At 61.9% G+C, this 57,671-nt stretch carries 54 protein-coding genes and 1 tRNA gene (1 of these 55 running past the window's edge); 33 read left to right on the plus strand and 22 right to left on the minus strand.

Annotated features, from left to right (window positions below; all coding sequences use genetic code 11):
* Positions 1–335: 335 nt before the first annotated feature.
* The 7 genes from ACMT3I_RS03345 to ACMT3I_RS03375 all read right to left on the minus strand — a co-directional run bounded on the left by ACMT3I_RS03345 (position 336) and on the right by ACMT3I_RS03375 (position 7,973).
* Positions 336–1,334, minus strand: a complete 999-nt coding sequence (locus ACMT3I_RS03345; protein WP_414803014.1) for an FKBP-type peptidyl-prolyl cis-trans isomerase — start codon at positions 1,332–1,334, stop codon at positions 336–338.
* Positions 1,335–1,441: 107 nt separating this feature from the next.
* Entirely contained in the window at positions 1,442–1,810 is a 369-nt protein-coding gene (locus ACMT3I_RS03350) for an META domain-containing protein (RefSeq protein ID WP_414803015.1), read from the minus strand.
* Between the two features lie 50 nt (positions 1,811–1,860).
* Positions 1,861–2,454, minus strand: a complete 594-nt coding sequence (locus tag ACMT3I_RS03355; RefSeq protein ID WP_414803016.1) for a CbiQ family ECF transporter T component — start codon at positions 2,452–2,454, stop codon at positions 1,861–1,863.
* A 13-nt stretch (positions 2,455–2,467) separates the two neighbouring features.
* Positions 2,468–3,148, minus strand: coding sequence for an energy-coupling factor ABC transporter ATP-binding protein (locus ACMT3I_RS03360; RefSeq protein ID WP_414803017.1), 681 nt, complete (start codon positions 3,146–3,148; stop codon positions 2,468–2,470).
* Complete coding sequence (locus ACMT3I_RS03365; RefSeq protein ID WP_414803018.1) at positions 3,145–3,759, minus strand: biotin transporter BioY; 615 nt, start codon at positions 3,757–3,759, stop codon at positions 3,145–3,147. Before ACMT3I_RS03365 ends, ACMT3I_RS03360 begins: the two co-directional genes overlap by 4 nt.
* Positions 3,760–3,825: 66 nt before the next feature.
* Complete coding sequence (locus tag ACMT3I_RS03370) at positions 3,826–5,631, minus strand: glycoside hydrolase family 15 protein (RefSeq protein ID WP_414803019.1); 1,806 nt, start codon at positions 5,629–5,631, stop codon at positions 3,826–3,828.
* A gap of 56 nt (positions 5,632–5,687) precedes the next feature.
* Positions 5,688–7,973 carry a glycosyltransferase family 2 protein gene (locus ACMT3I_RS03375; RefSeq protein ID WP_414803020.1) on the minus strand — a complete coding sequence of 762 codons (2,286 nt, stop codon included), beginning with the start codon at positions 7,971–7,973 and terminating at the stop codon, positions 5,688–5,690.
* Positions 7,974–8,196: 223 nt separating this feature from the next.
* Here ACMT3I_RS03375 and ACMT3I_RS03380 point away from each other — a divergent pair, with 223 nt between their 5' ends.
* On the plus strand, positions 8,197–9,714 hold the full coding sequence (locus tag ACMT3I_RS03380) for a chitinase (RefSeq protein WP_414803021.1): 1,518 nt from the start codon (positions 8,197–8,199) through the stop codon (positions 9,712–9,714).
* A gap of 32 nt (positions 9,715–9,746) precedes the next feature.
* On the opposite strand, the gene ACMT3I_RS03385 is transcribed toward ACMT3I_RS03380, so the two are convergent.
* The gene (locus tag ACMT3I_RS03385; protein WP_414803022.1) at positions 9,747–10,163 is read right to left on the minus strand and encodes a hypothetical protein; all 417 of its coding nucleotides are present in this window, start codon (positions 10,161–10,163) and stop codon (positions 9,747–9,749) included.
* 115 nt (positions 10,164–10,278) lie between these two features.
* A complete protein-coding gene (locus ACMT3I_RS03390; RefSeq protein ID WP_414803023.1) occupies positions 10,279–10,467 on the minus strand; it encodes a hypothetical protein in 189 nt (62 codons plus the stop codon).
* A gap of 193 nt (positions 10,468–10,660) precedes the next feature.
* On the opposite strand from ACMT3I_RS03390, the gene ACMT3I_RS03395 reads away from it, so the two are divergent.
* The 6 genes from ACMT3I_RS03395 (at position 10,661) to ACMT3I_RS03420 (ending at position 18,787) form a co-directional block, all read left to right on the plus strand.
* Positions 10,661–12,856 (plus strand): bifunctional alpha,alpha-trehalose-phosphate synthase (UDP-forming)/trehalose-phosphatase, encoded by a 2,196-nt coding sequence (locus ACMT3I_RS03395; protein ID WP_414803024.1) that lies wholly within the window; start codon positions 10,661–10,663, stop codon positions 12,854–12,856.
* Positions 12,857–12,887: 31 nt separating this feature from the next.
* Positions 12,888–14,582, plus strand: coding sequence for a dihydroxy-acid dehydratase (gene ilvD, locus ACMT3I_RS03400; protein WP_414803025.1), 1,695 nt, complete (start codon positions 12,888–12,890; stop codon positions 14,580–14,582).
* 44 nt (positions 14,583–14,626) lie between these two features.
* Complete coding sequence (locus ACMT3I_RS03405; RefSeq protein ID WP_414803026.1) at positions 14,627–16,432, plus strand: acetolactate synthase large subunit; 1,806 nt, start codon at positions 14,627–14,629, stop codon at positions 16,430–16,432.
* Between the two features lie 2 nt (positions 16,433–16,434).
* On the plus strand, positions 16,435–16,944 hold the full coding sequence (gene ilvN / locus ACMT3I_RS03410; protein ID WP_414803027.1) for an acetolactate synthase small subunit: 510 nt from the start codon (positions 16,435–16,437) through the stop codon (positions 16,942–16,944).
* Positions 16,945–17,009: 65 nt separating this feature from the next.
* On the plus strand, positions 17,010–18,038 hold the full coding sequence (gene ilvC, locus ACMT3I_RS03415; protein ID WP_414803028.1) for a ketol-acid reductoisomerase: 1,029 nt from the start codon (positions 17,010–17,012) through the stop codon (positions 18,036–18,038).
* 68 nt (positions 18,039–18,106) lie between these two features.
* Positions 18,107–18,787 (plus strand): DUF998 domain-containing protein, encoded by a 681-nt coding sequence (locus tag ACMT3I_RS03420; protein WP_414803029.1) that lies wholly within the window; start codon positions 18,107–18,109, stop codon positions 18,785–18,787.
* Here ACMT3I_RS03420 and ACMT3I_RS03425 read toward each other — a convergent pair.
* Genes ACMT3I_RS03425 through ACMT3I_RS03435 form a run of 3 tightly spaced genes read right to left on the minus strand, consistent with a single transcriptional unit; the run spans position 18,714 to position 20,316 of the window.
* On the minus strand, positions 18,714–18,968 hold the full coding sequence (locus ACMT3I_RS03425; protein WP_414803030.1) for a DUF6510 family protein: 255 nt from the start codon (positions 18,966–18,968) through the stop codon (positions 18,714–18,716). The genes ACMT3I_RS03420 and ACMT3I_RS03425 overlap by 74 nt on opposite strands.
* Complete coding sequence (locus ACMT3I_RS03430) at positions 18,968–19,729, minus strand: ferredoxin reductase (protein ID WP_414803031.1); 762 nt, start codon at positions 19,727–19,729, stop codon at positions 18,968–18,970. Before ACMT3I_RS03430 ends, ACMT3I_RS03425 begins: the two co-directional genes overlap by 1 nt.
* A complete protein-coding gene (locus ACMT3I_RS03435; protein ID WP_414803032.1) occupies positions 19,723–20,316 on the minus strand; it encodes a sulfite oxidase-like oxidoreductase in 594 nt (197 codons plus the stop codon). Before ACMT3I_RS03435 ends, ACMT3I_RS03430 begins: the two co-directional genes overlap by 7 nt.
* Positions 20,317–20,478: 162 nt before the next feature.
* Between ACMT3I_RS03435 and ACMT3I_RS03440 the strand changes: the two genes are divergently transcribed.
* Positions 20,479–21,741 carry an alpha-L-fucosidase gene (locus ACMT3I_RS03440; RefSeq protein ID WP_414803033.1) on the plus strand — a complete coding sequence of 421 codons (1,263 nt, stop codon included), beginning with the start codon at positions 20,479–20,481 and terminating at the stop codon, positions 21,739–21,741.
* 15 nt (positions 21,742–21,756) lie between these two features.
* On the opposite strand, the gene ACMT3I_RS03445 is transcribed toward ACMT3I_RS03440, so the two are convergent.
* Positions 21,757–22,929 carry an ROK family protein gene (locus ACMT3I_RS03445; RefSeq protein WP_414803034.1) on the minus strand — a complete coding sequence of 391 codons (1,173 nt, stop codon included), beginning with the start codon at positions 22,927–22,929 and terminating at the stop codon, positions 21,757–21,759.
* A gap of 316 nt (positions 22,930–23,245) precedes the next feature.
* Between ACMT3I_RS03445 and ACMT3I_RS03450 the strand changes: the two genes are divergently transcribed.
* From ACMT3I_RS03450 to ACMT3I_RS03490, 9 genes are all read left to right on the plus strand, one after another.
* A complete protein-coding gene (locus ACMT3I_RS03450) occupies positions 23,246–24,496 on the plus strand; it encodes an ABC transporter substrate-binding protein (RefSeq protein WP_414803035.1) in 1,251 nt (416 codons plus the stop codon).
* Between the two features lie 124 nt (positions 24,497–24,620).
* Entirely contained in the window at positions 24,621–25,445 is an 825-nt protein-coding gene (locus tag ACMT3I_RS03455) for a carbohydrate ABC transporter permease (protein WP_414803036.1), read from the plus strand.
* Positions 25,435–26,346 carry a carbohydrate ABC transporter permease gene (locus ACMT3I_RS03460; protein ID WP_414803037.1) on the plus strand — a complete coding sequence of 304 codons (912 nt, stop codon included), beginning with the start codon at positions 25,435–25,437 and terminating at the stop codon, positions 26,344–26,346. The genes ACMT3I_RS03455 and ACMT3I_RS03460 overlap by 11 nt, the downstream gene beginning before the upstream one ends.
* Positions 26,347–26,410: 64 nt before the next feature.
* Positions 26,411–27,337: an ROK family protein gene (locus tag ACMT3I_RS03465; RefSeq protein ID WP_414803038.1), complete on the plus strand. Its 927-nt coding sequence runs from the start codon at positions 26,411–26,413 to the stop codon at positions 27,335–27,337.
* A 139-nt stretch (positions 27,338–27,476) separates the two neighbouring features.
* Positions 27,477–28,991, plus strand: a complete 1,515-nt coding sequence (locus tag ACMT3I_RS03470; protein WP_414803525.1) for a M81 family metallopeptidase — start codon at positions 27,477–27,479, stop codon at positions 28,989–28,991.
* Between the two features lie 10 nt (positions 28,992–29,001).
* Positions 29,002–30,360 carry an alpha-L-fucosidase gene (locus tag ACMT3I_RS03475; RefSeq protein ID WP_414803039.1) on the plus strand — a complete coding sequence of 453 codons (1,359 nt, stop codon included), beginning with the start codon at positions 29,002–29,004 and terminating at the stop codon, positions 30,358–30,360.
* Between the two features lie 52 nt (positions 30,361–30,412).
* Positions 30,413–31,162 (plus strand): copper homeostasis protein CutC, encoded by a 750-nt coding sequence (locus tag ACMT3I_RS03480; RefSeq protein ID WP_414803040.1) that lies wholly within the window; start codon positions 30,413–30,415, stop codon positions 31,160–31,162.
* Positions 31,159–31,671, plus strand: coding sequence for a DNA polymerase III subunit gamma/tau (locus ACMT3I_RS03485; protein ID WP_414803041.1), 513 nt, complete (start codon positions 31,159–31,161; stop codon positions 31,669–31,671). The genes ACMT3I_RS03480 and ACMT3I_RS03485 overlap by 4 nt, the downstream gene beginning before the upstream one ends.
* Positions 31,668–32,039: a bacitracin resistance protein gene (locus tag ACMT3I_RS03490; protein ID WP_414803042.1), complete on the plus strand. Its 372-nt coding sequence runs from the start codon at positions 31,668–31,670 to the stop codon at positions 32,037–32,039. The genes ACMT3I_RS03485 and ACMT3I_RS03490 overlap by 4 nt, the downstream gene beginning before the upstream one ends.
* A 68-nt stretch (positions 32,040–32,107) precedes the next feature.
* On the opposite strand, the gene ACMT3I_RS03495 is transcribed toward ACMT3I_RS03490, so the two are convergent.
* Positions 32,108–32,752, minus strand: a complete 645-nt coding sequence (locus ACMT3I_RS03495; protein ID WP_414803043.1) for a hypothetical protein — start codon at positions 32,750–32,752, stop codon at positions 32,108–32,110.
* A 170-nt stretch (positions 32,753–32,922) separates the two neighbouring features.
* Between ACMT3I_RS03495 and serA the strand changes: the two genes are divergently transcribed.
* The 8 genes from serA (at position 32,923) to ACMT3I_RS03535 (ending at position 41,939) form a co-directional block, all read left to right on the plus strand.
* Positions 32,923–34,515 (plus strand): phosphoglycerate dehydrogenase, encoded by a 1,593-nt coding sequence (gene serA / locus ACMT3I_RS03500; protein WP_414803044.1) that lies wholly within the window; start codon positions 32,923–32,925, stop codon positions 34,513–34,515.
* A gap of 103 nt (positions 34,516–34,618) precedes the next feature.
* Complete coding sequence (locus tag ACMT3I_RS03505) at positions 34,619–35,695, plus strand: 3-isopropylmalate dehydrogenase (RefSeq protein WP_414803045.1); 1,077 nt, start codon at positions 34,619–34,621, stop codon at positions 35,693–35,695.
* Positions 35,696–35,732: 37 nt separating this feature from the next.
* Entirely contained in the window at positions 35,733–36,848 is a 1,116-nt protein-coding gene (locus ACMT3I_RS03510) for a branched-chain amino acid aminotransferase (protein ID WP_414803046.1), read from the plus strand.
* Positions 36,849–36,930: 82 nt separating this feature from the next.
* On the plus strand, positions 36,931–37,698 hold the full coding sequence (locus ACMT3I_RS03515) for a fumarylacetoacetate hydrolase family protein (RefSeq protein WP_414803047.1): 768 nt from the start codon (positions 36,931–36,933) through the stop codon (positions 37,696–37,698).
* A gap of 220 nt (positions 37,699–37,918) precedes the next feature.
* A complete protein-coding gene (gene gltX, locus ACMT3I_RS03520; protein WP_414803048.1) occupies positions 37,919–39,439 on the plus strand; it encodes a glutamate--tRNA ligase in 1,521 nt (506 codons plus the stop codon).
* A complete protein-coding gene (locus ACMT3I_RS03525) occupies positions 39,436–40,386 on the plus strand; it encodes an NAD(P)/FAD-dependent oxidoreductase (RefSeq protein ID WP_414803049.1) in 951 nt (316 codons plus the stop codon). The genes gltX and ACMT3I_RS03525 overlap by 4 nt, the downstream gene beginning before the upstream one ends.
* Before the next feature lie 203 nt (positions 40,387–40,589).
* A tRNA-Gln gene (locus ACMT3I_RS03530) sits at positions 40,590–40,661 on the plus strand.
* A 363-nt stretch (positions 40,662–41,024) separates the two neighbouring features.
* Positions 41,025–41,939, plus strand: coding sequence for an NAD(P)H-binding protein (locus tag ACMT3I_RS03535; protein ID WP_414803050.1), 915 nt, complete (start codon positions 41,025–41,027; stop codon positions 41,937–41,939).
* Positions 41,940–41,990: 51 nt separating this feature from the next.
* Here ACMT3I_RS03535 and ACMT3I_RS03540 read toward each other — a convergent pair whose 3' ends face one another.
* Genes ACMT3I_RS03540 through ACMT3I_RS03555 form a run of 4 tightly spaced genes read right to left on the minus strand, consistent with a single transcriptional unit; the run spans position 41,991 to position 45,545 of the window.
* Positions 41,991–43,205 carry an ABC transporter permease gene (locus tag ACMT3I_RS03540; RefSeq protein WP_414803051.1) on the minus strand — a complete coding sequence of 405 codons (1,215 nt, stop codon included), beginning with the start codon at positions 43,203–43,205 and terminating at the stop codon, positions 41,991–41,993.
* Entirely contained in the window at positions 43,202–43,912 is a 711-nt protein-coding gene (locus ACMT3I_RS03545; RefSeq protein WP_414803052.1) for an ABC transporter ATP-binding protein, read from the minus strand. The genes ACMT3I_RS03540 and ACMT3I_RS03545 overlap by 4 nt, the downstream gene beginning before the upstream one ends.
* Entirely contained in the window at positions 43,909–45,045 is a 1,137-nt protein-coding gene (locus ACMT3I_RS03550; protein ID WP_414803053.1) for a peptidoglycan-binding protein, read from the minus strand. The genes ACMT3I_RS03545 and ACMT3I_RS03550 overlap by 4 nt, the downstream gene beginning before the upstream one ends.
* Complete coding sequence (locus ACMT3I_RS03555) at positions 45,042–45,545, minus strand: hypothetical protein (RefSeq protein ID WP_414803054.1); 504 nt, start codon at positions 45,543–45,545, stop codon at positions 45,042–45,044. Before ACMT3I_RS03555 ends, ACMT3I_RS03550 begins: the two co-directional genes overlap by 4 nt.
* A gap of 177 nt (positions 45,546–45,722) precedes the next feature.
* Here ACMT3I_RS03555 and ACMT3I_RS03560 point away from each other — a divergent pair, with 177 nt between their 5' ends.
* The 3 genes from ACMT3I_RS03560 (at position 45,723) to ACMT3I_RS03570 (ending at position 48,339) form a co-directional block, all read left to right on the plus strand.
* The gene (locus tag ACMT3I_RS03560) at positions 45,723–46,388 is read left to right on the plus strand and encodes a response regulator transcription factor (RefSeq protein ID WP_414803055.1); all 666 of its coding nucleotides are present in this window, start codon (positions 45,723–45,725) and stop codon (positions 46,386–46,388) included.
* Positions 46,366–47,613, plus strand: coding sequence for a sensor histidine kinase (locus ACMT3I_RS03565; protein WP_414803056.1), 1,248 nt, complete (start codon positions 46,366–46,368; stop codon positions 47,611–47,613). The genes ACMT3I_RS03560 and ACMT3I_RS03565 overlap by 23 nt, the downstream gene beginning before the upstream one ends.
* A gap of 240 nt (positions 47,614–47,853) precedes the next feature.
* Complete coding sequence (locus tag ACMT3I_RS03570; RefSeq protein ID WP_414803057.1) at positions 47,854–48,339, plus strand: aromatic ring-opening dioxygenase LigA; 486 nt, start codon at positions 47,854–47,856, stop codon at positions 48,337–48,339.
* 50 nt (positions 48,340–48,389) lie between these two features.
* On the opposite strand, the gene ACMT3I_RS03575 is transcribed toward ACMT3I_RS03570, so the two are convergent.
* Together ACMT3I_RS03575 and ACMT3I_RS03580 are read right to left on the minus strand one after the other, a co-directional pair.
* A complete protein-coding gene (locus ACMT3I_RS03575) occupies positions 48,390–49,244 on the minus strand; it encodes an aldo/keto reductase (RefSeq protein WP_414803058.1) in 855 nt (284 codons plus the stop codon).
* A gap of 134 nt (positions 49,245–49,378) precedes the next feature.
* On the minus strand, positions 49,379–50,200 hold the full coding sequence (locus tag ACMT3I_RS03580; protein WP_414803059.1) for an alpha/beta fold hydrolase: 822 nt from the start codon (positions 50,198–50,200) through the stop codon (positions 49,379–49,381).
* Positions 50,201–50,401: 201 nt separating this feature from the next.
* On the opposite strand from ACMT3I_RS03580, the gene ACMT3I_RS03585 reads away from it, so the two are divergent.
* The gene (locus tag ACMT3I_RS03585) at positions 50,402–51,289 is read left to right on the plus strand and encodes a helix-turn-helix transcriptional regulator (protein WP_414803060.1); all 888 of its coding nucleotides are present in this window, start codon (positions 50,402–50,404) and stop codon (positions 51,287–51,289) included.
* 28 nt (positions 51,290–51,317) lie between these two features.
* Here ACMT3I_RS03585 and ACMT3I_RS03590 read toward each other — a convergent pair whose 3' ends face one another.
* Positions 51,318–52,430 (minus strand): LacI family DNA-binding transcriptional regulator, encoded by a 1,113-nt coding sequence (locus ACMT3I_RS03590; RefSeq protein ID WP_414803061.1) that lies wholly within the window; start codon positions 52,428–52,430, stop codon positions 51,318–51,320.
* Positions 52,431–52,621: 191 nt separating this feature from the next.
* Here ACMT3I_RS03590 and ACMT3I_RS03595 point away from each other — a divergent pair, with 191 nt between their 5' ends.
* The 4 genes from ACMT3I_RS03595 (at position 52,622) to ACMT3I_RS03610 (ending at position 56,859) form a co-directional block, all read left to right on the plus strand.
* Complete coding sequence (locus tag ACMT3I_RS03595) at positions 52,622–53,998, plus strand: ABC transporter substrate-binding protein (protein WP_414803062.1); 1,377 nt, start codon at positions 52,622–52,624, stop codon at positions 53,996–53,998.
* A gap of 136 nt (positions 53,999–54,134) precedes the next feature.
* On the plus strand, positions 54,135–54,974 hold the full coding sequence (locus ACMT3I_RS03600; protein ID WP_414803063.1) for a carbohydrate ABC transporter permease: 840 nt from the start codon (positions 54,135–54,137) through the stop codon (positions 54,972–54,974).
* Positions 54,971–55,828: a carbohydrate ABC transporter permease gene (locus ACMT3I_RS03605; protein ID WP_414803064.1), complete on the plus strand. Its 858-nt coding sequence runs from the start codon at positions 54,971–54,973 to the stop codon at positions 55,826–55,828. The genes ACMT3I_RS03600 and ACMT3I_RS03605 overlap by 4 nt, the downstream gene beginning before the upstream one ends.
* Before the next feature lie 23 nt (positions 55,829–55,851).
* Positions 55,852–56,859: a DUF2804 domain-containing protein gene (locus tag ACMT3I_RS03610; RefSeq protein ID WP_414803065.1), complete on the plus strand. Its 1,008-nt coding sequence runs from the start codon at positions 55,852–55,854 to the stop codon at positions 56,857–56,859.
* Positions 56,860–56,887: 28 nt separating this feature from the next.
* Here the strand turns inward: ACMT3I_RS03610 and ACMT3I_RS03615 are convergent, their stop codons facing one another.
* On the minus strand, positions 56,888–57,671 hold the 3' portion of the coding sequence (locus ACMT3I_RS03615) for an ABC transporter substrate-binding protein (RefSeq protein ID WP_414803066.1). The gene runs 155 nt beyond the window's last position; the window shows 784 of its 939 coding nt (coding positions 156–939); the start codon falls outside the window, past its right edge; its stop codon occupies positions 56,888–56,890.

The raw sequence follows: 57,671 nt of genomic DNA on the forward strand, positions 1-57,671 counted from the left end.
CGGGTGGGTGGCGAGAAGCCACATCCCCGAGACGGTCCGACCTCGCTGGTCAACCGGATCAACAAGAAGCGCGGGCAGATCGCCGTGCCTGTCTGGTACGAGCATGATCCGCGGGGGGTACTTATTCAGGTGCGGTCCACGAAGCGCTGCAGCAATAGTTCCGGATTTCATGGGGGACACCTTTCGCTCTGCGGTTACAGGCCACTATCGGCAGACGGGTCACCTGCGTAAGGGGGCAAAGGGGCACGGGTGCCGATTAAACGCGTGTGCACCGGATGCCAGGCATCCGGTGCACACGTGCGAGTCAGTCGAGCAGACGACTCCAGCGAAGCTGCTTACTGGGCTGCTGCCGCAGCTGCGGGGGTTGTGGCCAGAATGTCGATGACAAAGACCAGGGTGTCTGTGCCGCTGATGCCGGCGCTGGAGTTACCGGATTCTCCGTAGCCTTCTGCCGGCGGGATGGTGACCAAGACCTGCGAGCCAACGGTCTGGCCGACAAGGGCTGCCTTGAAGCCGGAGACGACAGCGTTGGTGCCCAGCGTTGTCGGGCCTGTGGTCGGCCAGGAGCTGTCGAAGGTCTCGCCGGTTGCCCACACCACGCCGGTGTATTCCAGCGCGACTGAATCGCCATCGGCGACGACGGTACCGTCACCCTTCTTGAGCACAGAAACCTTCAGGTCGCTTGGCGCTTCGGTATCGGGGATCGTGATGGTCGGCGAACCGTCCTTCGCGAGCTTGACCGTGGGAAGGCCATCCTCTGCCGGCTGATCGACGCCTGTCGCCTTGGACGGCACGACCTCGTTCACGTCAATGACGAAGATCATCGAGTCATCCGCCGTAACGCCGAAGTCGGTTGAGCCCGTTTCTCCGAATGCTTCGTCAGGAGGCATGATCGCCACGACGCGGTCACCTGCTACGGAGCAGTTGAGGGCCTTGACCAAGCCGGTGATGTACTGGGAGTCGTCAACGGTGAGCGTGGCGGTGGCCGCCTCAGCCCCGTAACCAGTGCTGTCGATGGTCTCGCCAGACGTCGCGTTGTACGCAGTGTACGAGATCTGCAGCATTGAACCGTCGCCGGCAGTTTCGCCGCCATTACCCTCGATCGCGACGGTGCGCTCTGTGGTGTCGACGTTGAGCGGGGAATCGAATTTGACAGTCGGCTCTGTGCCGAAGTCGCCGCTCACCGCGATGGCATCAGAGCTTTCGCCCGACGTGGTGCATTTGTCGGTCACCGAAGCAGCGTCTGTGCTTTTAGCGTCGTCTGCGCCGGTGCTGCAGGCGGTCAGCGCGAGAGTGACGCCAACGATCGTGAGAATTGCGGGGAGTTTGGGCACTAGAAATCTTCCTATATCAGGGGTGATCGAAAATTCGACTTGCCTAGAATGCCCGGTTTACCTTCGAAGAACCTAAGTGTGACCTGAGTTAGTCGGGAGTATCGGAATTAATCCTGCTTGGTCAGGGTGCCGATGGAGTCGCCTGATGCGCCCAGGACAGTCATGATTTTGCCGTCGAGAGTCGCAGATGCTGCTTCGGACAGCCATGTGTCGACGTCCTCGCAGGCCATGCGCGTCGAACCCAATTCGGTGAACGTGATCGTCGTCTCGTTCTCTGCGATCCAGCCGCCGACGAGTCGGTTGCAACCGTCAGAACCGGCAAGGGATCCGTCGTCGGTGAGCTCCAGATAGGCATCGCCTGAGTCTGGGGCTGCTCCCCACACGCCTGCCGGGGTCGCGGCAGAGTCAGCTGCGGCACATCCGCTCAGGAGGACGACTGATGTGGCGAGCGCGAGGACGATGAATTTAGCCTTCATGGTCAACACCATAGTGGGCTTCGTCGGCGTAGCGGGAGGGAGTCCGCTGGTCAGTCGTCACAACCTCTGGCCGTCAAAGCCTCGCCGATCGCATCAGCGGCATACAGCGAGCGCACGACGACGGGGACCGCCAGCGCGAGCAACGAACCCTGAGCGCCACGGGCTTTTCTGGCCTCGAGCACCTCGGTGACGATTTCGGCGATGAGTGGAATGCAGCGGATGGTGAGCGCGACAAGAAGTCCGACCCGATCCGTGTCGATCCAACGCCGGAAAGGCCGAAGCAGTATCTGGAAGGCTTCGAGCACCGCAGTGACTGTCGTAGTCAGAGTGAAGAGCGCGGCGAGGGCAACGGCAACAAGCAGTCGGCCGGCCATCAGCCCGGCAACCAGCCAGCCGGCGAAGATGACCTGTAGCGGCACAGCAATAATCAGAAGCCACAGGACCGGGGCGACCTGCCTCCAGAGCACGCGAAGCGGCACCCCGGACAGCAGTGTGAGGACGACGACCGCGAGCAGCGCGCCTGCGAGATACCGGGGATCTGGAATGATGCTGACGCCGATTACTCCCAGTGAAAGCAGTGCGAGCTTCAGCAGAGTCGGCGCGCGGTGCACGAATGAGGTGCCGGGGTGATAGAGGCCGATCACCGAAGAAAACCGATCATGCCAGCAGCTCTCGGTAAGCGCTGAGCGCAACCTGCGGGGTGTCATCTGCAACGACACGGCCATCTTCGAAGACAAGTACCCGATCGAATCGGTCGAGCAATGCCAGCTGGTGGGTGACAATGATGACCTGCTGACTCATCGTTTCGAACTGTTCTCCGATCAGTCGAGCATTGCGCGCGTCAAGCAGAGTTGTCGGTTCGTCTGCCACAATCACCTCTGGTTCGGCCACGAGTACGGAGGCCAGCGCCAGAAGTTGCTTCTGCCCCCCTGATAAACGGTGGGCCGGGTGGTCGGCGTGGGCGGTGAGCCCGAAGCGGTCGAGGGAGGCAGCTGTCCGTGCTGCACTCTCGGCTGCAGTGAGCTTGTGTCTACGCAGAGTGAATGCCACGTCTTCCTGCACCGTCGGCATCACGATCTGATTGTCTGGGTTGGTGAAGATGAAGCCGATGCGGCTGCGAATAGCCTTCGCATTCCGTGCAACGTCGAGGCCGTCGACAGACACCGTGCCGGTATCGGGGGTGACGAGGCCGTTGATCAGGCGAGCGAATGTCGACTTGCCCGATCCGTTGGCGCCGACGACACCGATGCGGTGCTCCGAGAGCGTGAGATTCAGGTCGTCAAGGACACGACGATCGCCGAACGAGTGCGAGACGCCGTCCAAACGGATGATGCTCACGGGGTGACCTGGGTGGAAACTGCCGTCTCCCGGCGCGAACGCCAACCGCGCGGAGCGATCAACCCGGGGTATGCCTTGTGCACCTGGCGGGCAACCAGAACCGTCACGACCGCCTTGAGCACGTCGCCGGGCAGGAACTTGAGGCTGTCGATGAGTGCTGCCCACAACGGCATTCCGAGGTTCAGTGCGGTGACCGGAACTCCGATGAGGTACACGGCAACGATCCCGCCGAGGAGCGTGGCGCCAAGGGCCGGCCAGAACGGATAGCGCGGAAGCAGGCGGGCGGTGAAGAATCCGATCACCACGACGCCGAGCAGCCAGCCGTATGGGTAGCCGGCAGACGGAGAGGTGGTAAACCACACCAGGCCGCCGCGTCCACCGGAGAACAGCGGTAGCCCTGCGGCGGTCAGCGCCAGAAAAAGCAAGACCGCAAAGAAGCCCTTGCGGGCTCCGAGGATCGCACCGGTCAACATCACGCCCAGTGTCTGGAAAGTGACGGGTACGGCACCTGCACCGATGCTGAGCGCGCCAGGCAGGCCGAGGGCTGCGATGAGGGCAGCGAAGATTGCGATCTGGGCCAGGTCTCTGGCTGTCAGCGTACGTGAGGTCATGTCTTCAATTTAGGATCCGGCGTTTGGAGAGTATCGACGAGGATCTACAAAGAAATCATTGGTTTTCTATAAGGTTTGATTTTCGACGCGCACGAGGACCGGCGCGGCCACTGCAATGGCATCGGCCGCCCGCACGAGCGCCAGGTGGGACAGCGCCTGAGGGGTGTTGCCCGCCTGATGCCCCGTCGTCACGTCATACTCCTCAGATAAGAGGCCGACGTCATTGACAAGCCCGACAAGCTTGTTCATTAAAGCAACGGCATCCTCACCGCGCCCCGAGGTCGCGTACTGTTCAACCAACCAGAACGAGCAGGCCAGAAACGGATGCTCGCCGGGCGCCAGACCGTCGACGGCGGGATGCGTGCGATAGCGAAGCAGCAGGCCATTGCGCATGAGATCGCTTTCGATCGCAGCAACTGTGCCGAGCATCCGAGGATCGGTAGCTCGGCAGTAGCCGACCTGGGGAAGAGCGAGCAGCGAGGCATCGACGTCGTCTGAACCGAAATACTGCACATAACTGTTGCGCTGGACGTTGAAACCGTGTTCCTCGATGTCGCGGCGCACTTCATCACGAAGGGCGCTCCACCGCTTGAGCGGTCCGACGAGGCCGAACTCGGTGACCGCACGCACAGCGCGATCGAACGCTGCCCAGACCATGACGCGTGAGTGAGTGAACGCTCGAGCGGGGCCGCGTACCTCCCAGATGCCGTGGTCTTCACGACGCCAGTTGTCTTCAAGGAACTTCATCAGAGCCCGTTGGAGTGGCCAGGAGTACTCGATCTCATCGACGCCAGCCTCCCGCGCCGCGTGCAGAGCGATCATCACCTCGCCGATGACGTCGGCCTGGAACTGGGTGACAGCACCGTTTCCGATCCGCACGGGAGATGCGCCCCTGTACCCGGGCAAGCTGGGGACCTCCTGTTCAGGCAGGTAGCGTTCGCCGGCCAGGCCGTACATGATCTGCACGTCGTTTGGGTCGCCTGCGATGGCACGGAGCAACCAGCCGCGCCAGGCTTCCGCTTCGGTTTCGTATCCGTGTGACAGCAGCACTTGCAGCGTGAGTGCTGCATCACGGAGCCAGACATAGCGGTAGTCCCAGTTGCGAGATCCACCGAATTCTTCTGGTAGTGACGTTGTTACTGCGGCGACAATCCCGCCGGTGGCCTCGTGGGATAGCGCGCGCAGTACCAGCATCGACCTGACGACTTCGGCATGGAATCTGCCGTCGTGGCTGCAGGTGCGCGCCCAGTCGTTCCACCAATCGGCAGTTCTCTTCATCACCTTCTGAACGTCGACAGGGCCTGGTGTGCGGTGGTGGGACGGATACCAGGTGAGCTGCAGATCGACTTTCTCGCCGGCATCGACGGTGAAGTGGGACTCGTGGCGGTTATGGTCAGCGCGCATGTGTGGCCCGCGGATGACGATCGCGTCTGGGCCGGCGATGGCGATGATGCCGTGAGTGAGTTCGCCTGTGAGCTGCCGGACCCACGGAACGACAGAGCCGTATCCGAACCTGAGTCTGAGATCCTGCTGCATGTTGACGGTGCCCGAAATTCCGCGTACCCAGCGCACGACATCGGCGCGGTGGTCGCCGTGCGGCATGAGGTCGAACACCTCGACCCTGCCGGTGCTCGTCGTCCATTCAGTGCGCAGGATGAACGTGTCGTCGACGTATGACCGGGTGCAGGTCGCTGTCGGATCGACGGGGGCAAGAAGCCACCTGCCTTGATCTTCGGCACCCAACAGCGCTCCAAACACGGAAGGGGAGTCGAACCGGGGCAAACACATCCAATCGATGCTGCCGTCTGTTCCCACCAGCGCAGCTGAGTAGCTGTCGCTGATGAGCGCATAGTCCTCAATATTGAGTGCCATCTCTTCATCCTGACACGAGTGAAGGAGATGGCACTCAGAAAAAGTTGCTCTGGCTGCTAGCGGCGGCCCACCCGACGACGACGGTCGTTCTTGCCCCGCAGATCGCGGTTGAGGCGTCGGTCACCGTGGTAGAGAATGGACGACCAATCGATCGGCTTGTTCGGATCGACGACGGGCTTCTCTGTTACTGCCGGAGCCTTCTTGTCGACGTACAACCAGCTGACGATGCCAAGCCATGTGTCGACGAACGAGTTGCGGATGCCGATGTAGACGACAGTCGCATAGGCGGCAAGCGTCGCGTTGAATGCGGCGAACAATGCGTTGCCCCAGTTCTGCGCGTAGACGTCACGCACGAGCGTCAGGAGCGAGAAAGCAATGATCAGGTACGGCACGACGACGTAGAGCACAGGGGCCGCAGTGCGGTCCTTGACCTTCGGCGTGCGCACGAACGGAATCTTTTCACCGGTGAGCGCCTGCTGGATCGACTTGAGCACTCCGGCCAGGTTGACAGGCAGGAGCACCAGGTTGAAGCCGTAGATACGCAGGATGTCGCTAAAGCGGTGACCGCAAGCGCGCAGGTCGGCGCCCATCGCCAGGAAGTACGGCAGCGCGGCAAGGAACACGACAGGGGAGAGGAGTCGACTGTCATACGGATAAGCCAGCAGGAACAGCAGCCCGAAGCTCGCCCACGCGATGGATGCCATGTAGTTGATGCGTAGCCACAGCTCGCGCATCAGGATGCGTTCGCGGCGGAACTTGCGTTCTCTGACCTGATCCCACAGCTTGGGCAGGATCAGTAGGCCACCGTTTGCCCAGCGACGACGCTGTACGACGAGCGAACCGAAGTCGGGGGGCGTTGCCGAATAGCTCAGGCGCTCTGGGTAGTTCATCAGGGTCCAGCCGTGAGTGCCGAGGTCGACGCTCGATTCGGTGTCCTCGATGACAGTGCGGTCCTGGATGTATGTGGCGATCTCGAATCCGCCGATGTTCTCGATCTCGACGATGTCTTCGATCGCGCGCTTGCGGATGACGGCGTTTGCACCGACCCAGAAGGTAGCGCCGTAGTAGCTCATGCCCTGGTGGAGGATGTGCTGGAGGTCGGTGGTGGCTCCGGCAATGCGCTCGATTCGGGTCGGAGCGCCGCGGAACGATGAGTACGGAGTCTGGGTGACGGCGACACGCTCGTTACCAGGTTCTTCTAAGTAGTAGACCAGGCGTAGGCAGTAATCGCGCAGCAGCAGTGAGTCGGCATCGAGGGTCAGCAAGTACGGGCTGTCGGCAACAGCGAGGTCGGCGTCGGATGCATCAGCAGTCTCGCGGAGCACGACACCGTTGGCCGTCTCTTCTTCACGCCAGTTGCGTCCCATCAGGCCGATGTACGAATTGAGGTTCATTGCCTTGTTCGCCTCGTGCGAGAGCGAGGCATACTTCTTGCGCTGGAAGCTTGTCAGCTTCGCGGTGAACGTCAGCTCGAGTCTGCGGCGCATCTCGAAAACACGATCGATGTCTGGGTACTCCCGCTGGTCGAGCGAGGCGTTCAGCGCGAGCAGGTTCAGCCGGAGCTCAGACGCGAGCGCCATGAGTACCTGATCGATGAAGAACTCATCGACATGGTCTTCCATCGGCTCGTCCGCTGCCATCTCTTCAAGCCAGACAGCGGCGTACTCGTAGTCGGCAGCCAGCTCTTCGACGTGTCGACGCTCTAGGGATACGCCACCGGCGCGCTCGGCGCCCAGCTCTTCTCGTGCTGCAGCGAAGCGTGCTCGAGGCGCTTCGAGCGCACTCTCGATCTCACCGGGAATGCGCAGCGTTGCCGCGAGACGTTCGCGGTCACTGTCATTCGCCTGATGGGGAGAGTCGTCGACGAGCAGAACGATACTCACGTTCGGGAACTCCTGCAGCGCAGCTGACCACAGGGTTCCGCGCACCACCGCTGGTTCTTCTGCGTATGAGGGCACGAGCACGGTGACGGCACTGTCGTAGTCGCGGAAGTGCCGATCGAGTTCAGCGCGGGGAACGCGGACATGGTCGCGGAAGCGATACAGCGCACCCTGACGGGCAAGGAGGTACATGAATGCTGAGAACGTCAGGAAGGTGACAACGATCAGGTAGCCGATCGCTTCCATGGTGAAGCGGAAGCCACTGGGGTTTTCGATGAATTCACGGACGATCGTCGTGAGCACATAGCTCAGCCAGAAGAGCACCGTCGCAAGCATGGCCAGTCGGCCCCACATGATTTTGCTGGCGCTCGGCCGCGGATGCATGATCGACAGTGGTTCTGAGCGGCGCTCGGAACCCCACTGGCGTTTTCGCGCGCGCGTTTGCTCCACTTGGATAGTCATATTCCCTGTTGTCCCCGTATTTTCGTTCTTCACGTCGGTTTAGAGGATACGGGACAATGAGGGCGCTTCAGATATGCGACTATGGGTCGAGGAGTGATTGTGCCCGAACGCGTTCGCCTCCATATCTTTCCCATCCACTCTGTGAGGTTTTGTGTCTTCGCGTTTTCCGAATCGCCGACTGTCTATAACGCGCGTCACCGTGTTGCTGGGAATCATTGCCGGCGTGGGATTTGCTGGATTCCAGGGCTGGAAGTGGTTCGAAAACGAGACGTCACCCACCACTGACGCCTGGTTCGGCAGCTATGTAGATGTCACGGCGACTCCGCAGTTCAACTTCGGGTCACCCCGAACGGATGCTGACAAGAACGTCGTACTGTCGTTCATCGTCGCCGACAATGACGACGCCTGCACGCCGACCTGGGGTACTGCGTACACGCTGCCGGAAGCCGCAGACCAGCTGGATCTCGATCGCCGTCTTGCGCGACTTGAGCAGCAGGGCGGACAGACAATGGTGTCATTCGGCGGTGCGATAAACGACGAACTGGCGATCACCTGCACCAACCCCACAGAGCTGAAGAAGGCATACAACGCGGTCATCGACCGCTATGACATCTCGTCCATTGACCTGGACATCGAAGGAAGCGCACTCGACAACACCGCTGCAAACGAGCGTAGGGCTACCGCGATCGCGCAGCTGCAGACAGAGCGCGCTGCAGCAGGCAAGCCTCTCGCTGTCTGGTTCACACTTGCCGTCACCCCAGACGGCTTGCCGATCGCAGGCACAGACCTGGTCGCTGGAGCGCTCAAGGCCGGCGTTGAGATCACCGGCGTGAACGCGATGACGATGGACTTCGGCAGCAGCAAGCCGGACAAGCAATCAATGATCGATGCTGTGACCTCGTCGCTGACCGCCACCGAACGTCAATTGGGTGTGCTGTACAGCCGCGCTGGTTTGAACCTGACTGAAACCACGTTGTGGAACAAGGTAGGCGCAACGCCCATGATCGGCCAGAACGACGTTCCCGGTGAAGTCTTCACGCTTGATGACGCTCAGGCGCTGAACACATTCGCGCTCGAGAACAAGGTCGGGCGAGTATCGATGTGGTCGTCCAACCGCGATCAGAGCTGTGGCCCCAACTACGACGATGTCAGCAGGGTCTCTGATTCCTGCAGCGGTATTGAGCAGGGGGAGAGCAGCTTCTCCGCCATTCTCGGCGACGGGTTCACGGGGACTCCTGACTCTGGCGCCGGCATCAAGACAACTGACTCACCGAAATCGGACGAGGACCTCGCCGATGACCCGGCTACGAGCCCGCACCCGATCTGGTCTGCCGATGCGTCGTATCGTGCCGGAACGAAGGTTGTCTGGCACCGCAACGTCTATGAAGCCAAGTGGTGGACCAAGGGAGACCTGCCTGACAACCCCGTGTTGCAGTCGTCAGAGACCCCGTGGCTGCTGATCGGCCCTGTGCTGCCCGGCGAGACACCGATTCCGGTTCCGACGATTGAGCCAGGTACCTTTCCTGAGTGGGATGGCAACACGATCTATCTCAAGGGCCAGCGGGTCCTGTTCGACGGTCTTCCCTATGAGGCGAAGTGGTGGAGCCAGGGTGACAGCCCCCAGGCGGCAGAAGTCAATGCAGACGGATCGCCGTGGATGGCTCTGGATGCCAGGGACGTGCTGAAGGAACTGGGAGCCAGCAGCGCGGAGCCCGCAGTACCAGCAGCAACTACGCCGTAGCGAAAGCCGTTAGTCGTTGGCCGTAGCGAAAGCTACGCGACGAGCCGTTCGTGAAGCTGGGCGTCGACGATGTCGGCGTCCAGCGTTGCAGCACTGTCGTCAGCCGTTGTGACAACTGCCATTGCCGTGGCGCGCTCAATCGGATCGGCCCAGACCGAGATAGGTGCAGGAGTCCACGGAAGCGCTGCGGGCTCGGCGGTGACTTCACCACGAAGGATTGCCTTCTGAGAACGCAACTGTGCTGCGAGGATCTCGGCGATCTGGTTCGTCTTCAAGCCGTGGAAGATAACGTCTGTGTCATCTTCGGTGCGAGGAGTGAGCGTCCACGACCCACCAACGCCGATAAGTTCGGCAAGCGTGGTGTGGATGGTCTCTAAAATCTGCTCATCGCTGAGTTCGGGGGCCGCTGGTTGGACAACGGGGGCGACACGACGCCGACGACCGAACATGATAAGCCCCTCTCACTCTGACTACAGGCACTGATACAAGTGTCTGTCACGAGAGCGAATTGGCACCCCTGACACGCCGCACAGTCATGAGAGGGCAGTAAAACAAAGGGGTGTGTCAGCTGTCTAGGCGTCGCTCCTTGGACTCCTCGACAACTGTGCCGATGGCGATGGCAGCACCGATCGCCCAACTCACCCACATCAGGATGAGTCGCCAGTCTTTTGGTCCGTGCCTCGTGGCCTGGACGGTGCTCCACCCGCCTGTCAGGACGCTGAGCATGGCCGTGCTGAAGATGAATTTTCGCATTGTTGCCTCCGTGTTCAACGCTACCGGCAACCGCGACCGGTCGACCACAGTGCCCCAAAAATCATCCACTGGTAGTCTGGAATGAGCAGCAAGGTGCGAACCCAAGCGCTCGCACCGGAACGGATGTGTCATCGCAATTCCAGCCGAACTCAGAAGGCCACATGCGAACTCAGGGACCTTTTCCCTCGTAGTGGTGTCCAACCGTCTTCCCGTCGATCACTTCGTGAACGACGACGGAACCGACGGGTGGTCTACGTCGCCCGGTGGGCTGGTGACAGCACTTGAGCCCTTGATGCGCGCCTCTGATGGCGCATGGGTGGGCTGGCCCGGCGTCGCTGACAAAGAATTCGAGCCATTCGAGAACGACGGAATCTCAATTGTTCCCGTCACGCTGAGTAGCGCAGAACTCGAAGAGTATTACGAGGGGTTCTCCAACGACACTCTCTGGCCGCTGTACCACGACGTCATTTCCCCTCCTGCGTTCCATCGTGAGTGGTGGGAAGCCTACGTGCGCGTCAATCGACGATTCGCCGAGGCTGCGGCAGCAGTGGCGGCAACAGGGGCAACTGTCTGGGTGCACGACTACCAGCTTCAGCTGGTGCCGCGGATGCTGCGCAGCCTGCGTCCAGACGTCGTGATCGGCTTCTTCAACCACATTCCTTTCCCGCCCTATGGCATCTACTCTCAGCTGCCGTGGCGCAAGCAGATCCTTGATGGACTCCTGGGCGCTGACCTCATCGGATTCCAGCGCATCGCAGACGCCGGAAACTTCACCCGCGCAGTGCGCCGGTTGTTCGGCTATGCCACGCGTGGTGCCGCAATTGACGTCGTAGATCCCGATGGCCGACCGCGCCGGGTGATCGCCAAGCAGTTCCCGATCTCGATCGATGCAGCGAGCTTTGAGAACCTGGCCAGGCGTCCCGACATCCAGGAGCGCGCCAAGCAGATCAGGGAAGACCTCGGAAATCCGAAGACGATCATGCTCGGCGTCGACCGCCTCGACTACACGAAGGGGATCGGCCACCGGATCAAGGCATACGGCGAACTTCTGCGGGAGGGTCGACTGAGCGTCGAAGACGTGACACTGGTGCAGGTCGCCAGCCCGTCGAGAGAGCGTGTCGGGGCATACATGGCCCTTCGTGACGAAATCGAGCTCGCCGTCGGTCGCCTGAACGGTGACTATTCAACGATCAGCAATTCGGCAATCAGCTATTACCACCGCGGCTACCCGCGTGAAGAGATGGCCGCACTGTACCTGGCCGCGGATGTGATGTTGGTGACCGCACTCCGCGACGGGATGAACCTGGTGGCGAAGGAATACGTCGCAGCCAGGTTCGACGCAGACGGCGTGCTGGTGCTCAGCGAGTTCGCCGGAGCTTCTGACGAGCTCAAACAGGCAATACTGATCAACCCGCACGACATCGAGGGTGTTAAGAACGCGATCATGCAGGCAGTAGAGATGCCCAAGCGGGAGCGGTCGAGGCGGATGCGTGCACTGCGCAAACGCGTCTTCGACAACGATGTGGCTACGTGGTCGGCCTCGTTCCTTGAGACGCTCACCGGGGGAGCCGCCGTTCAGGGCGGGGTGCCCGAGAACCTGGTCTCTGCGCTTCGTGAGCTGTCAGCAAACGAAACGCTGCTTGTCGCGCTCGATTTCGATGGCACGCTCGCGCCGCATGTCGACGAGCCAGACGATGCCAGGGCGGTCGAAGGTGCCCAGGATGCAGTGAAGCGACTTCTTGAGCTTCCCGGGGTGCGGGTCGCGCTGGTATCCGGACGGGCATTGGTCAGTCTGCGCCAGGTCGCCGATCCTGCTGACGGCGTTCTTCTCGCCGGCTCCCATGGCATTGAAGTGCAACTCGACGACTCTGGCCTCGAGATTGACCTTGACAGTGCCGAGCTCGAGCAGCTCGAGACGCTGGCCAGGGTACTTGAGCGCATCAGCGGTCCCGTCGCGGGAACCTGGATTGAGAAGAAGCCTGCAGGCCTTGCCCTGCACACTCGACAGGCAACGCCAGAAGACGGAATCGGCGTGCAGCGTGAAGCAAAGGCCCAGGTCGAAGAACTGCTGCCCGGCCTCACGATTCGTGACGGAAAGAACGTGCTCGAGTTCTCGGTGCGCGCAAGCACCAAGGGTGATGCCCTCGCACAGCTGCGCGAGCACACCGGGGCAGATGCGGTGTTCTACGCCGGCGACGATGTGACAGACGAAGACGCATTTGCTGAGCTCGGTCCCGACGATCTGGGCTTGAAAATCGGTCCAGGCGCCAGTGGAGCGCGGTTCAGGGTTCGTGGCCCTGAGGAGGTGGCACAGGTGCTCGCATTGCTTGCAGACTTCCGTGCATCCGCCGATGCGCATGGAGAAGCCAATGGTCCGAGCGCGGAATAGAGACAGCGTGCGGAGGTTCTAGACTCGTTGCATGTCTGAGTACGATCTGAAACCACGAAGCCGTGTTGTGACCGACGGTATTGAAGCGATGACCTCACGAGGCATGCTTCGTGCCGTCGGAATGGGAGATGCCGATTGGGATAAGCCCCAGATCGGTATTGCGAGTTCGTGGAACGAGATTACGCCGTGCAACCTGTCGCTTGACCGGCTTGCACAGGCCTCGAAAGAGGGCGTGCACTCTGGCGGTGGCTACCCGCTGCAGTTCGGCACAATCTCCGTTTCAGACGGAATCTCCATGGGGCATGAGGGCATGCACTTCTCGCTGGTGTCCCGCGAGGTCATCGCCGACTCTGTTGAGACGGTGATGATGGCAGAGCGCCTCGACGGCTCTGTGCTGCTCGCGGGCTGCGACAAGTCGCTGCCCGGCATGCTGATGGCCGCAGCCCGTCTCGACCTGGCCTCGGTCTTTCTCTACGCGGGATCGATCGCTCCCGGCTGGGTGAAGCTCTCCGACGGCACCGAAAAAGACATCACCATCATCGATTCATTTGAGGCGGTCGGCGCGGTCAAGGCCGGTCGGATGAGCGCAGAGGATGCCAAGCGCATCGAATGTGCATTCGCACCGGGCGAGGGTGCCTGCGGTGGCATGTACACCGCAAACACCATGGCGTCCGTCGCTGAGGCGCTCGGCATGAGCCTCCCTGGATCCGCTTCGCCGGCATCCGCTGACCGCCGCCGCGACTACTACGCCCACCGCTCAGGTGAGGCCGTCGTCAACATGCTGCGCCTCGGCATCACTGCCCGCGACATCCTCACCAAAAAGGCGTTCGAAAACGCCATCGCCGTCGCCATGGCCTTCGGCGGCTCCACCAACGTCGTGCTGCACCTGCTCGCCATCGCCAACGAGGCAGAGGTCGAGCTGACCCTCGACGACTTCAACCGCATTGGTGACAAGGTTCCGCACATCGGCGACCTCAAGCCGTTCGGCAAGTACGTCATGAACGATGTCGACCGCCACGGCGGTGTTCCCGTCGTCATGAAGGCACTCCTGGAAGCCGGGCTGCTGCACGGTGACGCGCTCACCGTGACGGGCAAGACAGTTGCTGAGAACCTCGCCGAAATTAGCCCGCCCGCGCTTGACGGCGAGGTCCTCCGGACGCTCGATAACCCGATCCACCCGAGCGGCGGCATCACGATTCTCAAGGGCTCATTCGCCCCTGAAGGCGCTGTGGTCAAGACAGCCGGCTTTGACGCTACTGTCTTCGAGGGCCCTGCCCGCGTGTTCGAGCGCGAACGCGGCGCCATGGACGCCCTGACAGAAGGCCGCATCAACAAGGGCGACGTCGTCGTCATCACCTACGAGGGCCCCAAGGGTGGGCCAGGCATGCGGGAGATGCTCGCCATCACCGCCGCCATCAAGGGCGCAGGCCTCGGCGCCGATGTACTATTGTTGACTGACGGTCGATTCTCAGGCGGCACAACCGGACTGTGCATCGGCCACATAGCACCCGAAGCGGTGGACGCAGGTCCCATCGCCTTCGTGCGCGATGGTGATCTTATACGGGTCGATATCGCAGCTCGCACGCTTGACCTACTGGTCGACCCTTCCGAGCTGGCCGCCCGCCGTGAAGGCTGGGCTCCGCTTCCTCCGCGCTATACCCGTGGCGTCCTCGCAAAGTACTCGAAGCTTGTGCACTCAGCCGCCGAAGGCGCAATCACAGGCTAACTCTGCGCTTACCATCCGCATTCAATGTAGGGATCTGATCACTCATGACCACGGAATCATCCGCCGTGCCAACCCCCTCCGCTCCGCCATCGACTGAACCGCCGTTGCTCACCGGCTCCGGTGCGATCATTCGTACGCTTGAACTGCTCGGTGTCACCGATGTCTTCGGACTTCCCGGTGGCGCTGTCATCCCGCTCTACGACGAGCTCATGACGCAGGACGCCGTCAGGCACATCCTGGTTCGTCACGAACAGGGTGCAGGTCACGCAGCAGAGGGCTACGCCTCGGCATCGAACAGGGTCGGCGTCGCCATCGCGACATCGGGCCCCGGTGCCACCAACCTCGTCACCGCAATCGCTGACGCGTACATGGACTCCGTTCCGTTGCTCGCCATCACCGGGCAGGTGTTCTCGACCCTGATGGGAACGGATGCCTTCCAGGAGGCCGACATCGTCGGCATCACGATGCCGATCACGAAGCACTCGTTCCTGGTGCGCAAGCCAGAGGATATTCCGGCTGCCATCGCATCCGCTTTCCACATTGCATCGACGGGTCGTCCAGGCCCTGTGCTCGTGGACATCACGAAGGATGCCCAGCAGAACACTGCGCCGTTCATCTGGCCGCCGAAGCTCGACCTGCCCGGCTACCGGCCGATAACGAAGGCTCACGGCAAGCAGGTTCAAGCCGCAGCGCAGCTGCTCGTCGACGCCAAGAAGCCGGTTCTCTATGTCGGTGGTGGTGTCATTCGGGCCAAGGCCTCTGCAGAACTGCTTGAGCTGGCAGAACTGACAGGCGCACCCGTCGTAACGACGCTGATGGCGCGTGGCGCGTTCCCCGACTCGCACGAGCAGCACCTGGGCATGCCCGGCATGCACGGCACCGTTCCCGCAGTCCTTTCACTGCAGGAGAGCGACCTCATCATCGCGCTCGGCGCGCGCTTCGACGACCGTGTCACCGGGAAGGCCTCGGAGTTCGCACCGAACGCCACCATCGTGCACGTCGATGTCGACCCGGCTGAGATCTCGAAGATTCGCATCGCCGATGTGCCGATCGTCGGCGACGCCAAGGACGTGATGGCCGACCTGTCAATCGCATTCGCCGAGGCGATGAAGGCATCAGGCACCTCACCTGACACCGCTGATTGGTGGACATACCTCAACGGACTGCGCGACGAGTTCCCGCTCGGCTACTCGGAGCCCACCGATGGTTTGCTTGCACCGCAGTACGTCATCAAGCGCATCGGTGAGCTCACCGGCCCTGAAGCCGTTTACGCTGCAGGTGTCGGTCAGCACCAGATGTGGGCTGCCCAGTTCATCAAGTACGAGCGTCCGAACTCGTGGCTGAACTCGGGTGGAGCCGGCACCATGGGCTACTCAGTTCCGGCAGCCATGGGCGCCAAGGTTGCAGAGCCAGACCGGGTTGTCTGGGCGATCGACGGCGACGGATGCTTCCAGATGACCAACCAGGAGCTCGCAACCTGCACGCTCAACAACATCCCGATCAAGGTTGCGATCATCAACAACTCGTCGCTCGGCATGGTGCGCCAGTGGCAGACCATGTTCTACGACGGACGCCACTCGTTCACCGACCTCAACACCGGACACGACACCCGCATGGTGCCCGACTTCGTGAAGATGGCCGACGCGTACGGTGCCCTCGGCATCCGGGTGACGAGCGCAGACCAGGTCGATGACGCCATCAAGCTCGCGCTGGCGACCAACGACCGGCCCGTCGTCATCGACTTCATCGTGAGCCGGGATGCCATGGTCTGGCCGATGGTGCCGCAGGGCGTCAGCAACAGCTTTGTTCAGTACGCAAAAGACAAGTCACCGACCTGGGACGAGGAGTAAATATGAGCACACACGTTCTGAGCCTCCTCGTAGAGGACAAGCCAGGCCTCCTGACCCGCGTCGCAGGGCTCTTCGCCCGTCGCGGCTTCAACATTGAAAGCCTGGCCGTCGGCCACAGCGAGATCGAGGGATTGTCTCGCATCACGATCGTTGTCGACGTTGAAGACCAGCCGCTCGAACAGGTCACCAAGCAGCTGAACAAGCTGATCAACGTGATCAAGATCGTCGAACTCGATCCGGCCCAGGCTGTGCAGCGCGAACACCTGCTGATCAAGGTGCGCGTCGACAACACCACGCGGTCGCAGGTGCTGGAAGCAGTAACCCTGTTCCGTGCCCGCGTCGTCGACGTGTCGACGGATGCACTCGTCATCGAGGTCACCGGAGATTCCGGCAAGACCCAGGCGCTGCTGCGCGTGCTCGAGCCCTACGGCATCAAGGAGATGGCGCAGTCAGGTCTCCTGGCCATTGGCCGTGGCTCGAAGTCGATCACCGATCGCGTTTTCAAGAACTGAATTTCCGCGAGGCCCTTGGGGGTCTCGACATGCTTGACCAACGATAAACACAAGGAGAATCACCCGTGTCTGAGATTTACTACGACAAAGACGCCGACCTGTCGATCATCCAGAGCAAGAAGGTTGCCGTCATCGGCTACGGCTCACAGGGTCACGCCCACGCCCAGAACCTCCGCGACTCCGGTGTCGAGGTCGTTGTCGGCCTGAAGGAAGGCTCGAAGTCACGCGCCAAGGCTGAGGAAGCCGGCTTCACTGTGCTTTCTGCCGCTGAGGCATCCGCCTGGGCAGACGTCATCGTCATCCTCGCTCCCGACCAGGTGCAGCGCCACCTGTACGCAGACGACGTGAAGCCGAACCTGGCTGAGGGCAAGGCTCTCGTCTTCGGACACGGCTTCAACATCCGCTTCGGTTACATCGAAGCTCCTGAGGGCGTCGACGTCGTCATGGTTGCTCCCAAGGGACCTGGCCACACCGTTCGCCGCGAGTACGAAGCCGGCCGTGGCGTTCCCGTCATCGTCGCAGTCGAGAAGGATGCATCGGGCCAGGCCTGGCCGCTGACCCTCAGCTACGCCAAGGCGATCGGTGGCCTTCGTGCCGGCGGCATCAAGACCACCTTCACCGAAGAGACCGAGACCGACCTGTTCGGTGAGCAGGCTGTGCTCTGTGGTGGCGCTTCGCAGCTCATCCAGTACGGCTTCGAGGTTCTGACCGAAGCCGGCTACCAGCCGCAGGTCGCATACTTCGAGGTGCTGCACGAACTCAAGCTCATCGTTGACCTCATGTGGGAGGGCGGCATCGCCAAGCAGCGTTGGAGCGTCTCTGACACCGCTGAGTACGGCGACTACGTCTCGGGCCCGCGCGTCATCGACCCGAGCGTCAAGGAGAACATGAAGGCAGTTCTCGCTGACATCCAGAACGGTGCATTCGCTGACCGCTTCATCAAGGACCAGGATGCCGGAGCTCCCGAGTTCCTCGCTCTCCGCAAGAAGGGCGAAGAGCACCCGATCGAGGCAACCGGCCGCGAGCTGCGCTCACTGTTCGCGTGGAACTCGTCGAACGACGACGACTACGTAGACGGCGAAGTCGCCCGCTAGTCACACCAGCTGTATAAGAAGGGACCAGTCGATTCGGCTGGTCCCTTCCGCTGTGTCAGGCTGTGATTATGATCCCCCTGCCCAACGCCGACTCTCGCAGGCGATGGGCAACGGCCGCCATGATCGGTGTGGTCGTGTACGTCGTGGTTGACGTGGTGCTGCAGGGGCTGCCGCCGCACTACAACCCGATCGTTGATGCCGAGAGCAATCTCGCTGTTGGTCCATACGGCTGGATCATGAACCTCAATTTCATCGGTCGGATGCTGACCACCGTGTGTATCGTTGCCGCCATCGTGCAGGTTCGACCGGCATCCGCGCTGCGCCGCGTGGGCGTCGCCCTGTTGTTGCTCGGGGGCCTTTGCTCTGGCGTACTCGCCTTCTTCCCGACGGATGTGGGGATGCCGGGCGAGATCGGCGTTGTTGCGACCACAGTTGCGGGAATCGTGCACCTTGCAGTGGCCGTGACCGGGTTCGTCGCTGCTCTCCTTAGCTGCCTGGTGCTCACTGTCTGGGTGCAGCGAAGCCCTGAGCTCCGTGCCGGTTACCGCCCGGCACTCATCTTCGCGATCATCGGCGGTGCCGGCTTGCTTGCGCTGGGAATGGCGATTCTGGTTGCGCCACAGTTCATCGGTCTAGCGGAGCGGATCTGTCTTCTCGGCATCCTCGGGTGGGTGTTCAGCGTGGCGGCTGCAGTCCGGTCAGCCCCCGCAAATCAAGCCATAGCTTCTCATCGCCCTGCACGAGCGTGAACAGCACATCAGCGCAGATGCGGCACCGCACGGTGAAACCGGGAGCGTCCGGGTATACGAGCGCCCTGGCGAGGACGCTGACGTCTCCGCACCCGGAGCAGCGGCCCGTCGCTGTCGTCATATCGCGGCCGAACAGCTCGATCAGTGGCCCGGCCAGGACATTGCCGTCAAGATGTTGCATCAGGCACCTCCGAATCGTTCGGTCTTGACCGCCAGCGGATCGTGACCGAGCGCGACAAGAGAGTCGGCGACGCTCTCGACAAACCCTGTCGGTCCGCAGACGAAGACAGCAGGAGCATCCGCTGCCGGTAGCGTCGCAGCCGCGAGGACGGCGCGAGTGGCCCGGCCGACAGGAATCGGCCAGCCGTCTGGTGCCTGACGGGTATAAATGAAAGTCACGTCGAGGAACGGCGAATCTGCACGCGATGCGAGTTCATCCGCGAAAAAGACATCGGCAGGGGAGCGCACCGAGTAGAGCAGTCTGAACTGCACTGGGCTCTCGGTATCGGCGTGCGCGCGGATCATTGCCATCAGCGGGACGATTCCGCTGCCGCCGCAGATGAGCTGCACCGGCGCACTCGTTGCGCCGCCATCCGTCGTTGTCTCGTCACCCGTCGGCTCCCAGACGAACCAGGCGCCGAGCGGGCCACGGATTTCCAACTGGTCGCCAGGTTGTAGCTCCTGCACGAGATAGGGGGAGACCTCGCCGTTCGGTACCTCGTCGACTGCCAATTCGATGCGAGGTGCCGTGCCCCAGGATGCCAACGAGTACGAACGGACAGCGGTGTAGCCGTCGGGGGCCGTCAAACGCACGTCGATGTGCTGCCCTGCGGCACTTCCGGGCCAATCTGGAACGTCGAGCGTTATCCTGCGTGCCGACGGCGTCTGTGACATCGTGCTGTGCACGGACGCCACGAGCCAGGCTCCGATGCGCTCTACCAATAGCGTTGCTCACGCCAGGGGTCACCGTAGAGGTGATAGCCGTTCTGCTCCCAGAATCCGGGGTCGTCGTGCTCCATCGTGGCCAGGCCAGTGACCCACTTCGCGCTCTTCCAGAAATAGAGGTGCGGAATGAGCAGCCGCGCAGGACCACCATGCTCGGCGGCCAGGCTTTCGCCATCGAATTCGAACGCGACCCAGGCCTGGCCATTGCGGAGATCGGCCAGAGGAACGTTGGTGGTGTATCCACCATAGGAATGGGCCATAGCGAACTCGTTGTGGGTCTCGACACCGTCAAGCAGCGTGTCGACTGAGACCCCGCGCCAGCTCGTGCCGAGCTTCGACCAGCGCGTCACGCAGTGGATGTCAGTGGTGACATCCTCGATAGGCAGCTCCATGAGTGCAGACCAGTCCCATCGGCGCACGGTGCCCGTCTCGGTGCTGATCGTGAACTCCCACTCATCCCTGGAAATGCGCGGAGTGGGGCCTGCCGAGAGCACCGGGAAGTCTTCAGTCAGATACTGGCCGGGAGGCAGGCTCGGATCCTGGTTGTGACTGCGTCCTGTGAAAGCGCGCGAGATGATTCCCATGGGGTACTCCTCAGCTCGCCAACACTCTACTGAGTGCTCGGGCGAATGTCTGCCCCGCACGGCCAGATTTCTTAAACATCGGATGTATAGAGGTAAGCTTGACGGCGATGTTGCCGGGATATCCGGTGAAGTCGGCAGTTGACGACGACTGGAAGGCACTGCATGGAGACAAAAGGTTGGTTCATTGAGGGGCGTTTTGGGCTCTTCGTGCATTTTGGTCTGTACAGCGGCGCAGCGCGCCACGAGTGGGTGCAGACCACGGAGAAAATCACTGACGCGCAATATCTTCCGTATCTGGAGAGCTTCGATCCCGACCTGTTCGACGCCACGGCGATTGCCGCAGCGGCGAAGGCTGCTGGAATGACGTACGCGGTACTCACCGCGAAACACCACGAGGGCTTCTGCCTCTGGGATTCAGCGTTGACTGATTTCACTGCCCGGAAGGCAAGCGGGCGCGACCTCGTCGCCGAGTTCGTGTCGGCGCTTCGGGAGGCCGGTCTTAAGGTCGGCCTCTACTACTCGCTGATTGACTGGCATCACCCTGACTTCACCATCGACTGGAACCACCCACGGCGTGATGACGCCGATGCAGTGCTGCAGAACGCGACTCGTGAGATGGAGCGGTACCGCGAATACCTGCATGGCCAGGTGCGTGAGCTCCTGACCGGCTATGGCCGGATCGACTACCTCTTCTTCGATTTCACCTATCCGGAGACCAAGCAGGGCTGGGTCGGAAAATCGTCTGAAGACTGGGCTTCCGCCGAGTTGTTGAGGCTGTGCAGGGAGCTCCAGCCGACGATCATCGTGAACGATCGTCTCGGAATTCCGGGGGACTTCGTTACTCCTGAGCAGTACCAGCCCACCGAGCCGCTGGTCGTCGATGGCAACCCCGTCGTGTGGGAAGCCTGCCAGACCACAAACGGATCCTGGGGATACGACAGGGACAACGACAAACACAAGAGCGCTGACCTGCTCATCCGGATGCTGTGTGATTCTGTCTCCATGGGAGGCAACATGCTGCTCAATATCGGGCCGAACGGGCGTGGCCAGATCGACCGAAGGGACAGCAGTGTGCTGGATGAGATCGGCGAGTGGATGGCACTGCATGGGCGCGCCATCGTAGGCGCCGGTCATGCGCAGTTCGATCCGCCACGTGAAGGTGTGTACACGCGCCGCGGCGACAAGCTGTACCTGCATCTATTCAGTTGGCCGATGGGCTTCGTGCACCTGCCTGGCCTTGCAGGAACCGCGGCGTACGCGCGTTTCCTGCACGATGGATCATGGCTGCAGATGTCAGAGATTGATCCCGATCAGGAGGCTTTGGTCACCAGGCCGGCCGGTCAGGCGGACGGCACTCTCACGCTGACCCTGCCCATTCGGAAGCCCGATGTTGCAGTGCCAGTGATCGAGCTGTCGTTGCGTTGATCTGTGGCTGTGTAGTCAGTCGGTCGCTGTGTCGAGGATCTTCTCGAGCACGAGGCGCCCTCCGCCGAGAAGCCCGGCATCGGGGCCCGTGCTGGCCGCTTCGATGCGCAGATTCTGGGTGACGAGCGGATGACAGCCCTCATAGACCCGGCTCCTCACTGCGGCTATGAACGGTTCGCAGGACGCCATTCCACCGGTGAGGAAGAGGGCGTCTGGGTTGAAGAAGTTTACGACGCTGCTAAGCACTTCGCCCAGGTAGGTTCCGGCAGTGCGGACCAGCGTGGTCGCAACAGGGTCGGCCAGTCGGGTGAGGGCGAGCACGTCTGCAGTCGTGCGCACCTGCACGTTCTGACGGTTCAGCTGCCTCACCAGTGCCGCGCCACTTGCCACCGTCTCCAGGCACCCTGTATTGCCGCACGAGCATGGCTCGGCTTCGGCCGCGGCTATCCGAGTGTGGGTGACATCACCGGCGGCGCCTGAGGCTCCGCGATACAGCTGGCCATTGACGATAATTCCACTGCCGATGGCCGTGCCTGCCTTGACCGTGATGCTGTGGTGCTCAGCACCCAGCTGCGCGTGGTGTTCGCCGAGTGCCATCAGGTTGGCATCGTTGTCGACGATGACGGGCACGCCAAATTCGTCTTCGAGCCAGTCGCCAACGGCGAATCCCGGCCAGCCCGGCATCCTCGAGGGCAGCTCGACGCTGTTGGTTCGTACGTCGACGGGCCCAGGGAGTGAGACGCCGACGCCTGAGATTCCCCTGTCACCCTGCGCGGACGACGCGGCCATGTCTTTCATCGCGTCGGCGACGGCGCGAAGCGTCTTCTCTGGCCCTTGGTCGACACGGACGTCGAGGCTCCGCGTCTCCAGAAGTGATCCGGTGAGATCGAGCCGACCGATGCGGACGTGCTGGCCACCGACATCCGCAACCAGGATCTGCCCTCGACTCTCGCTGAGACGGAGGACCCGGGGGCGGCGGCCGCCACGCGACTCGCCGACGCCGTCTTCGTGGATCACGCCAAGTTCGACGAGCTCTTGAACACGAAGTGACACCGTCGATGGAGCGAGCGACAGCTGTTTCGCGAGTTCGCTGCGCGATGTAGCACTGCCGAGCGCAATGAGCTCAAGGATGCGGCGCGATTGCTGTTGTGTCCCCGCGGAGTGGGCCGATTGTGTAGCACTGACCATCATTACTTCCTTTGACCTCGAACTAAGTAGACACTAGCGCACGAACGCCTCAATTGCCGGAAATGCCCCTGAAACATAGCCATGGCATGGTGATCCGTGAGCGACTTGGTGTAGTTCGGCCCTATCTGCCATGATGACGATATGCACCAAGTTGAGGAACTTGATTCGATCTACGAATTAAGTCCCTCGGTCCTATTGCGCTCAAAGACGAGCGGGTTGCCACAAGACACTTGACGGCAGGCTCAGTTGCTCGTGAGGACGCGACATATCTACCGATCCGGGATCAAAGATCCCGGTGCCTAGGAGGCGAAGTTCGATGAAGAAGATTCACGCTGGAGCAGTTGCGGTCGCAGCGTCCGCTGCATTGTTGTTGGCGGGTTGCAGCGGCGGGGCCGCAGGCGACTCAGCAGATGCCATTGTCATTGACATGTGGGCGGGAAGCCAGGACGACACCGATGCGCTGAACGCACAGCTCAAGATCGCTCAGGAAGCCAACCCTGACATCAAGATCGAGCTCCGCACCGCGCCGTGGGGTGACTTTTTCACCAAGATGACCACCAACATGGCATCAGGCAACATGGCATGTGTCACGGGCATGAACAGCGGACAGCTGGCAGCGTACAAAGACGGTTTCGCGGTTCTCACCGCTGATGACCTCGCGACTGCGGGACTTGTCGAGAGCGAGTTCGCCGAGGGCTCGTGGGACATCCTGAGTGACACCGGTTCGCTCTATGGCGTTCCATTTGATGTGTCCACCATGCTCACGTACTACAACGCAGACATGCTCGATGCAGCCGGTGTTGCCGCGCCTCAGCCTGGATGGACCTTCGAGGACTTCGAGGCGACAGCCAAGGCAGCAACCGTCGGCGGCAAGTACGGATTCGCCGTGGGCATGGGCGACTTCCAGTGGCAGGCACTTCCCATCGCCAAGTCAGGAACGCAGCCGGTCACCGAGGACGGCACGCTTGATCTGACCAACAAGAAGTTTGAAGACGCCGCAACCTGGTACAGCGACCTGGTCACCGTGCAGAAGGTGGCAGCGCCCGTCGGATCTGCTTCTGACACCGGCTGGGGCGAGAACCAGTACTCGGGCGGAAACGCAGCAATGGCTGTCGATGGCACCTGGAACGCAGTGGGCTACCTCGACAACGAGGCCGGTTTCACCGCCGGACTGACCACTCTGCCGACCGGTGATAACGGTTCACTCGGTCTCATCCTGGGATCGGGCTTCGGAATCTCGAAGGACTGTGACAACAAGGAGGACGCTCTCAAGGTTCTCGGATCCCTGCTCGGCACCGACGCTCAGGACTACATTGCCTCGTCAGGTCGTAGCTACCCGGCACGAGCAGCCTCACAGCCCCTGTACTTCGACTCCATCGACGAGAAGTTCCGCGACCAGGTGAAGGCGGCCTTCGAAGCAGCATTCGAGCAGGTTGAAGGACAGCGCGTCAGCGAGAACTGGTCAAAGGTCAGCCTGATGGTCCAGCCGCAGCTTGTCAGCGTATACAACGGGCAGGAAACCATGTCCAACGTGCTTGAGGCTGCTCAGCAGCAGTTCGGAAAGTAAGACCTTGGCCCTGGAAGCGAGGATCCCCCTCGACCTATCACGTACAAGTTCCACGAAACGTCGTCCGGGGGCGCTGACCAGGGCTGAGTCCCGCCAAGCGCTGGGCTTTGCAAGCCCAGCGCTTGTGGGAATCGCCATCTTCACCGTCGTTCCTGTCGTGCTGTCCATCGTGATGAGCTTTTTCGACTGGCCTACCTTTGGCGAGAAGACCTTCATCGGTTTCGACAACTACGCGAAGCTATTCACTGAAAGCCCGGACTTCTGGCCGTCGCTGCGCAATACGGCAGTCTTTGCCCTGCTCTACGTTCCGATCAGCGTCATTCTGTCTCTGATGCTTGCCCTCGCGCTGCATTCCCGTATTCGCGGCAGGGCAGCACTCCGCGTGCTGTTCTTCATCCCCGTCGTCACTCCAATGGTGGCAAACGTGCTGGTATGGAAGATGATGCTGCAGCCGCAGGGTCTCTTCAACGGACTGTCCCAGACCTGGTTCGGCATCGAACTTCCCAACTTCCTCGCCGACCCCCAATGGGCAATGATCATGGTCGTCATGATGTCTGTCTGGCAAGGCCTGGGCTACAACATGCTGATCTTCTCAGCAGCTCTCGAACAACTGCCGGAATCGGTGATGGAAGCCGCGAGTATCGATGGTGCCAAGGGGTTCAGGAAGCTCTGGAGCATCGTGCTTCCCATGGTCTCGCCCTCGCTGTTCTTCGCAAGTGTCATGACAATGATCACGTCACTTCAGGTGTTCGCCCAGCCACAGCTGCTGACTGGTGGCGGCCCCGGCAATGCGACCCAGCCCCTGGTGCAGTTCATTTACAACCAGGGCTTCAAATTCCAGGAGCTCGGGTTGGCCGCAGCGGCCGCCTGGATCCTCTTCGCAATCATTATCGGTTTGACCGCGGCCCAGTTCGGTGCGCAGAAACGTTGGGTGCACTATGAGCACTAGTACCGTCTCCATTCCTCGTACTCGTCGTCGCGAACGCGACGTCGAGCGTCACTCAGGCAACCCGCCCATGACGGTCCCGCAGCGCATCCGTCTTCTTTTTGCGCACGTAGGTATCTACGTCGCAGGGCTGATCTTCATCTCGCCGATCATCTACGCGTTCTTCTCCGCGCTGAAGCCCAACTCCGAGATGTTCTCCATGCCCCCGACACTCGTCGGATCAGAGGTCAAGTGGAGCAACTTCGCCGACGTCTTCGCGTACGGGCCGTTCCTGACCTACATCGGCAACTCGTTCTTCGTCTCGATCGCCGGCACGCTCGTGGTGCTCATCGTGTCAACGATGGCTGGCTATGCCTTCGGCCGGTTGCGCTGGAAGGGCCGCGACGCAATTTTCGTGATCTTCCTCGCCACCCTGATGGTTCCGCAGGAAGTCACAGTTGTACCGATGTTCATCGTTATGCAGTGGTTCGGCTGGGTAGACAGCTATCAGGCGCTCATCCTTCCGTTCGCCTTCACAGCGTTTGGGACGTTCCTGATGCGACAGTTCTTCCGGGGGATTCCGTACGAGCTGGAAGAAGCCGCCCGGATCGACGGTGCCGGCCCGATCCGCTCGTTCGTGCAGATCATCCTGCCGCTGGCGAAGTCGGGTGTTGCAGTGCTCACCGTCTTCACATTCCTTTCCTTCTGGAACAGCTACCTCTGGCCGCTCATTGTGACTGTTGACTACGCGGCACATGGCACTCTGCCCGTGGGTCTCGCCTCGTTCTCCGGACTCCAGGGCACCCGTTGGGACCTGCAGATGGCCGCCGCGATCATCTCAATGATTCCGACGACAGTGCTGGTGATTGTGTTGCAGAAGCACCTCGTCAAGGGCATCGCCATGTCGGGTCTGGGTGGGCGTTAGAGTGCCAGTCGTTTCACCCCCGTTCCATCAGCTCCACGCACCAGCCGAATTGGAAAACACGCTCATGCACTCGCAGTTTGTCGTCGCCGGAATCGATATCGGCGGGACGAAAACATCCGCTGTCCTCTGTGATCGTGCGGGTGTCGTACTCGGCTCCGCCGTTGTACCGACTCCCGCACGCGAAGGCGGGATGGCGATGAGCAATGCCGCTGCCGACCTGGTGCGACAGCTGACGGTTGAGACGGGCCTTGCCCCTGTCACTGTCGGCGTCGGCGCTGCAGGTGTCATCGACCAGGAAACGGGTACCGTCACCGCAGCATCCGAATCGTTCACCGACTGGGCCGGGTTTCCTCTGGCTGACGAACTCGAGGCAGCTCTCGGCCTTCGGGTCAGGGTCGAAAACGACGTCAATGCGTTTCTGCATGGCGAAATGTCGTACGGGGCGCTTGCCGGATCGAGGGATGCCCTCGGCATCACCCTCGGTACCGGCGTCGGCGGCGCCATCGCCATCGGCGGCGCGATCTTCACCGGCCCCCGCGGTGCTGCAGGTGAAATCGGCCACACCCCCGGGTACAGCGATATCGTCTGCACCTGTGGGCAGGTCGGTCACCTGGAGACACTCGCTTCAGGGCGTTCGATCAGTGCCAGGTACGGTGAGCGAACCTGCACCTCAGAGCTCGTCAGCTCTGAGCAGGTGGCAGACAGGGCCCGCAACGGCGATGAGGCGGCATTGGCTGTCTTCTCCGATGCCGGTCGTGCTCTCGCGCTGGCCATCGCCAGCGCCGTCAACCTCATCGACCTGCAGGATGTCGTTATCGGTGGGGGAGTGCGGGGAGCATGGGACCTGCTTGAACCCGTGCTGATGGCGACCCTCGACGACAACCAGCCGGTCTCCGGCTACTCACTGACCGTGCGTCCGAGCTCGTTGGGCTCACGTGCAGTTGCCCTTGGTGCTGCAGCGCAGGCCTGGCAGCTCGCCGACACGGCCTGACCGCACCGCAACCCCAGATTTCACCTGTGAAGGGACAGACAGCGTGACAACCACTGAATACGGGGAGAACCCCAGACCGGCACCACTCGACGCATCCGAAATCTGGTGCGGACCGCTCGAGCCCATCGAAGCTGGCGGCCTGGCTCGGCCGCGCATCGGAATCGGCGGAATCTCGATCGAGTCGAGCACGTTCTCACCACACATCAGCGGCGACGAGGCATTCACCGTCCGCCAAGGCGACGTGCTCATGGCCTACTACCCGTTTCTCACCCCCGGCAGCGAACTTCGCGAGGCCGCAGAATGGCTCCCGCTCACCCAGGGGCGTTCGCTCCCCGGCGGTGCTGTCGCCCGCGAAACGTATGACCGGATGAAGCAGCAGATTCTGGACGGCATCGCCGAAAACGCGCCATTCGATGGGTTCTTCTTTGACATTCACGGCGCGATGAGCGTTGTTGGAATGGTCGACGCAGAGGCCGATCTTGCCCAGGCCGTGCGCGGGGCGCTCGGCCCCGACGTGCTGATATCGACAGCGATGGACCTGCACGGCAATGTGTCCCGTGAACTGCTCGACGAGGTCGACCTCATCACCGCATACCGGATGGCGCCGCACGAAGACGCCTGGAACACCAAGGAACGCGCAGTCTTCAACCTGCTCGGCCAGCTGCGTTCATCGGTCGGCGACGACCCTGATGCTCGACGTCCGTACAAGGCCTGGCTGCAGGTTCCCGTGCTGCTGCCCGGCGAGAAGACGAGTACCCGCATCGAGCCTGCCGCCAGCATCTATGCCGAGGTTCCCCGTGTTGAAGCCCAGGACGGCGTCATTGATGCTGCCATCTGGGTCGGCTACGCCTGGGCAGACGAACCGCGCTGCCAGGCGGCGGTCGTGGTGACCGGCTATGACCGCGAAGTCATCGCGGCCGAAGCACGTCGTCTCGGACGGCTGTATTGGGATGCCCGTGCCGACTTCGGGTTCGTTGCTGACGCTCTACCCCTCGGCGCGTCCATCGATGCTGCGCTCGCTGCGGTGGATGAACGGCCTTACCTGATTTCAGATTCGGGCGACAACCCCACGGCCGGTGGAGCCGGCGATGTCTCCTGGACTCTCGGCGAACTACTCGCGCGCCCGGAGCTCACCGATGGTTCGGTGAGCGTCATCCACGCAACGATTTTCGACGCAGAAGCGGTTGCACGTGCCGTGGCAGCTGGAGTCGGCGGACACGTCGACCTGCAGGTCGGTGGGCGTATCGACCCAGGGCCGTCTGGCCCTGTTGCGCTTTCAGGAACCGTGTTCTCGATCACGCACGGCGACTCGGATGCCGGCGACCAGGTTGTCATCAAGGCCGGCGGGGTGCACGCAATCATCACCGAGCGTCGGAAGCCTTTCCACCACCTGTCTGACTTCACCATGCTGGGACTCAACCCACAGGCGACCGACATCGTCGTGGTGAAGATCGGCTATCTGGAGCCGGAACTCTACGAACTGGCCGTCGGCTGGAAGCTGGGACTCACTCCCGGGGGCGTCGACCAGGACTTGCTGCGCCTCGGCCACCACAGGCTCGCGCCGGGTGTCTTCCCGTTTGATACAGACGGCCGAGAGCCGTCACTCACCGCCATCGTCACCCGTCGCGGCGAGTCCGCCGTCGAAAGCCACTGAGGAGAATTCCGTGCTCAACTTTGAGACTCGCACCGGGCCGAAATTCGGCGCAGATGCACCCATATACCCGACCCAGGGTGTCCCGGACTGGTATCGCGATGCCAAGCTCGGATTCTTCGTGCACTGGGGCCTGTACTCGGTGCCCGCGTGGGGCACGACACACGGCGAAGACGGCATACCCGTCGAAGACGCATATGGGCACCACCAGTACGCCGAATGGTACGGAAACACCGTGCGCATCGACGGTAGCCCGACCAAGGAACGCCACGAGCGTCTCTACGGTGTCGGCACCAGCTACGAAGACCTCGCCGATCTCTGGGATGCACGGGACTTCAACGCAACATCGCTCGTGGGTAACCTTGTAGATGCCGGTGCGAAGTACGTCATCCCGACGACCAAACACCACGAGGGATTCTGCCTTTGGGACACCAGGACGACAGGCTTCAACTCTGTTCGCCGCGGCCCGCGTCGGGACCTGATCGGTGAGATCAGTGAAGCCACTCGTGCAGCCGGGGCCAAATTCGGTGTGTACTTCTCTGGGGCGATCGACTGGCACGTCAGTAACTTCCCCGCCATCGAGTCGGACACCGACCTCTTCCGGTTTCGCCGGAACGATGCGAACTTCGCCGAATACAGTGCTGCTCAGCTGGAAGAGCTCATCGAGCGCTTCTCTCCTGACGTGCTCTGGAACGACATCGACTGGCCGGACGGCGGAAAGGCGCACGACGAGTATGGCGTCGCTGGCCTGCTTGCCCGTTACTTCGAGAAGATCCCTGACGGCGTAGTCAACGACCGCTGGGGAGTGCCGTACCACGGCTTCCTCACGCGTGAATATCGTCACGTCGACGGCATCATGGACACCCCGTGGGAGTCGACGCGCGGCCTCGGCTTCTCGTTCGGCTACAACCAGGACGAAGGGCCTGAGCACACGCTGTCTGGCGACGCCCTGACTCGCCACCTCGTTGATGTGGTGAGCAAGAACGGCAACCTCCTGATCAACGTCGGTCCTCGCGCTGACGGATCAATCCCCGAACTCCAGTTGCAGAGCATGCAGGCGCTTGGCCAGTGGATGCGCACCAACGGTGACGCGATATACGGCACCCGCCCGTGGCTGCGCGCCGGAGACAGCACAATCGGTGCTCCCGTTTCATACACGCGTTCAGGCAACACGGTGTTCGCTCTCGTTACCGATCCCAGCGCCGGAATCCTGACGCTTGCCGACGAGTTCGAGGCAATATCGCGTGTGCAGTGGTTGGGAGCCGAGGCTCAGGACGTGTCTGCAGCGACAGCTTCCGCCCGCGCATCCGTCGCCATTCCCGGACACCTGCGCGGAGCAGCGGTTGCGGTGGCCGCAATCGAGGTAGCGTAACGACCGCACCCTCGCGCACCCCGACCTTTGTGCACACACTCCAAGGAGAGCAATGCAGTCTCGTACACCCGCCGTTGAAATCGCAGTCCAGGATGTCGATGGGCTCTGCATTGCCCTCAGAGGTGGCGCTGATCGCGTCGAACTCTGCAGTGCATTGGGCGTCGGCGGACTGACCCCGTCGATCGGTACCATCGAGTCCGCCGTTGAAGCGGCTGACTCGATGGGGCAGTCAGGATTCGTGCATGTTCTCGTGCGGCCCCGGGCCGGCGGCTTCGTCTACTCGCCGAGCGAGATCGACACCACGGTGCGCGACATCCGGGCGGCACAGCGTGCCGGCGCTGGCGGAATCGTGATCGGTGCGCTGACACCTGACAATCTCGTCGACGTCGTCGCCACTCGCGAGTTCATCGCGGCAGCCGAAGGAATCAACGTCACCTATCACCGTGCAATCGATGCGGGGGGAGACCCGCTCGCCGCGCTCGACACGCTGATCGACCTCAAAGTCGATCGTGTGCTGAGCTCAGGCGGAGCAGCTCAGAGCCTCGACGGTGTCGAGGTGCTCGCTGCAATGGTCGAGCGCGCAGCCGGCCGCATCCAGATCATGGCCGGAGGTGGCGTCACGATCGGTGGCATCCGTGCACTGATCGAGGCGGGAGTTGACGCTGTACACCTGTCGGCGAGGCGCGTCGTCGACACCGCGGGGCCGAGCGGCCCTGGTGGGGGAGCAGCAGCATACGACGTGACCGATTCCGCGCTGGTGGCCGCCGCGGTGGAAGCGGCGCGCAGTACTGTTGAGGCATGAGTTCTGAGCGAGACGACGATGCCCTGAACTGGGCCGGTGACGACGATGCAACCCTCGTCGTCGGACAACCCGGGCGAGTGTCGAGCGGCAGCGATTCAGGGGCCGAGACGACAGAGCTTCCCGACGGTTGGACGACGGTTGGCAAGCCGGGAGCGGTAGGGACGGATGCGGCGGATGAAGCGACCACACCAGTAACCCACGACGGTGCCCCCGCCACTCAATCATCGATTGCTCTGGTCGGCATGGGAATCTTCGCCGGTATCTACCTGCTCTACATCGTGGGCTGGTACATCGGCACGAACCGCATCGGCAACCCCATCAGCGACCCCGTCGGTGAGTTCATGTTCTCGCTCGGCGCCTGGCTGGCCATCGCCTCACCGCTTGTCTGGTTCGCATCCGTTTATTGGCTGACGACCACGAGGCCGAGGCTTCGCCTGCTGTGGCTGTTCCTGGGTTTGATCCTGCTCGCACCGTTCCCCTTCATCTTCGGCGTAGGAGTCACCTCATGAGCGACGCGGTAGTGCCTGCAGACACCACGGACACAGCCAAGGTCGTCCCGGCGCCGCTCTGGCTCTCTGCGACCCTGGCCGTCGTGTTCGGCCTCTTCTACGCGTATGACGCGTGGGAGGGCGTCGGCAATCTGGTTGGCGTGAACATGACTGCACAACAACTCGACACCCAAGTATCAGCGTTCGGGTGGACGGTGCTGATCGTGGGCGTCCTGATGCCGGTGCTCGTGTTCGCGCTGGCATTCTGGATGGGCCGCAAGCGCACTGCTCTCGTGCAGGCCCTCATGTTGTTCGTCGGGCTCTGCCTGGTCGCTGCGCTCTCACTCGACATCCTTGTCGTATTCAGTTTCGGCCGCCTGATCGTCTAGTCCGTCTAGTCCGTCTAGTCCGTCTAGTCCGTCTAGTCCGTCCAGGCCGTCTAGTCCGTCCAGGCCGTCTAGGCTCCGAGCGATTGCAGGCTCGGATGCTGTGCCACGGCCTCGAGTCCGCGCGTGCCGAAAACGGTCATCACTGCCGCTATCGGAGCATTCGTCCCGCGAATGCGTAGTGGGGGAGACATGACACCGAACTCGCAGACAAGAGCCCACTCACGAACCTCTGGATAGACAGCGGTCATCGCCGAGTAGTGGAAGCTCATCCACTGACCGTTCGCGAGGCAGATCAGCCGGTGGTTCGTGACAAGTAGGCGGACCTGCTGCCACTCGCGCCATTGCGAGCGGGCTGCCGCCTCCGCATTGCGGCGGCGGGCTGCGTTGGCCATGCTGTTGACGGCCAAACCAGCAACGACGAACGCAGGAGGGCCGATGAAGAACCCGCCACCGCTGTTGTAAGCCACATCCTGGCCGTAGTACCTCTCATACTCGACAGGTACGTCGAAGAAGAAGACCTCGCCGGGCTCAGGCACCACGTCCCACATCTGAACTGTGGGAGGAACTTCGCGCCGCAGAAGAGAAGCGCGCAGTGCGCCGGCAGCGTTCCATCCCAGCTCGCTCTGGCGGTTCTGCAGAAGCTGAGCAGTTTCACGAGCGGTGATCTGATCCTGGTAGAGCCGCCCGTTTCTCCAACGCAGGTGTCGTTTCATTCCGGGAGATCCTCACGTTGGAAAGTTCTGATCTGCAGCAGACTGCGCCGCAGTTGGTCAGGCTGTCACAGTTCTTCTGCTCATCTGAGCAGCCGGTAGAGTTGCATTATCTGGCGCCCCATTGGTGTGGCGCAAGCTCCTGTCTGTTCGCAATCGAAGGAACCACTTTAGTGTCGAAGCCAGTTGTATTGATCGCCGAAGAACTTTCACCCGCCACCGTCGATGCGCTCGGTCCTGATTTCGAAGTCAGGAACGTAGACGGCACCGATCGTGCGGCTCTCTTGTCCGAGCTGGCCACAGCGGACGCCATCCTGGTGCGATCTGCAACCAAGGTCGATGCTGAAGCAATCGCCGCGGCGCCCAAGCTTAAGGTCATCGCCCGTGCAGGAGTCGGACTCGACAACGTTGACATCAAGGCAGCAACCGCGGCCGGTGTCATGGTGGTCAACGCACCGACATCCAACATCATCTCGGCCGCAGAGCTGACCGTCGGCCACATCCTGAGCCTGGCCCGTCACATCCCGGCCGCTCACGGTGCCCTCGCTGAGGGGCAGTGGAAGCGCTCCAAGTACACCGGCGTCGAGCTTTACGAAAAGACGATCGGCATCATCGGCCTCGGCCGCATCGGTGCGCTCATCACGGCCCGTATGCAGGCATTCGGCACCAACGTGATCGCGTACGACCCCTACATCACGTCGGCACGCGCCCAGCAGCTCGGCGTCACGCCGGTCAGCCTCGAAGAACTGCTCGAGCGTTCAGACTTCATTACCATCCACATGCCGAAGACGCCGGAGACCACCGGCATGATCGGTGCTGAGCAGTTCAAGCTGATGAAGCCGAGCGCGTTCATTGTCAACGTGGCTCGCGGCGGCCTGATCGATGAGGATGCGCTGTACGACGCACTCACCACGGGCACCATCGCTGGTGCCGGACTCGACGTGTTTGTGAACGAACCGCCTGTCGGCTCACCGCTGCTCGGTCTGCCGAACATCATCACGACGCCGCACCTCGGCGCATCAACCGACGAGGCGCAGGAGAAGGCCGGCGTTTCCGTCGCCAAGTCAGTTCGTCTCGCGCTGTCAGGCGAGCTCGTTCCGGATGCCGTCAACGTCGCAGGCGGCGTCATCGACCCGTACGTCCGCCCCGGCATCCCGCTGCTCGAAAAGCTCGGCCAGGTCTTCTCCGGCCTCGCCGGTCACAGCCCACTGACCAGCGTCGACATCGAGGTTCGCGGCGAACTCGTCGAATACGACGTGAGCGTGCTGAAGCTTGCCGCCCTCAAGGGAATCTTTACCAACGTCGTCAGCGAGACCGTCTCGTATGTCAACGCACCTCTGCTCGCCGAGCAGCGTGGCATCAATGTCCGCCTGATCACCGACGCAGAGTCGCCCGAGTACCGCAACGTTCTGACGCTTCGCGGCGCGCTGGCTGACGGTTCGCAGGTGTCGGTATCCGGCACGCTCATCGGCACCAAGCAGACCGAGAAGATCGTTGAAATCAACGGCTACGAGGTCGAGGTCCCGTTCGCCAAGCACCTCATCGTGATGCTGTACACAGACCGTCCCGGCATCGTTGCCGTCTACGGCCGCGAATTCGGCGATGCCGAGATCAACATCGCCGGCATGCAGATTGCCCGCCACGAGGCTGGTGGAACTGCACTCAGCGTGCTGACCGTCGACTCACCGGTTCCGGCCGGCCTGCTGGCATCAGTTCGCGACGCGATCGACGCAACCGTCATGGTTGAAATCGACCTGACCGACTAACGTCAGGCCGTATTCTCGGCCGCACCACATGGGGCTTCGCGTGGAGTGCTGATCTGTCACAGTACAGTTGTTGTACAGATCATTCACAGACACACGGAGCCCCATGTCGCGTCAAATCAAGCTCGCTGTCATTCCCGGAGACGGGATCGGTCCAGAGGTAATCGCTGAAGCCATTAAGGTTTTGGACGCTGCCACAAGCGGGGAAGACGTCACATTCGACAAGACGCACTTTTCGCTCGGGGCTACACGATTCCTGGAGACGGGCGACGTGCTGACCGATGCCGACCTCACCGCGATCGCAGAGCACGATGCGATCCTGCTCGGTGCCGTCGGCGGGCAGCCTGGTGACCCGCGCCTGCTCAACGCAAACATTGAACGTGGCCTCCTGCTCAAGCTGCGCTTCTCGCTCGATCACTATGTGAACCTTCGCCCCAGCGTTCTCTTCCCCGGCGTGGCCAGCCCGCTCGCGGCTCCCGGAAACGTCGACTTCATCGTCGTGCGCGAAGGCACAGAAGGCCCGTACGTCGGCAACGGCGGAGCTATCCGCCAGGGCACCCCGCACGAGGTGGCCAACGAGGTCTCGGTGAACACCGGCTTCGGAGTCGAGCGCGTTGTGCGCCACGCCTTCGAGGTTGCGAACGCTCGCCCGCGCAAGACGCTCACCCTCGTGCACAAGACCAATGTGCTGGTCTTCGCCGGTAGCCTGTGGCAGCGCACAGTCAACGCGATCGCGTTCGAGTTTCCCGACGTAACCGTCGATTACCTGCACGTTGACGCTGCAACGATTTTTCTTGTCACAAATCCGAGTAGATTTGACGTCATCGTCACGGACAACCTCTTCGGCGACATTCTCACCGATCTGGCAGCCGCAATCAGCGGAGGCATCGGTCTCGCGGCCTCCGGAAATATCAACCCCAGCGGTCGCTTCCCCAGCATGTTTGAGCCGGTCCATGGTTCGGCGCCAGACATCGCGGGCAAGCAGCTGGCCGATCCGACGGCAGCAATTCTGTCGGTCGCGCTTCTGCTTGATCACCTGGGACTTGCGGATGCCGCAGCACGAGTGAGTGCAGCTGTGACCGCTGACATTGCAGACCGTGCCGGGAACGGCATTCAGGCGGGGCCGCGCGGTACCGCCGATATCGGCGATTCGATCGTGCGTCGTCTCACCGAACCCGCATAGAACTCTCCTGTTTTTCGCCTGACAGATTGGGACTCACATGAGCCAGACAGATTCCACCACGTACCCACTCCACTTCGCCCTTACTCCATCGCCCGATGTGCGCGCCGAGGCCGAGCGCGAAGCGATCCTCGCTGATCCTGGCTTTGGTAAGCACTTCACCGACCACATGGTGACGATCGACTGGACGATCGACGGCGGATGGCATGACGCCCGTGTCGGCGCGTACGGCCCGCTTCAGCTCGATCCGGCATCCGCTGTGCTGCACTACGCGCAGGAGATCTTCGAGGGGCTGAAGGCGTATCGCCACGAGGACGGATCGATCTGGACGTTCCGTCCCGCGAAGAACGCCGAGCGTCTGCAGCGCTCTGCCCGTCGTCTCGCTCTTCCGGAGCTCTCGGTCGAGGATTTCATCGAGTCGGTTAAACAGCTGGTGCAGATCGACAGCAGTTGGGTGCCGAGCACTCCTGAATCGAGCCTCTACCTGCGCCCATTCATGATCGCCAACGAGAACTTCCTCGGTGTGCGAGCGGCTCAGGCTGCCGCGTTCTACGTGATCGCCAGCCCGGCTGGCGCGTACTTCGCCGACGGCGTTGCGCCGGTCAAGATCTGGCTGACCACCGAGTACTCCCGCGCAGGCCGTGGTGGTACCGGTGCGGCCAAGTGCGGTGGCAACTACGCCTCGTCGCTGCTGCCCCAGATGGAGGCATACGAAAACGGCTGCGCCCAGGTGCTGTTCCTCGATGCAGAAACCGGCAGCCACGTTGACGAGCTCGGTGGCATGAACGTGTTCTTCGTGTTCGGCGAAGCCAACACGCTTGTGACGCCGCGCCTGACGGGCAGCATCCTTGAGGGTGTTACCCGCGACAGCATCCTGCAGCTGGCTCGTGACCGCGGTATGACGGTTGAAGAGCGCGACGTGAGCATCGACGAGTGGCGCGACGAGGTGGCATCCGGTGCGATCACCGAGGTGTTCGCCTGCGGCACAGCCGCTGTGATCACGCCCATCGCCCAGCTGAAGAACGCCAACCTCGAAATCGGGGATGCCGACGCACCCGCCGGTGAGATCACGCTGGCACTGCGCCAGGAGCTGACCGACATCCAGTACGGCCGCCTGCCCGACCGTCACGGCTGGCTGACCAGGCTTGACGCCTAGGCTCACGCCGCTAACCGCACTGCTATAAGCGCACTGCAATACCCGCATAACCAGCACTACCCGCACACGAAAGAAGATCCCCATGAAGATCGCACGCTTCAGCCACGACGACGTCATTGCATTTGGCATCATCGACGACGATGCCCTCGTGGTGCTCAAGGGCGATCCGATGTTCGCCGGCTTCGAGCCGACGGGAGCGCGGGTTCCGCTGGAGGATGCGAAGCTGCTCGCGCCGGTGATTCCCCGCTCGAAGGTCGTCGCTGTCGGTAAGAACTACCGTGACCACGCCGCCGAGATGGGCGGGGATGCACCGGCTGAGCCGTTGCTGTTCCTGAAGCCGAACACCGCAGTTGTCGGGCCCGACGACAATATCGTGTTGCCGCCGCAGAGCTCGCAGGTCGAGCACGAGGGTGAACTGGCAGTTGTGATCGGCAAGATCGCGAAGTCGGTCAGCGTTGAGAGTGCGCTTGACTTCGTGCTCGGCTACACCGTCGCCAACGACGTCACGGCGCGTGACCTGCAGAAGTCCGACGGCCAGTGGGCCAGGGCCAAGGGTTTCGATACGTTCTGCCCGCTCGGCCCCGTTCTCGAAACGGATGTCGACTTCGCGACAGCAACGATCGAGACCAGGGTCAACGGCGAGGTGCGCCAGTCGGGCAAGCTGAGTGACATGGTGCACTCGGTTGCCGACATCGTCGCGTACGCCTCGAGTGTCTGGACGCTGCTTCCTGGTGATGTCATCCTCACCGGAACTCCGGCAGGCGTCGGCCCGATTGTTGACGGCGATGTCGTCGAGGTTGAGGTGTCCGGAATCGGAACGCTGCTGAACCCGGTCGTCCGCCGGGCGTAGTGCTCGAGGTCTGGGCGTTCGTTCCGTTCGTTGTCTTCGTCGTCTACGTATGCACTGGCCTGCTTCGGCGCGCGATCGGTCTAGGAGTCGCCCATTTCAGTAATGGCGGTCATAGTTCAACGGTATTCCCGAATGCGGAATCCACGAGGCGTTGAGACCGAGAAGAGACGGCACGAGCATCAGCCCGCTCACCGGCGGCACTCAACTAGAATTGATCCCGATGTCTGAGAACACTGCACACCCATTCTCCACCGCAACCGGCACTGATGTGCGCGTGCGGTTCTGCCCGTCGCCGACCGGAACGCCGCACGTCGGCCTCATTCGTACCGCCCTGTTCAATTGGGCGTACGCGAGGCACACCGGTGGCAAGATGATCTTCCGCATCGAAGACACGGATGCCGCGCGCGACAGTGAGGAAAGCTTCGGCCAGATCCTCGAAGCGTTGCGCTGGCTGAAGCTCGACTGGGACGAAGGCGTTGACGCCGGCGGACCCCACGGGCCGTACCGCCAGTCCGAGCGCTACGACATCTACCGCGATGTCATCGCGAAGCTGGTCGAGTCCGGCCACATTTACGAAAGTTTTGCCACCGGCGAAGAGATCGAGGCACGCAACGTCGCGCTCGGCCGCGACCCGAAGATGGGCTACGACAACTTCGAGCGCGACCTCACCGAAGAGCAGAAGACTGCATACCGTGCAGAGGGCCGCTCGCCGGCACTGCGCTTGCGCGTGCCGGACGAAGACCTTTCATTTGACGACCTGGTTCGTGGCGAGATCACCTTCCCCGCCGGCTCGTTCAGCGACTTCGTTGTGGTGCGCCCCAACGGACATCCGCTGTACCCGTTCGTCAACCCCGTCGACGACGCGCTGATGGGCATCACGCACGTACTGCGTGGCGAAGACCTGCTGTCGTCCACCCCGCGTCAGATTGCGCTGTACCACGCGCTCATCGACATCGGACTGACTGATTTCGTGCCGCGCTTCGGCCACCTGCCCTACGTCATGGGCGACGGCAACAAGAAGCTTTCCAAGCGCGACCCTGAGTCGAACCTGTTCCACCACCGTGACCGCGGGTTCATCCCAGAGGGCCTCGTCAACTACTTGGCGCTGCTCGGCTGGTCGCTCACGCACGATCGCGATGTCTTCTCCATCGACGAGATGGTTGCAGCGTTCGACGTCGTCAACGTGAACCCGAACCCGGCCCGATTCGACCTGAAGAAGGCCGAGTCGATCAACGGTGACCACATCCGTTTGCTCGACACAGCCGACTTCGCGGAGCGCACGATTCCGTATCTCGCGGCTGCCGGCATCCTGAGCGAGCCGATCACCGATGAACAGCGCACCATCCTAGGCAAGGCAGCCCCGCTCGTGCAGGAGCGCATCGCGCTGCTGGGCGAAGCTCCGGCCATGCTCGGCTTCCTGTTCACGACAAGTGATGCGCTGGTTCACGAAGCGGATGCCCTCAAGTCGCTTCCGGCGAATGCTGCAGAGATCCTGGCCGCGTCGACCGCGGCGCTTGAGAACATTCCGGAATCGGAATGGACCCACGAGCGTGTGCACACGGCGTTGACCGAAACGCTGATCGAGAGCCTCGGGCTGAAGCCCCGCGTGGCATTCGGTCCGCTGCGCGTAGCGATCTCGGGCCGCCGGGTGTCGCCGCCGCTGTTCGAATCCATGGAGATCCTCGGAAAGCCTGAGTCGCTCGCTCGTCTGGCGAAGCTCGGGGCGACGCTGCCGGCATGACCGAGCAGTACGACGTCGTCATCATCGGTGCGGGCCCTGCGGGGCTCGCCGCCGGACTAAGTCTTGTGCGCGCTAGGCGTCGCACGCTCCTCATCGACAGCAATCGTCCACGCAATGCAGCGACACTGGCTTCACACGGCTTTGTGTCGCGCGACGGTGTGCCGCCGCTTGAGCTGCGTCGTATTGGCCGCGAAGAGTTCGAAGGCTACGCCGAAGCATCGTTCCACAGCGGGATGGTGCGTTCGGTGACGCCGATCGAGGGTGCAGCTGACCTGCCGCTTGATGACCCGTCGCCCCGTTTCGCAGTCGTGACGAAGGGCCTGCGCGGAGCAGCAAATCCGGATGTCACTGCTCGAGTCGTGCTTGTCGCCACCGGCCTGTCGGAGACGCTGCCTGCCCTGCCGAGCATTCGTGCCTGGTACGGCACCAACCTGCACAGCTGCGTCGAGTGCGACGGCTATGAGAAGACCGGCCAGGCGCTTGCGCTCATTGGCGAAACGGATGACCTCGCCGAGCGTGCGCTGCTGATCTCACAGTGGACCGACGACCTGATCGTCTTCACCAATGGTGTCGGCACGGTCACCGACGATCAGGAGAGCGGCCTGCTGGCTCGTGGCATCCGTGTAGAGCGTCGCCCGCTTCGCGATGTGGCGGGGGAGCGCGGTGCAATGACCGGCATTGAGCTCGAAGATGGCGACGTGATTCCGCGTGACGGAGGCTTCGTGCGGCCGATCTGGAACCCTCAGGTCGCCTTCATTGCGGCTCCCGGTCTTGAACGGGATGCTGACGGCCTGGTTGTTGTAGATGACGATGGCAGAACTGCAGTGACCGGCCTGTATGCGGCCGGCGATCTGACCCCGCCAGGGCCCGAGCAGTTAATGGTCGCTGCCGGGTTCGGTGCCCACGTGGCGTCGATGATCAACCGAGACTTGATCGGCACTTTGTAGTCGTCTCCCAGGCATTCTGTTGGTGTGGTCTAACTGCGCCCGACACGCCCGAATTGCATGGCTCTACGGGCATGAGTCCGGCTGAATTCATAGCCTCATCTGCTGGTCTGTATGCGGTTCAAATCATAAATATGGCTCAATTTGTCTCGGGCTGCAGAGGTAGGTTAGAGTTACTAACCGGCGCGCTCGTAAGGGAACGCCATTGGGGTATGGTGTAATTGGCAACACGGCTGATTCTGGTTCAGTTGTTCTTGGTTCGAGTCCAGGTACCCCAGCAATACAACCCTTGATTTTCTTCGGAAATTCAGGGGTTTTTTTGTTTCTGCGCCTCAGCAGTTTGGCCCGGAATGGACCGCATGCGGTGGCTAAAGAGTTGTCACCCGGGTTTTGCCGGCGACGACAGTCACCACTCTGTCTGCCGCCTAACGTCTGCTGCGGCCGAGTACGGGCTTCTTTGCTGCGCTACTGTGTCATGTCGTCGGGGCTGCACGGATGCTGACGCGCTGGAACGGTTTGCGTACGAAATCGAGAAGTCCGGCGCAACCACAACCGTTTCGCCTGCGGGGCCCGCTGCCGATGAACCCATCCGGTAGGGTGCGATTAGGCCCTGTCCGTATCCTAACGAGGAGGAGGTTGCCGTGACGATTGCCGTCACCACTCCAACCGGTCACGTCGGATCGCACGTCGTGCGGATGCTTTGTCAAGCTGGCGTGCGGCCCCGCTTACTAGTGCGCAATCCAGAACGCCTCGACCCCGACTTGCGTGATCTTGTCGATGTAGCAGTCGGCGACCAACGCGACGCGGAATACGTGGCTGACTCAATGAGCGGTGTCGATGCCGTCTTCTGGGTCCATCCCGACGACTGGTCTCTGCGGGATCCTGACGCCGATGCCGAACAAACTGGTCAAGGACTTGCCGCGGCAATCCGAAAGCACCGGGTACCGCGCGTTGTATTCCAGAGTAGCGTCGGTGCCGAACTGCGCCAGGGTGCGGGCTTTATAGATGGGCTGGCCCGCGTTGAGCAACAGCTCGATGCAGCGCAGGAGGAAACCGGTAGTGGGCTGCTGCACCTGCGCTGCGGCTACTTCATGACCAATCTACTCATGGACCTTGACTCCTTATGCTCCGGAAGACTCACAACCGTCGGCCAGCTGGATCGACCGATGTCCTGGGTCGACCCACAAGACGTAGCCACCGTAGCCACAGTGCGCCTACTATCCGACAACTGGACGGGCCGGCAAGTTCAGGCCATACACGGTCCTGTCGATCTGAGCTGGACCGAGGCCGCCTCGATCCTGACGACCGTGACAGGCATATCGATCGACGCCCATCAGGTCAACTACGACGAACAACGTGCAGCCCTGCAAGCGGCCGGTTTGAGCCCAGTGGCCGTCGAGGGAATCCTCGGCATGTCCGTGACCCAAAACGACGGGTTCATACCGGAACAGCCACGGTCACAGCTAACGACCACTCCAAGCAGCCTGGCCAGCTGGGCCATCACCCACCTGCGTCCAGCACTGAAACTCCGCCGCTACGCGCCTTTGCACAGATAGCTGTTGAGGCTGCACTGTTCCTGCCGGGGGAACCCACCGGGCCAAGCAGGCTCAGGTGTTCAGCGCTGCGGTGGGCGAGGTTCGTGCTGCCCGCACGGCGGGCACCACTCCCGCGATTGCGCCGACCGCGATCGTCACGGCAATTCCGGCGACGAGCACGTCGGGAGGGATGGCCACGACCCACCCGTTGATTTTCGCTGCAACGGCGGTGATGATCCAGCCCAGCGCGGTGCCGGCGAGCCCACCATAGGTTGAGAGCAGCATGGCCTCGAAGAGGAATTGCACCCGGATGTGCCGTCGTGTGGCCCCGAGCGAACGGCGCAGGCCGATCTCATGCCGTCTTTCGAGCACCGAGATGACCATGGTGTTGGCCACTCCGATACCTCCGACGAGCAGCGCGATCGAACCGACTCCGACGAGCAGCCCGGTGAATGCCTGGTCGACAGTGTTCTGCGCGGCCAAGGCGTCCGAGGGACGGCTGACCTTCACCGCGCTCGGCGAGACCGGGTTGACGGTCGGCGGCAGCAGGTTTCTGACCTCCAAGACACGTGCCTCCTCGGACCGCTCGTAGATGGTGGTGGGGTTGCCGGCGTAGTCGAAGAGTTGCCTGGCGATCGATTCACCGATCAACGCGGTCGAGTCGAGCTCAGGAACAAGGGGAGAAGAGTCAAGGATGCCCACTACGGTGAACTGGTGGTTGCCGAGCCAGACCAGCCCGCCGGCGGTTTGAACGCCGAGCCGCTCTGCCGCCGTGCGTCCGAGCACGACGGTGGGGAATTGCGCGGTCGCCTCGTTCAACCAGGTGCCTGTCAAGATGGTCGATCCTGTCGCCTCCAAGAGGTCGAGATCCGCCGCGGCGACGGTCAGACCGCCCGTGCGCGAGGGCTCGATCTGTGCGTTGCGAAAGACAGAGACCTTGTCGAGGGCGCCAATCGAGCTGGCATGCTGCACACCGGGAATTCGACGGATGAGCGCGGTCGCCTCGGGAGAGAGCGGGGCGTTCTGGCCGAGCAGGTCGGTTCCGCCGTTCACGGTGAGCAGATTGGTGCCGAGGTGGGCCAGTTTCTCCGTGATGAGCGCCTGACTGGAAGTCGAGATGCCGATCACCGAGATCATCGCGGCAATGCCGATGGCGATGCCAAGCGACGAGAGGATCGCTCGCATCGGGCGGGCGCGCAGACCGTGAAAGCCGAGCGAAAAGAGGTCGCCCGCACGCAGCCGTGAGCGGAGGGCTGGGGGCATGCTGGTGCGCGTGCGGCGGCTCATGCTGATACCACTGCTGCAACTCTTGATGCGGCTCGCACATCGGCGATGATCTCGCCGTCACGGATGCGCACTTGGCGTGGCATCCGATCGGCCAGCTCCCGGTCATGGGTGATCACGACGACCGTGGTGCCCGCTCGATTCAGATCGTCGAGGATATGCATGACCTCGACACCCGATTTCGTGTCAAGGCTACCGGTGGGCTCATCGGCGAGAAGTAACCGTGGTTCGCCGACGACGGCTCGCGCGATCGCGACACGTTGGCGTTCACCGCCGGAGAGCTGGCGCGGGTGGTGAGTCAGGCGGTCGGCCAGGCCGACCCGTTCGAGAGCGCTTGCGGCGCGGCTGCGGCGCTCGTGTGGCGGCATCCCGGTGTAGAGCAGACCGGTCGCCACGTTATCGAGAGCTGTGACCCCGTCCGAGAGGTGGAACTGCTGAAAAATGAAGCCGATCGTGTAGGCGCGCAGTGCAGACAATTCGGCGTCGGTCATCCGAGTCACGTCGTTGCCGGCGATCTTCGTCTCGCCGGAGCTGGCCCGGTCAAGTGAACCGATGATGTTGAGCATTGTCGACTTTCCCGACCCGCTTGGTCCGACGATTGCGAGCATCTCGCCCTCTTCGATGATGAGATCGATGCCGTTCAGTGCCATGGTGGGCGGCGAGCCGTATGAGCGGGTCACGCCCTGGAGCTCGACAATGACGGCACTCATTTCGCGACCACGACGGTGTCGCCCTCTGCGAGCTTGCCGCCGGTGACCGCGACGAAACCGTCGGCAAAGGCGCCCAGCTCGACCGGAACCACCTTCGTGGTCTTACCCGAGTTCGAGGGTTCCTTCAGCGTGACCTCCACGGCGAATCCACCTCCGGGTTGAGCCAGGAGAGCGGCAACTGGCAGGAGAAGTGCGTCCTTTTGCTTGGTCTGCGTGAGCACAATGCTGACCGACACATTGTCGAGGGACTCGGCGGCTGCCGGGTCGTCGAGCACGAGGGTCACCGGAATCTTCATGCTTTTGCCGTTGGTGCCGTCCTTTTCGACGGGGGCGCCGATTGCGACCACGGTGCCGGTGGTCTCTGCGCCTCCGGGCAGAGCGACTTTGACCTTCGTTCCAAGGGGAGCGAGCGACTGTTGTGAGGTTTCGATATAGCTCTCCACCTCTTTGTCCGCGCCCGTGACCGAGATAACAGCGGCCCCTGCTGCATCGCCGATTGTGGCTTTTGGCGCTTGGATGCGCACGTCGGCGGGGGAGAACATGATTCGTCCGATTTCGATGGTGCCTGTCTTCTCGAGACCCAGCGACTTCTGCCACTTTTCGATGGCGGTGGCCGTGCTCTCGGCAAGCTCTTCGTCGGGCTCCCGAGTGAAGAAGCCGAGAGTCGCCAAGTTCTTCTCGAGTTGCAGCACGTCGGCGCCATCCGTCATTCCGATACTGAACGCACGCCAGGCCGGTAGATCGCCGTGCATCAGGATGACAGGGACGTTGTCGACACGAAAGAGCTCATGGCCGGTCGTGACGATGGTGCCGGCGGGCGGGAAGCCGGTGACAATGCCGGACAACGGGGTGCCGAGGTCGCAGGGAGCCGAGTAGCCCAGCGTGCCCGGCGCGCGCACCAATTCAGTGAGGTCACCGCGACTGATCTTCAGGGTCTCGACGTTCACGGGCTTCGGGTCAGAGCTGGCCTTATTCGGAGGCTGAACGAGAACGATGGCCGCGGCGACCGCTGAGACCACGACCAGACCGACGGCGCTGAGCAACAGCGCGCGCTTGGTGCGGCGCGGCTTGGCGTCGTTGCCCAGCCCGACGCTGCCGAGAGCGGTGTCGGCGGTGTCAGTGGGGGCGCTCATTTGGAGGTTTCTTTCTCTGCTGTGGCTGAGCACGTGTCGACGACATTCGGGTCGACGTCGGAACCGAACGCCGCGCTCATGCCGCCGGAACCCTTCACCGGGTCGGGGTAGTCGTAGCCGGCTTCACGCATGCATTTCGCGAAGGCGAGCTGCGTGTCGAACATTTCGTCCTCGGTCGGCTGGTTGGGGTCGACCGGAGGTTCACCGACCTTGGTTGTGCAGGCGGCGGAGGCCCTATTCAGGGCATCCATATCGAACTGTGAGGTGTCGACAGGCGTACTGGGGTCTCCCAGATCGAACCCGGCCTCCTTCATGCAGTCGTCCATCTTCTGGCGCCAGTCGACGATCGAGGTTTCGTAGTCGTCGGTCTTCAGTTCTCCGGCTGTGTCGGCGCTGGGCGAGCAGGCGGTGAGGCCGAGCAAGAGGAGTACGCCGGCCGCTGCCGCGACGGAGCTGACAACGGTTCGACGGATGTTGCGGGTAGGGAGAGTTGAGCGCATTGCTTTGTCCTTCGTTTGGGTCTGGTTGGCTGACCGGGCAGAGACAACTTCATCAGGGAGACGGTTTCGAGAAGGTAAAGCCGTCCACTTACCTTTTTCTAACCTGCGGTCTGCTTGACTTCAGGTCTGCCTTCCTGTGAAACGAAGCCAGGTGGTCTGCCCCCAAAGGAGAAATGCGTGAGAGTGCTGATCGTCGAAGACGAGGAGTTTCTGGCCGACGCCATTCGCACGCGACTCGCGATGGATGCGATCGCTGCCGATGTTGTTGGCGACGGCGACTCGGCCTTGGAAGCAGTGGAGATCAACGAGTACGACGTCATACTGCTCGACCGGGACATCCCCGGTACTCACGGCGACGAGGTTTGCCGAGTGCTCGCCGCTCATTCCGAAAGCCCCGCGATACTCATGTTGACCGCCGCCGGGCAGCTGGAAGACCGCGTGGGCGGCCTCGAACTCGGCGCCGACGACTATCTGGCCAAGCCATTCGAATTCCCTGAGCTCATCGCCCGCCTACGCGCGCTCAACCGTCGGCGCTTCACTTCGCATCCGCCAGTGTTCGAACGACGCGGTGTGCGACTCGACCCGTTTCGGCGGGAGGTCGTCTGCAACGGGCGATTCGTCACGCTCACGCGCAAGGAGTTTGCGGTGCTCGAGCTGCTGCTGCAAGCAGGCGGCGGGGTCGTCAGCGCCGAGACAATCCTCGAAAAGGCCTGGGATGAGAATGCCAATCCGTTCACGCAGACCGTCAAGGTGACCATCAGTACCCTGCGCCGAAAGCTCGGCGATCCCAGTATCATCACGACAGTTGCGGGAGTCGGCTATGCCATCACCGACGAGCACTGAACCAGCCACGATGCAGCCTGATTTTCGACGCTACCGAGCGACGGTGCGTACGCGGCTTGCGCTGACCTATTCCGCGCTCCTCACCGGTGCAGGCATCGTCATGCTCGGCATCGTCTATCTGGTGATGCGATTTGTTCCCACCTACGACCTCGTTGCATCCTCGTCGTCGGTTCCTGCTTCGACACTCGCGCCGGGCACCCCACCGTCGGATCTCGAGTCGACTCCCGACGTGATCACCACGCCTGCCCCTGCTGCTCTCACGACGCCCGCCTCTGAACTGACCATCACCTCGACCGACCAGATGCTCAATCTTCTGCTCGTCATCTCGGGCGTGGTGCTCATCGTGCTCGCCGTGGTGGGTATCGCTGTCGGTTGGGCAGTTGCCGGGCGGATGCTGAAGCCCCTGCAATATATCAACAGCGCCGCACACCAAGCCGCGCGCGGTGACCTGAGCCACCGCATCCGTTTGGTTGGACCGCGTGACGAGATCTCGGAGTTAGCAGCCAACTTTGACGAGATGCTCGCGCAGCTGGAGCGATCGTTCGCGGCGTCGAGGCGGTTCGCCGTGAACGCCTCCCATGAACTGCTCACGCCATTGGCGACCAGCCGAGCCATGCTCGATGTCGCGATCGCGCAGGAGGACTCCCCAGAAGAAAGGGTCGTCTTCGACCGGCTCCGCCAGATGAACGAGCGCAGCATCGAGACGGTCGAGGCTCTACTTGACCTGGCCAAGATCGACTCGTCGAGCGCAGTACCCGAGACGATCGACCTGTCTGACATCGCTGCCGAGGTCGCCGACAGCTGTGCGCGGGAGGCTGCAGAGCGCTCCGTTGCGATCAGGCTCAATCTCAAGCCGGCGCTCATCGAGGCCGAACCGGTTCTGCTGCGGCAGTTGCTCACGAACCTCTTTCAGAACGCCATTCGCCACAATCAAGGCGACGCCAGGTTTGTCGAAGTGATCACACGCCCCCCGGCGGATAACGGTGGTGCCATTCTCGAGATCGCCAACAGTGGGACGGTGCTCGATGCGCACGCGGTCGCCGCCCTGACCGAGCCGTTCAGCCGTGCCGCTGGGCGTGCATCCACTGCATCGACTCGAGGTCATGGGCTCGGGCTGTCGATCGTCGCAGCGATCGTCGAACGTCTGCGCGGCACGCTGATGATTGAAGCTCGGCCAACCGGCGGTCTGCGGGTCGTCGTCGGGTTTGCGCCGACGCACAGCTAGGCCCTCTCGGTCCAGAAGGATTCGGCTGCGGGCATTTCTGTTGCGCGTCTGGTTCCCTGTTGGCTGTGGGTGCTGCGCACCTCGGTAGCTGGCCCTTGCGAGGTCATGGATTCACGGACTCATGCATCGCGCAGCCTCCCACGGTCCACGACTTGGTGTGGGCGGCTGAAAGTCCCGTCTTCTATCTCACGGCCATGCCAGACTGTGGTTCTCATTCGAATCACAACGAAAGGCATCATCGTGACAACTGCAACCGTTGCGGCAACGGCCCTGAGCGCGACCAAGACCAAGGCGGTCAGGCTCATTGGCTGGGCCGGAATCCTCGGTGCAATCGTGATGATCATCGGTGGTGGCGTCGTCTGGGGCGTCGTGAGTTCGCAGCTCGCTGCCGAGAACATCACGGTGTCGGAGGATGCCGAGTTCCTTGCAGGCGCTCCTGTTGTCGGCCCGTTCTCCGCGTACGCGCAGGCGACCATCATCAACCACCACGCGCTCGAAATGGCCGACAACAAGACCTACGCCGAGCTCGAGCAGGACGATCCGCTGCGCGCGACAGTCATGAACGCATCGTTCCTGCGCACCTCACTCTTCACCTCAGTGGTGTCGTTCGGTGTATCGGCCTTCGCCATCGGCATGGGTGTGCTGTCCGGGCTGTTCGGCTGGGCCATCCTGACCCTCGCTCCGGCCTGGCCCAAGAAGACCGTCGCCACAGGCGTTACCGCGTAACCCCTTCGCACCACAGAAACGACCCGGCAGCACTGGCTGCCGGGTCGTTTCTACTTGCCGCTGTAGACGGGGAACGCGCTGTATTTGCCGTAGTCCTTCTGTTCCATGTTCCGCAAGACGTTCATGTCCTCGTCGGAGATAACGAAGTCGAGTTGGGCATTACTGCGCATGTGTTCCGGGTTGGCCGTCTTCGGCAGCGACACGGTGCCCAGCTGCAGGGTGTAGCGGATGCACAGCTGTGGGACCGTCGCGTTGTACTTCTGAGCGATCACGGTGACATCTGGGTTGTTCAGGATGGCGCCGTGCGCGATGGGGGAGTATGCCTCCACAAGGATGCTCTTGCTCTCGCAGTAAGAGATCAGCTCGGTCGGAGTGTTTCCGACGTGGACGAGGAGCTGGTTCACGTGGGGCGCGATGGTGCAGCTGGAGAGGATGTTCTCCAGGTCGTGCTGCTCGAAGTTCGACACCCCGATGGAGCGGAGCTTGCCGGCCTTGTAAGCATCCTCTAGTGCACGCCAGGCGTCCCGGTTGCCCTCGGCGTAGTCGCCACCACGGAAGTCGGCCCAGGGCTGCGGACTGTGGATCAGCATCAGGTCGACGTAATCCAGTGCCATCGTGGCCAGCGAAGCATCGATCGCAGCGACGGCCTGATCGTAATTTTTGATCTCCGCAGCGAGCTTGGTCGACACGAACAGCTCGTCACGGGCGACGCCGCAGGTGCGGACGCCTTCTCCGACACCGCGCTCGTTTCCGTAGGCCTGAGCTGTATCGATGTTGCGATAGCCGATCCGAACGGCATCCGTGACAGCCTGGGCGGCCTTGTCGTCGTCGATGAACCAGGTGCCGAGGCCCAGCCGGGGGATGGTCACATCGTTGGACAGCGTGTACGTCTCAGTGAGGATCATGCGTTGTCTCTCCTTGCTTTGCACGGGTTGTGAGTCCACGCTACGCCGACACCGGCTGCGGTGGGGCAACCTCGCAACGACGAAGCCCGGGCCGTCATAGTCGATGACGGCCCGGGCTGGAGTGCACTACTTCTTTACTGCTTGATGAAGGCGAGGATGTCCTGGTCAAGTTCGGCCTGGTATGCGCCATAGATGCCGTGTGGGGCGCCGGCGTAGATCTTGAGGGTTCCATCCTTGACGAGTTCGGCGGACTTCACAGCGGCATCCTGAATCGGAACGATCTGGTCGTCGTCGCCGTGGGCGAGGAAGATCGGTACATCGAGGGCTTTGAGGTCCTCGGTGAAGTCGGTCTCAGAGAATGCCTTGACGCAGTCGTAGGCGGCGGCGAGGTTGACGAGCATTCCCTGGCGCCAGAATTCGCGCTTTGCGCCCTCTGAGACTGTGCTGCCTTCGCGGTTTGCCCCGAAGAACGCTTCTGTGAGGTCGATGTAGAACTGCGATGAGTCCGCCAGTACACCAGCACGGATGCCGTCAAACACCTCAATGGGCAGGCCGTCGGGGTTGGAGGCTGACTTGACCATCACGGGTGGGACAGCGCCGGCGGTGATGACCTTCGCGACGCGTCCGACGCCGTGCTGCGCGGCGTAGCGCACGACTTCGCCGCCTCCGGTGGAGTGGCCGATGACGACCAGGTTTGTGAGGTCAAGGTGCTCAACCAGTTCGGCGAGGTCACGGGCATAGGTGTCCATGTCGTTGCCGTTGTAGGTCTTGGCCGAGCGACCATGGCCGCGGCGGTCGTGGGCAATTGCGCGGTAGCCGTTGTCGGCGAGGAGCTTCACCTCGACCTGCCAGGCGTCTGACGACAGCGGCCAGCCATGGCTGAGTACGACGGGCTGCCCTTCGCCCTGATCGGTGTAGTAGAGCTCGGTTCCGTCCGAAGTGGTGAAGTACGGCATGGTTTCTCCTTGATGTTGGTGGAGCGACTGGTTCAGCGCCCACGAGCTCGACGCTCGTCCGCGGTCGCTGCTTACATGGTGCCGCCAGTTGTGGCGTGCTGAACCAGGGATTCGCAAATTGTGAAGAACTCATTCGGCTGTAGTCAAGTACGAGCGTTCTCGATGGACACGGTGCCGACGCCTATGCGAAAGTTGGTTCCGATGTATCTCCCTCAAGCAACACGCGACCAGACCGGCTTCTCGTCTGCTGTTGCCACGGTGGTGAAAAGCAAAGCACTCGGCCCAGTGCACCTGATTCACACCAAGGCTCCCACCGCGGGCAATGATCCTTTTGCCGGTTACACGGATCCGGGCGATGCACTCGTGTGGGCGTTCATCACGGATGGCGCCATCGTGTGCAAGCGCGCATGCAACGACATTGAGAACCACGCCGGCAACATGAACATGAACCATATGCCCAGGCTGAGTGGCTTCCAGATGACGCCGGACTTTCGCGCACTGTCGATACGGATGGACCGCCAGGCCATCGGCCTCAGCTCGTCAGATATTGACTCCATTGCTCGCACAGTTTTCCCCCTGTCCGAGGGGCTGCCCCTCATGATCGGTTCCCTTGCATCGCAGGCCATGAAGATGAGCGCCGACCTCGGTCCAGCGTCTGGCGCAGCGCTCGCTCATTCGATCCTCGAACTCACGACGGCGTTCGTCGACGATTTCCTCGGGCGTCATTCTGCCCCAGACACCATCCGCAGCAACCTGGTGACCGAAGCGCGACAGCACGTTGAGCTGTATTCCAGAAGTCCCACCCTCACCGCGGCATCCGTCGCAGCTGCATTGCAAGTGTCGGGCAGAACGCTGCAGAAGGCATTTGAACAGGAAGAGACGACGCTGAGTCGCGCCATCCTCGAGAGCAGATTGACACACGCACGGGCGCTGATGGAGCGCGACCGCGCGATCGAGCTTCCCCTGGGCGTCATCGCAGTCAGATCCGGCTTCGTATCTGCCTCGACGTTCAGTCGAGCCTTTCGGAGCCGTTACGGACTCACCCCTCGAGACTGGCGAATTCGCTTCCGTTTGTCGATCGCAGACTGACGCAGCAGCAGCAGTGAGTCACGTCGATCTAGGCTGCCGGCGGATGAACCAGGGCTTCACTTCCGACGGATGACTCGCGAACAACGAGGTGATGGCCGGCGACATATCCAGCCGCGGGCGCATCCGGGTTGTCGATACGTCGCTGGATCGCTTCGACGGCGTGCCGGGCAATTGCCTGCATGTCCGGTGCCACGGTAGTGAGAGTGGGGGAGGAGAAGCCGCCTTCTGGCGTGTTGTCCCACCCCACCACGGCGACATCCTCTGGAACGCGAATTCCACTGAGATGGAACCGCCGGAGCACCCCGACGGCGAGCAGATCGTTTGCGCAGACAATCGCGTCGATGTCGTCGATCATCGAAAGCATGTGCTCGGCGCGAGCGAATCCTTCCTCACGCGAGTAGTCGCTCTCAGCACCGACCGCGAATTCAAGGGACGGGATATCTTCTGGTGAACCCAGGATGCGTCGTGATTCTTCGCGTAGACCGGCGGCCTGCAGCGCTTGACGGTAACCCTCAAGCCTCAGGTCGGCTGTGCCGAGAGACCCTTGCGACAGGTACCCGAGAAAGGCGATTTTCTTGTAGCCGAGATCGATCAAGTGCTGCGTCGCTTCGCGCGTCGAGCCAACGTTATCGACGGAGACGTGGTCGATTTTCGAATTGAGCGTGTGCTCGCCCAGGAGCACGAGTGGGGTCGTGTCACGCATGGCAACTATCGCGTCAACCCCGAGCGTGAGCGGACTGAAGATAATCCCGTCTGAGAGCACATTGCGATAGCCGCGCGCGACTTTCTCTTCCAGCTCGGGAAGGCCTCGCGTCTCGTTCACCAAGACGGTGAACCCGCGCTGCTCAGCGGCCTCGACAACGGCGTGCGCGAGGCTTGCAAAGTACGGGTGTGCGATGTACGGCACGGCAAGCGTCACCAGGTTGCTGCGTCCGCTGCGTAACTGGCGCGCGGCAAGCTGAGGGCGATATCCAAGCTCGGCGATCGCGGCCTCTACCTTCGCCTTCGTTTCGGCTTTGAGGTACTGGTGTCCGTGGATGACGTTTGACACCGTTCGCCATGACACGCCAGCGAGAGCCGCCACATCCTTGATGCTGGGCCGCTTGGTTTTGCCCGCTGCCTCGCCGTCGCCCTCGATCATTGCCCCAGTCTATAGACGAGATGACGCGAATGTTCCCACGTTGCAATTTTTCATCTCGTCTGGTTTAGTACCTAACTAGCAGTTTTTGTTTCCACGTTGCAACATTGGCTCCCCGCTGTTGCGTACCTGCAGCGCTCACGCCTGCCCGTGGCGACTGCCGACAATGACCAACGCTCAGAGAAGAGGATGCAATGACGCACACGTCCATGAGGGCAAGCCGGCGATTCCGTCGACCAATCGGTGCACTCGCCATAACAGCCATAGCCGCGACCGCGCTTGTCGCTTGTAGCAGCAGCGGTGGCGGCACAACCGGTGTTGACGGCGGCGGGATCGGTACGGCCGAAAACCCCGTTGAAATTCGGGTTCTTGCGAACGAAGCGTTTGCGAAGGCGTGGCAGGACAAGCTCGTCCCAGAGTTCAACAAGGACTTTCCGTACATCAAGGTCGATATCGATGGGGTTCCTTACTCGAACCTTCTGGCAAAAGGCGTCCTTGACCTGACCGGCGCATCGCCGGAGCACGACATCCTCATCACCGACGATCCGTGGACGCCGCAACTGGCGTCAACCGGTGGCCTCCTGGACCTCGAGACCGAAGCAGCAGACTGGACAGACGCGGACTACGACTGGGACGACTTCTACGACGCAGCACTGGCTGCCAGCGAGTGGGACGACAAACAGTACGGCGTTCCGCTGCGGTCGAACCTTCTCCTGATGTTCTATAACAAGTCCCTCTACCAGGCCGCCGGCGTGGCCGAACCGACCCCCGAGCTCACCTGGGACACCTTTATGGAGCAGGCGCCCCAGTTGGTGCAAGACACGGATGGAGACGGCGAGACTGACTCCTGGGCCGGCGCGATGACCTGGGCCAGGGATCCGCTCTCTCCCACGATCTGGCAGAGCGTCCTCGACTCAAACGGCGGCGAACTCTTCGATGACGAGATGAACCCCACGTTCGACAATAAAGCGGGTGTGGCTGCGCTGCGGACGCAGATTGACCTGCTCGACTACGCCCCTGCCGGCGCGACAAATTACAACTACAACGAGCCGCTTGACGCCTTCCGCCAAGGAAAGGTCGCGAGCATCTTCACGTGGGGGAGTGCGTACAAGAGCGCGGCAGTCGATCAAGATGTGACAACACTCACCCCTGACCAGGTAGGTATCCAGACCATGCCGGCCGGCAGCGAATCAGCTGCCACGCACCGTGGCATCTGGAGCGGGTCCGTCGTCAAGAAGAGCGAGAACCCAGAGGCCGCATGGGCGCTGCTGCAGTGGATGAGCTCCAAGAAGGGTGAAACCTGGGCCGTCAACAACCTGGGATCCTTCCCCGCTCGAGAATCAACGCTGTCTACGGCACCGGAGCAGGAGTGGATGGTCCCGGTGTTCGCCGCAATTCAAGAGGGATTTGTGGCCGCAGAGGCTGGCGATATGTGGCGCCCGCGGTCGCCGCAGTCGAACGCGATCCAGGAGATTCTCGCCGATCAAACCAGTGCTGCGGTAAACGGCCAAGTCAGTGCGGACGCCGCGCTGAAGAAGGCCAGCGAGCAGATCAAGAAGTTGCTGAAGTAGCGCCATGGGGTCACAGATCGTTCACATCAAGAGTCCCCAACAGTGGCGGGAGGAACGCGATAGGCGTCGAGCTCTGAATCGGCCCTTCTCTGTCGGTCGCGCACGAGCGGCGGACCTCGGAAGCCGGTGGGCGTTCGTGACCCCTGCGACGCTGCTTCTTGCCGCGGTTCTCGCGTACCCGTTGTTCTATACCATCCAGATCAGTTTCTCTGAACTCGACCTGGCGACCTTCGCACCGTCGGAGTGGGTAGGTATAGACAATTACACGAGCGTGCTCGAGAACGAGAACTTCGGTAACTCGCTCGTGATCACGGGCATCTATCTGGTGCTTGCGCTGCCCCTTCAGATGGTGTTGGGCTTCGGCATCGCGTTTTTGATGAACGCGGCGTGGAGAGGGCGCGGTGTCGTTCGCGCCCTCTTCCTCATCCCGATGGTTGTGGCGCCGGTGGTGTCAGGCGGAATCTGGAAGATGATGCTCGACCCGCTGTGGGGCGTGGTGAGCTGGTTCCTCGGTCTGTTCGGCATCCCACCGTTGGATTGGTTCGGAGACCCGGCGCTGGCGATGATCAGCATCGTGGGCATCGACACGTGGCGGTCAACGCCGTTCGTCGCGCTCATCGCCTCTGCGGCACTGCTCGGGCTGCCAAAAGACATCTTCGAGGCAGCGCGAGTTGACGGTGCCAACTGGTGGCAGACGCTGCGTTCGGTCACACTTCCGCTGCTGGCCCCGATCATCGCTGCGACGTTCGTTGTGCGCTGGCTCGGTGCCGTCAAGATGTTCGACATCGTTCTCACCACAACGAACGGCGGGCCGGGCCAGGCCACCAACGTGGTCAATCTGTACATCTATCAACAGGCATTCCAATCACTGAAGTTCAGCGAGGCTTCAGCAATGGCGGTCATCGTGCTCATTCTGACGATGGCTCTCACCTTTGTGTTCCTGTCTGCAAGCAAGAAAATGGAGGATCGCTTTTGAGTGCATCAATAGCCGCCCCGCAGCGTCGCCGACGCAAGATCGGTCGATCAGTTCACATCTGGTCTGGGGTTATCATCTGTGCGCTGTTCCTCTTCCCGGTCTTCTGGATGGTGCTGACCTCACTCAAGAAGCAACGCGACATCTTCACCACGCCACCGACCTTCTTCTTCGACGTCACGTTTCAGCAGTACTTTGCACCGCTCGCCAACGCAGACATTCCACAGCGGATGCTCAACACCGTCATCATCGCCGGTGGCGCGAGCATCATCTCGCTATTGGTTGGGTCAATGGCGGGATACGCACTCGCACGGTTGAAGATCCGCGGTGCTGCCACTATCGGTGTGCTGATCCTCGCCTCGCGGGGCGTCCCGTCGATCGCTCTGGCCGTCCCGCTGTTCATCGTCGCCCGAAACCTCGGTGTGCTCGATCAGCACCTCACGCTCATCCTCGCCTACTGCACCTTCATGATTCCGTACGTGATGTGGCTGATGCGCGGCTTCTTCCTCTCGCTGCCGCGAGAACTTGAAGAGGCGGCCATGATCGACGGATGCTCGAGGCTCGGTACGTTCTTCAGGATTATTGTTCCGATCTCGGTACCCGGGCTCATATCCACGTTCATCTTCAGCCTCATTCTCGGCTGGGAGGAGTTGCTCTTTGCGCTCGTCTTGACGGGGAAGAATGCGTCGACGATTCCGGTGGCTGTGTTGGGAATGGCGGCGGATACCGATAACGGAGCGAACTGGGGTGCGCTAGCGGCTGCGGGAACACTCACTGTAATTCCAATGGTGCTCTTCGCCTTGCTGGTGCAGAAGTGGTTGATCAGGGGCCTCGCTGAAGGCGCCACGAAGGGTTGATGTACGACGTGGTTTCACCTGCAATGAATCCGAATCCGTCTCGCCGAGAACGCGAAATCACCGAGCCGGTAGACCTGTGCCTGCCAGATGGCTCGCTGAACCCCGCCGCTGTCGGCTGGACGCGCCGACCTCTCCATCGCACCAATCTGCGAGGCTGGGGGCGCAACAAGCGGTTTGAATATTGGGCGATCACGACGCCGGACCATATTCTGGCGCTCAACATTTCGCAACATGACTATCGAGCGAACGTCTCTGTGACGGTGATGGATCGGGTGAGATTCAGCGAGATACGTCAGGGCGGCAACCGCTGGCTGCCGCGCAGGGGTGGGCTCCAGGATCCGAACGGTGCGGCTACCGCGCGCGGACGACGCGGGAGCACGGTGGTCGAGCTGACCGCTAACAGTCGGGGAACTGCCCTGCGCGCGACATCCGACCGAATCCAGGTGGATGTGCAGGTGCTCGAACCGAGCGATCACCAGTCGATGGGCGTCGTGGTGCCATGGAGTCGCCGCAAGTTCCAGTACACGCGCAAGAACAACTGCCTCAGAGTAGAGGGTTCTCTCGTGATCGACGGCGTGGAATATGCCCTCAAGCCGGAGTCAACCAGCGCCACTCACGATCACGGGCGCGGCCGATGGCCCTACCGCACGTTCTGGAACTGGGGTTCTGGTAGCGGTACGAGCCTCGGCCACGACATCGGTCTGCAGTTCGGCGGAAAGTGGACCGATGGCACGGGGTCGACCGAGAACTGGCTGCGCCTCGACGGCGAGCTGCACAAGATCAGCGACGAGCTGCAGTGGACATACGATCCCTCGCACTGGCTCGAACCCTGGCGCATCAATGGCCAGAGCGTGAACGTGACATTCACGCCGATCCACCACTTCAGGGCACTGTTCAATCGATGGATCGTCATGGCCAGGGCAGATACCTGCTACGGACATTTCTCGGGTGACATCACATTGCCGAGCGGGGATGTGGTCTTGTTCGACAACATCTACGGGCATGTCGAGGACGTCGCGAGGCGCTGGTGACAGGCCCTGGTGCACGACGCGTGATGTCTTAGTTCTTCAGCAGCCCCTCCTTCGTCAGCCAGTCCTGCGCAGCTGTTTCGGGCTGAGTCTTCGAGCTGCCCTCGACCTGATCGCGCAGAGCAATCAGCTGCTCGGTCGTGAGCTTGGCAGAGATGGCGTTGAGCACGTCGGCAAGCTGGGTGCTGTAGATGCTCTTATTGAGGAACGGGATGACGTTCTGCGACGCAATGAGATGCTTCGGGTCGTCAAGCACCTTCAAGTTCTCTGTGACCAGATCGGGAGATGTCGTATAGATGTCTGCAACCTGCACTGCATTGTCGACGAGAGCCTTCACCGTCGCCGGTCCGCCGTAGTCCTCGATCGACGTGAACGTGACCTGGCTGACCCCGTAGGTATCCTTCAGCCCCGGAATGCCATAGGGAAGTTCCCCGAACTGCGGGTTGGCCCCCAGAGTGAACGGTTCGAGCTTCGACAGGTCTCCGATTGAGGTGAGGCCATATTTGTCTGCAGTGGCCTGCGTGACAACGTATGCGTCCTTATCCTCGGCTGCCGACGGGTTGAGGATCTGGAAATCGCTGGGGATCGCAGTCTTCAGGGCGTTGTCGACGTCGTCCGTCGTGCGGGCTGTGGCTGTCGTGTCGTAGTAGAAGAGTAGGTTGCCGTTGTATTCGGGCATCAGGTTGATTGAGCCATCCGTGAGTGCAGGGATGGTTGTCTGGCGTGGCCCGAGGTTGAACTTGGTCGATACGTTGAATCCCGCATCGGTGAGAGCGAGGGCATAAATGTTTCCCAGAATCTCACTTTCCGGAAAA

Origin of the sequence: Leifsonia sp. A12D58, assembly GCF_047530025.1 — a bacterium.
In the GTDB taxonomy this organism is placed as follows: domain Bacteria; phylum Actinomycetota; class Actinomycetes; order Actinomycetales; family Microbacteriaceae; genus Cryobacterium.

Coding starts and splice junctions, on each gene's coding strand:
- ACMT3I_RS03350 (WP_414803015.1), bottom strand. CDS start 1,810: ATGAAGGCTAAATTCATCGTCCTCGCGCTCGCCACATCAGTCGTCCTC.
- ACMT3I_RS03365 (WP_414803018.1), bottom strand. CDS start 3,759: ATGACCTCACGTACGCTGACAGCCAGAGACCTGGCCCAGATCGCAATC.
- ACMT3I_RS03370 (WP_414803019.1), bottom strand. CDS start 5,631: ATGGCACTCAATATTGAGGACTATGCGCTCATCAGCGACAGCTACTCA.
- ACMT3I_RS03375 (WP_414803020.1), bottom strand. CDS start 7,973: ATGACTATCCAAGTGGAGCAAACGCGCGCGCGAAAACGCCAGTGGGGT.
- ACMT3I_RS03385 (WP_414803022.1), bottom strand. CDS start 10,163: ATGTTCGGTCGTCGGCGTCGTGTCGCCCCCGTTGTCCAACCAGCGGCC.
- ACMT3I_RS03390 (WP_414803023.1), bottom strand. CDS start 10,467: ATGCGAAAATTCATCTTCAGCACGGCCATGCTCAGCGTCCTGACAGGC.
- ilvD (WP_414803025.1), top strand. CDS start 12,888: ATGTCTGAGTACGATCTGAAACCACGAAGCCGTGTTGTGACCGACGGT.
- ACMT3I_RS03405 (WP_414803026.1), top strand. CDS start 14,627: ATGACCACGGAATCATCCGCCGTGCCAACCCCCTCCGCTCCGCCATCG.
- ilvN (WP_414803027.1), top strand. CDS start 16,435: ATGAGCACACACGTTCTGAGCCTCCTCGTAGAGGACAAGCCAGGCCTC.
- ACMT3I_RS03420 (WP_414803029.1), top strand. CDS start 18,107: ATGATCCCCCTGCCCAACGCCGACTCTCGCAGGCGATGGGCAACGGCC.
- ACMT3I_RS03425 (WP_414803030.1), bottom strand. CDS start 18,968: ATGCAACATCTTGACGGCAATGTCCTGGCCGGGCCACTGATCGAGCTG.
- ACMT3I_RS03435 (WP_414803032.1), bottom strand. CDS start 20,316: ATGGGAATCATCTCGCGCGCTTTCACAGGACGCAGTCACAACCAGGAT.
- ACMT3I_RS03440 (WP_414803033.1), top strand. CDS start 20,479: ATGGAGACAAAAGGTTGGTTCATTGAGGGGCGTTTTGGGCTCTTCGTG.
- ACMT3I_RS03445 (WP_414803034.1), bottom strand. CDS start 22,929: ATGGTCAGTGCTACACAATCGGCCCACTCCGCGGGGACACAACAGCAA.
- ACMT3I_RS03450 (WP_414803035.1), top strand. CDS start 23,246: ATGAAGAAGATTCACGCTGGAGCAGTTGCGGTCGCAGCGTCCGCTGCA.
- ACMT3I_RS03460 (WP_414803037.1), top strand. CDS start 25,435: ATGAGCACTAGTACCGTCTCCATTCCTCGTACTCGTCGTCGCGAACGC.
- ACMT3I_RS03465 (WP_414803038.1), top strand. CDS start 26,411: ATGCACTCGCAGTTTGTCGTCGCCGGAATCGATATCGGCGGGACGAAA.
- ACMT3I_RS03480 (WP_414803040.1), top strand. CDS start 30,413: ATGCAGTCTCGTACACCCGCCGTTGAAATCGCAGTCCAGGATGTCGAT.
- ACMT3I_RS03485 (WP_414803041.1), top strand. CDS start 31,159: ATGAGTTCTGAGCGAGACGACGATGCCCTGAACTGGGCCGGTGACGAC.
- ACMT3I_RS03490 (WP_414803042.1), top strand. CDS start 31,668: ATGAGCGACGCGGTAGTGCCTGCAGACACCACGGACACAGCCAAGGTC.
- ACMT3I_RS03495 (WP_414803043.1), bottom strand. CDS start 32,752: ATGAAACGACACCTGCGTTGGAGAAACGGGCGGCTCTACCAGGATCAG.
- ACMT3I_RS03505 (WP_414803045.1), top strand. CDS start 34,619: ATGTCGCGTCAAATCAAGCTCGCTGTCATTCCCGGAGACGGGATCGGT.
- ACMT3I_RS03510 (WP_414803046.1), top strand. CDS start 35,733: ATGAGCCAGACAGATTCCACCACGTACCCACTCCACTTCGCCCTTACT.
- ACMT3I_RS03515 (WP_414803047.1), top strand. CDS start 36,931: ATGAAGATCGCACGCTTCAGCCACGACGACGTCATTGCATTTGGCATC.
- gltX (WP_414803048.1), top strand. CDS start 37,919: ATGTCTGAGAACACTGCACACCCATTCTCCACCGCAACCGGCACTGAT.
- ACMT3I_RS03525 (WP_414803049.1), top strand. CDS start 39,436: ATGACCGAGCAGTACGACGTCGTCATCATCGGTGCGGGCCCTGCGGGG.
- ACMT3I_RS03540 (WP_414803051.1), bottom strand. CDS start 43,205: ATGAGCCGCCGCACGCGCACCAGCATGCCCCCAGCCCTCCGCTCACGG.
- ACMT3I_RS03545 (WP_414803052.1), bottom strand. CDS start 43,912: ATGAGTGCCGTCATTGTCGAGCTCCAGGGCGTGACCCGCTCATACGGC.
- ACMT3I_RS03550 (WP_414803053.1), bottom strand. CDS start 45,045: ATGAGCGCCCCCACTGACACCGCCGACACCGCTCTCGGCAGCGTCGGG.
- ACMT3I_RS03555 (WP_414803054.1), bottom strand. CDS start 45,545: ATGCGCTCAACTCTCCCTACCCGCAACATCCGTCGAACCGTTGTCAGC.
- ACMT3I_RS03565 (WP_414803056.1), top strand. CDS start 46,366: ATGCCATCACCGACGAGCACTGAACCAGCCACGATGCAGCCTGATTTT.
- ACMT3I_RS03575 (WP_414803058.1), bottom strand. CDS start 49,244: ATGATCCTCACTGAGACGTACACGCTGTCCAACGATGTGACCATCCCC.
- ACMT3I_RS03580 (WP_414803059.1), bottom strand. CDS start 50,200: ATGCCGTACTTCACCACTTCGGACGGAACCGAGCTCTACTACACCGAT.
- ACMT3I_RS03585 (WP_414803060.1), top strand. CDS start 50,402: ATGTATCTCCCTCAAGCAACACGCGACCAGACCGGCTTCTCGTCTGCT.
- ACMT3I_RS03590 (WP_414803061.1), bottom strand. CDS start 52,430: ATGATCGAGGGCGACGGCGAGGCAGCGGGCAAAACCAAGCGGCCCAGC.
- ACMT3I_RS03595 (WP_414803062.1), top strand. CDS start 52,622: ATGACGCACACGTCCATGAGGGCAAGCCGGCGATTCCGTCGACCAATC.
- ACMT3I_RS03610 (WP_414803065.1), top strand. CDS start 55,852: ATGAATCCGAATCCGTCTCGCCGAGAACGCGAAATCACCGAGCCGGTA.